This window comes from Flavobacterium sp. CFBP9031 (genome assembly GCF_034044945.1).
In the GTDB taxonomy this organism is placed as follows: domain Bacteria; phylum Bacteroidota; class Bacteroidia; order Flavobacteriales; family Flavobacteriaceae; genus Flavobacterium.
On record NZ_JAXCWF010000004.1, the window covers coordinates 1 to 57671 of the forward strand.

General features: G+C 33.2%; 47 protein-coding genes (1 of these 47 running past the window's edge). 18 read left to right on the forward strand and 29 right to left on the reverse strand.

Going from position 1 to position 57671, the window contains the following annotated elements; genetic code table 11:
- Positions 1-285: 285 nt before the first annotated feature.
- The 3 genes from SOM12_RS07685 to SOM12_RS07695 all read right to left on the reverse strand — a co-directional run bounded on the left by SOM12_RS07685 (position 286) and on the right by SOM12_RS07695 (position 3440).
- Positions 286-1191, reverse strand: coding sequence for an energy transducer TonB (locus SOM12_RS07685; protein ID WP_320492962.1), 906 nt, complete (start codon positions 1189-1191; stop codon positions 286-288).
- Positions 1192-1495: 304 nt separating this feature from the next.
- The gene (locus SOM12_RS07690) at positions 1496-2722 is read right to left on the reverse strand and encodes a Glu/Leu/Phe/Val dehydrogenase dimerization domain-containing protein (protein ID WP_320492963.1); all 1227 of its coding nucleotides are present in this window, start codon (positions 2720-2722) and stop codon (positions 1496-1498) included.
- Between the two features lie 142 nt (positions 2723-2864).
- A complete protein-coding gene (locus tag SOM12_RS07695) occupies positions 2865-3440 on the reverse strand; it encodes a chalcone isomerase family protein (RefSeq protein ID WP_320492964.1) in 576 nt (191 codons plus the stop codon).
- A gap of 491 nt (positions 3441-3931) precedes the next feature.
- Between SOM12_RS07695 and SOM12_RS07700 the strand changes: the two genes are divergently transcribed.
- From SOM12_RS07700 to SOM12_RS07715, 4 genes are all read left to right on the forward strand, one after another.
- Positions 3932-5074 (forward strand): acyl-CoA dehydrogenase, encoded by a 1143-nt coding sequence (locus SOM12_RS07700; RefSeq protein ID WP_320492965.1) that lies wholly within the window; start codon positions 3932-3934, stop codon positions 5072-5074.
- Between the two features lie 131 nt (positions 5075-5205).
- Positions 5206-6183 carry a M20/M25/M40 family metallo-hydrolase gene (locus tag SOM12_RS07705; protein ID WP_095931810.1) on the forward strand — a complete coding sequence of 326 codons (978 nt, stop codon included), beginning with the start codon at positions 5206-5208 and terminating at the stop codon, positions 6181-6183.
- A 35-nt stretch (positions 6184-6218) separates the two neighbouring features.
- Positions 6219-6896 carry an SDR family NAD(P)-dependent oxidoreductase gene (locus SOM12_RS07710; RefSeq protein WP_095931811.1) on the forward strand — a complete coding sequence of 226 codons (678 nt, stop codon included), beginning with the start codon at positions 6219-6221 and terminating at the stop codon, positions 6894-6896.
- Positions 6897-6979: 83 nt separating this feature from the next.
- On the forward strand, positions 6980-7576 hold the full coding sequence (locus SOM12_RS07715) for a SprT-like domain-containing protein (protein WP_095931812.1): 597 nt from the start codon (positions 6980-6982) through the stop codon (positions 7574-7576).
- Positions 7577-7666: 90 nt separating this feature from the next.
- Here the strand turns inward: SOM12_RS07715 and SOM12_RS07720 are convergent, their stop codons facing one another.
- From SOM12_RS07720 to gcvP, 6 genes are all read right to left on the reverse strand, one after another.
- Complete coding sequence (locus SOM12_RS07720) at positions 7667-8428, reverse strand: ABC transporter ATP-binding protein (protein WP_095931813.1); 762 nt, start codon at positions 8426-8428, stop codon at positions 7667-7669.
- Positions 8428-9174 carry an MlaE family ABC transporter permease gene (locus SOM12_RS07725; RefSeq protein ID WP_095931814.1) on the reverse strand — a complete coding sequence of 249 codons (747 nt, stop codon included), beginning with the start codon at positions 9172-9174 and terminating at the stop codon, positions 8428-8430. The genes SOM12_RS07720 and SOM12_RS07725 overlap by 1 nt, the downstream gene beginning before the upstream one ends.
- A gap of 79 nt (positions 9175-9253) precedes the next feature.
- Positions 9254-10102 carry a glycosyltransferase gene (locus SOM12_RS07730; RefSeq protein ID WP_320492966.1) on the reverse strand — a complete coding sequence of 283 codons (849 nt, stop codon included), beginning with the start codon at positions 10100-10102 and terminating at the stop codon, positions 9254-9256.
- Positions 10103-10230: 128 nt separating this feature from the next.
- Positions 10231-10758, reverse strand: coding sequence for a methyltransferase (locus SOM12_RS07735; RefSeq protein WP_320492967.1), 528 nt, complete (start codon positions 10756-10758; stop codon positions 10231-10233).
- 155 nt (positions 10759-10913) lie between these two features.
- Entirely contained in the window at positions 10914-11972 is a 1059-nt protein-coding gene (locus SOM12_RS07740) for a 3-oxoacyl-ACP synthase III family protein (protein WP_095931816.1), read from the reverse strand.
- A 400-nt stretch (positions 11973-12372) separates the two neighbouring features.
- Positions 12373-15222, reverse strand: a complete 2850-nt coding sequence (gcvP, locus tag SOM12_RS07745; protein ID WP_320492968.1) for an aminomethyl-transferring glycine dehydrogenase — start codon at positions 15220-15222, stop codon at positions 12373-12375.
- 198 nt (positions 15223-15420) lie between these two features.
- Between gcvP and SOM12_RS07750 the strand changes: the two genes are divergently transcribed.
- Positions 15421-16230 carry a hypothetical protein gene (locus SOM12_RS07750; RefSeq protein ID WP_320492969.1) on the forward strand — a complete coding sequence of 270 codons (810 nt, stop codon included), beginning with the start codon at positions 15421-15423 and terminating at the stop codon, positions 16228-16230.
- A 324-nt stretch (positions 16231-16554) separates the two neighbouring features.
- Here SOM12_RS07750 and SOM12_RS07755 read toward each other — a convergent pair whose 3' ends face one another.
- The 6 genes from SOM12_RS07755 to SOM12_RS07780 all read right to left on the reverse strand — a co-directional run bounded on the left by SOM12_RS07755 (position 16555) and on the right by SOM12_RS07780 (position 20664).
- Positions 16555-16950, reverse strand: a complete 396-nt coding sequence (locus tag SOM12_RS07755; RefSeq protein ID WP_320492971.1) for a DUF1090 family protein — start codon at positions 16948-16950, stop codon at positions 16555-16557.
- Between the two features lie 70 nt (positions 16951-17020).
- Positions 17021-17260, reverse strand: coding sequence for a hypothetical protein (locus tag SOM12_RS07760; protein WP_320492972.1), 240 nt, complete (start codon positions 17258-17260; stop codon positions 17021-17023).
- 364 nt (positions 17261-17624) lie between these two features.
- The gene (locus tag SOM12_RS07765; protein ID WP_320492973.1) at positions 17625-18530 is read right to left on the reverse strand and encodes a TIGR01777 family oxidoreductase; all 906 of its coding nucleotides are present in this window, start codon (positions 18528-18530) and stop codon (positions 17625-17627) included.
- Positions 18531-18589: 59 nt separating this feature from the next.
- A complete protein-coding gene (locus tag SOM12_RS07770; RefSeq protein WP_095931528.1) occupies positions 18590-18976 on the reverse strand; it encodes a hypothetical protein in 387 nt (128 codons plus the stop codon).
- A gap of 385 nt (positions 18977-19361) precedes the next feature.
- The gene (locus tag SOM12_RS07775; RefSeq protein ID WP_320492974.1) at positions 19362-20099 is read right to left on the reverse strand and encodes a DUF2071 domain-containing protein; all 738 of its coding nucleotides are present in this window, start codon (positions 20097-20099) and stop codon (positions 19362-19364) included.
- Positions 20100-20160: 61 nt separating this feature from the next.
- Entirely contained in the window at positions 20161-20664 is a 504-nt protein-coding gene (locus SOM12_RS07780) for a GbsR/MarR family transcriptional regulator (RefSeq protein ID WP_095931525.1), read from the reverse strand.
- 136 nt (positions 20665-20800) lie between these two features.
- On the opposite strand from SOM12_RS07780, the gene SOM12_RS07785 reads away from it, so the two are divergent.
- Positions 20801-22063 carry a cation:proton antiporter gene (locus SOM12_RS07785; RefSeq protein ID WP_095931524.1) on the forward strand — a complete coding sequence of 421 codons (1263 nt, stop codon included), beginning with the start codon at positions 20801-20803 and terminating at the stop codon, positions 22061-22063.
- 190 nt (positions 22064-22253) lie between these two features.
- On the opposite strand, the gene SOM12_RS07790 is transcribed toward SOM12_RS07785, so the two are convergent.
- Together SOM12_RS07790 and SOM12_RS07795 are read right to left on the reverse strand one after the other, a co-directional pair.
- Positions 22254-22913: a SanA/YdcF family protein gene (locus tag SOM12_RS07790; RefSeq protein WP_320492976.1), complete on the reverse strand. Its 660-nt coding sequence runs from the start codon at positions 22911-22913 to the stop codon at positions 22254-22256.
- 143 nt (positions 22914-23056) lie between these two features.
- Positions 23057-25084, reverse strand: a complete 2028-nt coding sequence (locus SOM12_RS07795) for a M3 family metallopeptidase (protein WP_320492977.1) — start codon at positions 25082-25084, stop codon at positions 23057-23059.
- Between the two features lie 221 nt (positions 25085-25305).
- Here SOM12_RS07795 and SOM12_RS07800 point away from each other — a divergent pair, with 221 nt between their 5' ends.
- Positions 25306-25974, forward strand: a complete 669-nt coding sequence (locus tag SOM12_RS07800) for a hypothetical protein (RefSeq protein ID WP_320492978.1) — start codon at positions 25306-25308, stop codon at positions 25972-25974.
- A 115-nt stretch (positions 25975-26089) separates the two neighbouring features.
- On the opposite strand, the gene purE is transcribed toward SOM12_RS07800, so the two are convergent.
- The 5 genes from purE to SOM12_RS07825 form a co-directional block, all read right to left on the reverse strand.
- Complete coding sequence (gene purE, locus SOM12_RS07805) at positions 26090-26575, reverse strand: 5-(carboxyamino)imidazole ribonucleotide mutase (protein WP_012022518.1); 486 nt, start codon at positions 26573-26575, stop codon at positions 26090-26092.
- Between the two features lie 362 nt (positions 26576-26937).
- On the reverse strand, positions 26938-28092 hold the full coding sequence (locus tag SOM12_RS07810; protein ID WP_320492981.1) for a 5-(carboxyamino)imidazole ribonucleotide synthase: 1155 nt from the start codon (positions 28090-28092) through the stop codon (positions 26938-26940).
- 220 nt (positions 28093-28312) lie between these two features.
- Positions 28313-28864 carry a hypothetical protein gene (locus SOM12_RS07815; protein WP_320492982.1) on the reverse strand — a complete coding sequence of 184 codons (552 nt, stop codon included), beginning with the start codon at positions 28862-28864 and terminating at the stop codon, positions 28313-28315.
- A 23-nt stretch (positions 28865-28887) separates the two neighbouring features.
- Positions 28888-30990, reverse strand: a complete 2103-nt coding sequence (locus SOM12_RS07820) for a TonB-dependent receptor (RefSeq protein WP_320492983.1) — start codon at positions 30988-30990, stop codon at positions 28888-28890.
- A gap of 269 nt (positions 30991-31259) precedes the next feature.
- Positions 31260-32534 carry a sorbosone dehydrogenase family protein gene (locus SOM12_RS07825; RefSeq protein ID WP_320492984.1) on the reverse strand — a complete coding sequence of 425 codons (1275 nt, stop codon included), beginning with the start codon at positions 32532-32534 and terminating at the stop codon, positions 31260-31262.
- Between the two features lie 186 nt (positions 32535-32720).
- Here SOM12_RS07825 and hpt point away from each other — a divergent pair, with 186 nt between their 5' ends.
- From hpt to obgE, 4 genes are all read left to right on the forward strand, one after another.
- Positions 32721-33251 (forward strand): hypoxanthine phosphoribosyltransferase, encoded by a 531-nt coding sequence (hpt, locus tag SOM12_RS07830; RefSeq protein ID WP_244165420.1) that lies wholly within the window; start codon positions 32721-32723, stop codon positions 33249-33251.
- Between the two features lie 66 nt (positions 33252-33317).
- Positions 33318-33890: an adenylate kinase gene (locus SOM12_RS07835; protein WP_057114947.1), complete on the forward strand. Its 573-nt coding sequence runs from the start codon at positions 33318-33320 to the stop codon at positions 33888-33890.
- A gap of 200 nt (positions 33891-34090) precedes the next feature.
- Positions 34091-35365, forward strand: a complete 1275-nt coding sequence (locus SOM12_RS07840; RefSeq protein WP_320492985.1) for a hemolysin family protein — start codon at positions 34091-34093, stop codon at positions 35363-35365.
- Positions 35366-35467: 102 nt separating this feature from the next.
- On the forward strand, positions 35468-36469 hold the full coding sequence (gene obgE / locus SOM12_RS07845) for a GTPase ObgE (RefSeq protein WP_095931516.1): 1002 nt from the start codon (positions 35468-35470) through the stop codon (positions 36467-36469).
- 108 nt (positions 36470-36577) lie between these two features.
- Here obgE and SOM12_RS07850 read toward each other — a convergent pair whose 3' ends face one another.
- Positions 36578-37108, reverse strand: a complete 531-nt coding sequence (locus SOM12_RS07850; protein WP_320492986.1) for an outer membrane beta-barrel protein — start codon at positions 37106-37108, stop codon at positions 36578-36580.
- Between the two features lie 314 nt (positions 37109-37422).
- Here SOM12_RS07850 and SOM12_RS07855 point away from each other — a divergent pair, with 314 nt between their 5' ends.
- The gene (locus SOM12_RS07855) at positions 37423-39567 is read left to right on the forward strand and encodes a S46 family peptidase (RefSeq protein ID WP_320492987.1); all 2145 of its coding nucleotides are present in this window, start codon (positions 37423-37425) and stop codon (positions 39565-39567) included.
- 225 nt (positions 39568-39792) lie between these two features.
- Here the strand turns inward: SOM12_RS07855 and SOM12_RS07860 are convergent, their stop codons facing one another.
- Positions 39793-46068 carry an alpha-2-macroglobulin family protein gene (locus SOM12_RS07860; RefSeq protein WP_320492988.1) on the reverse strand — a complete coding sequence of 2092 codons (6276 nt, stop codon included), beginning with the start codon at positions 46066-46068 and terminating at the stop codon, positions 39793-39795.
- Positions 46069-46282: 214 nt separating this feature from the next.
- Between SOM12_RS07860 and SOM12_RS07865 the strand changes: the two genes are divergently transcribed.
- The 4 genes from SOM12_RS07865 to SOM12_RS07880 all read left to right on the forward strand — a co-directional run bounded on the left by SOM12_RS07865 (position 46283) and on the right by SOM12_RS07880 (position 49915).
- Positions 46283-47638: a UDP-N-acetylmuramate--L-alanine ligase gene (locus SOM12_RS07865; protein ID WP_320492989.1), complete on the forward strand. Its 1356-nt coding sequence runs from the start codon at positions 46283-46285 to the stop codon at positions 47636-47638.
- Between the two features lie 145 nt (positions 47639-47783).
- Positions 47784-48473, forward strand: coding sequence for a RadC family protein (radC, locus tag SOM12_RS07870; protein WP_320492990.1), 690 nt, complete (start codon positions 47784-47786; stop codon positions 48471-48473).
- Between the two features lie 3 nt (positions 48474-48476).
- Positions 48477-49163 carry a YjjG family noncanonical pyrimidine nucleotidase gene (locus tag SOM12_RS07875; RefSeq protein ID WP_320492991.1) on the forward strand — a complete coding sequence of 229 codons (687 nt, stop codon included), beginning with the start codon at positions 48477-48479 and terminating at the stop codon, positions 49161-49163.
- A gap of 2 nt (positions 49164-49165) precedes the next feature.
- Positions 49166-49915, forward strand: coding sequence for a hypothetical protein (locus tag SOM12_RS07880; protein WP_414655672.1), 750 nt, complete (start codon positions 49166-49168; stop codon positions 49913-49915).
- 14 nt (positions 49916-49929) lie between these two features.
- Here the strand turns inward: SOM12_RS07880 and SOM12_RS07885 are convergent, their stop codons facing one another.
- The gene (locus tag SOM12_RS07885; RefSeq protein WP_095931508.1) at positions 49930-51207 is read right to left on the reverse strand and encodes a replication-associated recombination protein A; all 1278 of its coding nucleotides are present in this window, start codon (positions 51205-51207) and stop codon (positions 49930-49932) included.
- Between the two features lie 174 nt (positions 51208-51381).
- On the opposite strand from SOM12_RS07885, the gene SOM12_RS07890 reads away from it, so the two are divergent.
- Positions 51382-52146 (forward strand): rhomboid family intramembrane serine protease, encoded by a 765-nt coding sequence (locus tag SOM12_RS07890; protein WP_320492993.1) that lies wholly within the window; start codon positions 51382-51384, stop codon positions 52144-52146.
- Positions 52147-52203: 57 nt separating this feature from the next.
- Entirely contained in the window at positions 52204-52707 is a 504-nt protein-coding gene (locus tag SOM12_RS07895) for a hypothetical protein (protein WP_320492994.1), read from the forward strand.
- On the opposite strand, the gene SOM12_RS07900 is transcribed toward SOM12_RS07895, so the two are convergent.
- The 4 genes from SOM12_RS07900 to SOM12_RS07915 all read right to left on the reverse strand — a co-directional run.
- On the reverse strand, positions 52708-53511 hold the full coding sequence (locus SOM12_RS07900; protein ID WP_320492995.1) for a DUF2490 domain-containing protein: 804 nt from the start codon (positions 53509-53511) through the stop codon (positions 52708-52710). It lies immediately after the preceding gene.
- A gap of 52 nt (positions 53512-53563) precedes the next feature.
- Positions 53564-54298: a 23S rRNA (guanosine(2251)-2'-O)-methyltransferase RlmB gene (gene rlmB / locus SOM12_RS07905; RefSeq protein WP_095931505.1), complete on the reverse strand. Its 735-nt coding sequence runs from the start codon at positions 54296-54298 to the stop codon at positions 53564-53566.
- An 84-nt stretch (positions 54299-54382) separates the two neighbouring features.
- Positions 54383-55825: a SusD/RagB family nutrient-binding outer membrane lipoprotein gene (locus tag SOM12_RS07910; RefSeq protein ID WP_095931504.1), complete on the reverse strand. Its 1443-nt coding sequence runs from the start codon at positions 55823-55825 to the stop codon at positions 54383-54385.
- A 1-nt stretch (position 55826) separates the two neighbouring features.
- Positions 55827-57671: the 3' portion of a SusC/RagA family TonB-linked outer membrane protein gene (locus SOM12_RS07915; protein WP_320492997.1), read on the reverse strand. 1386 nt of this gene lie beyond the right edge of the window; 1845 of the gene's 3231 nt are visible here — the last part of the coding sequence; its start codon lies beyond the right edge, outside the window; it ends in the stop codon at positions 55827-55829.

The window sequence follows — 57671 nt, forward strand, 5'->3', positions numbered from 1 at the left end:
TATTTATATTACTATAATCACGAAAGGCCACATCAGGGAATTGATGGAAAAAAGCCAATCGAAATGATAAATCCGTTACCGAAATAAGTGACTTTTACAATTTCGACGAAGGAGAAATCTTCGCAAGTAACTCCTCAAAGAGAAGCCAATCTTTGTAGAGTCTCTCGCGAAGATTTCTCCTTCGTCGAAATGACAAACAGGTTGGATACAAAAAAGGCTTTCAGATATTTCTGAAAGCCTTTTTTATAATAGCAGATTCGTGCAAATCCGTGAAATTCGTGTTTTTTAATTCAAGTTAAAATTATAAATAATTCGTCCAACTTGTTTTGGTGCAGCATTGTCATCAGCAGACCATTTTGTATTTAATGCGGCAATTTTGGCTTGTTCTAATAAGCAACTTGCTTTGTTTGTTGTTCCTTTTATTCCTGCAGTAGCACTAACGGTTTTTCCAGTTTGATCGACTGTAACTTCAACCACAACAGTTCCTTCTTCATTACAAGTATATTTTGGAGCTGGCTTAGATAATGCTTTTCGTCCGTTCAAAGAATATCCAGATCCTCCACCAGAACCTCCGCCGCTTCCGGCTCCGTAACCGCTTCCTGTGCCAATGCCATTTCCAGTTCCGTTACCGCCTCCAGTTCCTCCGCCAGAGCCACCAGATCCGTAATATCCGTTTGAGTTTAAACTTCCGTTTGCTTTTCCTTTATTTCCAGCTGCTTTATCGTCTCCATCGCCACCTTTATTAGAACCTTTCATAATGCTGGCTAAAGCATCATTTGTTGAGTTAGAAACTTTTGGTTTTTCTGGTACAGGTTTTTGTATTGGTTTTTCAACAGGAACAGGTTTTTTCGGCTTCTCTTTGGTCGGAATAACAACATCATTATCAGCAGTTGTATTTTCTTGACTAATTATAGCTTCTTCTTTAGGAGTTGCTTTAGGAGTTGCTTGTTTTACATTGTTTTTTACATCCAGAACTTCGCTTTTATAATTGGCACCAGAGCCTAAATCGCTGTCTCCGAAATTTACAGTTACGCCACCGCCACCTCCGCCGCCATCAGCAAGAGCTACATTGTTTTCTGGATTATAAGGAGGCCAGAAACGTATAAAAAGCAACAATAGAATTATTGCCGCATATATAGCTGTTGTGAATAGCAATGATTTCTTTTGATCTGTAGAAATAGACGAACTCATTTAGATTCTGAATTTTGAAATGTATTATTTTAAAAACGTTTAAAAGTAGTAAAAATTGTTTAGAATGAAAGAGAGAATTTAACCGCTAAGTTCGCAAAGGTTTACGCAAGGTTCGCAAAGCGATTTGTTTTTAAATCTCGCAAAGTCACGAAGTCGCAAAGTTTTTCTTTTTTTAGTTTTTTTGTGACTTCGCGACTTTGCGAGAAATAACCTAACGTTCTTTGCGTAAACCTTTGCGAACTTTGCGGTTAAAAAAAACGAGCCAACAATAATGCGGCTCGTTTAGATTGAGATATAAATCAATTTACACTAACTGTTTCAATGCAATTTCAAAAGCAGTTGCGCTGATATTTGTTTTTGATTGACTTAAAGCATGAGCTTTTACAATCGCATTTTTAATTGTGTCTGAAGTATCGTTAAAAATAGCCTCATCTGTCATTTGAACTTTTTTCTCCATGAAATAAGCAAAAACTCGTGCCATTCCACAGTTTGAAATAAAGTCTGGAATTAAACTTACCTTACGGTCAACTTCTTCCATAATAGAACCAAAGAAAATTTCCTTGTCAGCAAAAGGAACATTCGCACCGCAAGAAATAACTTCCAATCCATTTGCAATTAAACTATCAATTTGCGCTTGAGTTACCAATCTAGATGCAGCACATGGAGTGAAAATCTCTGCGCCGATTGTCCAGATTTTAGAATTGATTTCATCAAACGGGATCATATTATCCGCAACCAATTTATTTCCGTCTTTATTTAAAAACAACGTTCTAATTTCTTCAAAAGATAAACCTTCTTCTTTTATTAATCCACCGTCGCGATCGATGATTCCGATAACTTTTGCGCCCATTTCGGCTAAATAAAAAGCAGCTGCAGAACCTACGTTTCCAAAACCTTGTACGATTGCTTTTTTACCTTTTATGTCTCCGCCATAAGTTGCGTAAAAATGACGAACCGCTTCGGCAACGCCATAACCCGTAATCATATCGGCAACTGTATATTTTCTAGTTACGTCTGGAGAGAATTTAGGGTTTTCGATAACCTTAATTACACCCTGACGTAATTGACCAATTCTATTGATTTTATCAGCTTCTGTTGGTTTAAAGTGTCCATTGAAAACACCTTCCTGCGGATGCCAAACACCACATTCTTCTGTCATCGGAATAACTTCGTGAATCTCATCAACATTCAAATCTCCTCCAGTTCCATAATAGCTTTTCAATAACGGAGAAACGGCTTTGTACCAACGTTGCAAAACACCTTTTTTGCGAGGATCGTTTGGGTCAAAGTTAATTCCAGATTTAGCTCCTCCAATTGCAGGACCAGAAACTGAGAATTTAACTTCCATAGTTTTTGCCAATGACAAAACTTCATTCATGTCTAAGCCTTTTCTCATTCTTGTTCCTCCACCCGCAGCTCCTCCACGAAGTGAATTAATTACAGTCCACCCTTCGGCTTCTGTTTCAGAATCTTTCCAATTGAAAACAATTTCAGGTGCTTTGTTTTCAAATTGTTGTAATAAATCTTTCATTTTGTTGTGATATGTTTATTTTGCGTAAATGTATAAAATAGAATAATGCGAATAATGTATTTTGCAGCAAATTTAGCAAACAAAAAAGAAAAGCCGAAAACTATCTGGTTTTCGGCTTTCTGAATATTTAAAAAATTAAGAACTATTGTCCTAATAAGTGTTTTTTCAAAGTTTCGTCAACTGGTTTGTCAGAAAGCCAGATTCCGAATAATGCTTTTTTGAAATCAAATCCAGGAATTTTTCCTTTCAAAACTTCATTTTTAGAAACGTAAACATTTTGGTCAAAAGGGTTGTAAGCTAAAACAAATACATCTTTTTCTGTAATTACGTCACTTAAAAAACTTTTTAGCTGTTCAATTCTAGGGCGTAGTTGTTCAAGATTTGCTCCAGCAGATTTTTCAAAACCTGTGTTCATTGCTTTTGTCAGTTTGTTTGAAGAAACCATAGAAGAAGTAATTTCAATTCTGACAGCCATTTCAGTATCACTATCAATAATGAATTGCGGATCTTGAGCTAATTGAGATAAATACAATGCCTGAACATATACTTCCAGCCACATTTTTGATCTTCCGCCTGCTCCGTTTAATTGTAATGACTTGCCTTGAAATTCTATTTTTCTAGGAACTGTCACACCGTTAACTTCGATTTGAGTTTGTGCTGAAACAGTAGAAAATGGTAAGCTTAAAAGGATTATCAGTAAAAGTAAAATCTTTTTCATATTCTATCAATTTATTATTTTTAAGGCAAAAATAATAGTAATTTATTAATATTTGGTTCATTTTTAGAATGTTTTTTTTCTGTAAAATATACATTTAATTTTTCTATTACATTAAAAATCAAATTAGTAGGACTAGTTTTACGTAGATTTACGTGTTTTAAGAATTGTTTAAGGATTGACTGATATAAATCCTTCATAAATGTTCGTTTTTTTAAGCTTTAAAAAGAAAAATTGGCTTTTAAATTTTAAAAGAATTGTTACGAGATTAATGCTGATTTGAAGAAAAAGCTAAATAATCACGAAAACGTTATCGTAATCTTTGCTGATCTATTAATTTTATATGCGCGCATTGTAATTACACTTTTAAAAAGTATCTTTGGAAGCCTTTGAACTGAAAAGTTTTAGGAGCTGAAAAAAAACAAAAACATAAAAAACCATCAACTGAAATTTGTTTTGAAATTTTGGTTGAAAAAACTTTAAAGAATACTACTATGGATTTTAATCTTACCGAAGAACATTTAATGATTCAGCAGGCAGCAAGAGATTTTGCTCAAAATGAATTATTGCCGGGAGTTATTGAACGTGACGAACACCAGACTTTTCCAACGGAGCAAATCAAAAAAATGGGTGAGCTTGGATTTATGGGAATGATGGTTGATCCTAAATATGGAGGAAGCGGTTTAGACGCTATTTCTTATGTTATTGCAATGGAAGAAATTTCTAAAGTAGACGCTTCTGCATCTGTTGTAATGTCTGTAAACAATTCATTAGTTTGCTGGGGATTGCAAGAATATGGTACTGAAGAGCAAAAACAAAAATACCTTCCAGGTTTGGCTTCTGGAGAAATTCACGGAGCTTTTTGCTTAAGTGAACCTGAAGCAGGAAGTGACGCAACTTCTCAAAAAACAACTGCGGTTGATATGGGAGATCACTATTTAGTGAACGGAACTAAAAACTGGATCACAAACGGAAATACAGCATCTGTATATTTAGTAATTGCACAAACACATCCAGAATTAAAGCACAAAGGAATTAATGCTTTGATTATGACTAAAGATATGCCAGGTTTTTCAGTTGGTCCGAAAGAACAGAAAATGGGAATCCGCGGTTCTGATACACATTCATTAATGTTTTCTGATGTTAAAGTTCCAAAAGAAAATAGAATTGGTGAAGATGGTTTCGGATTTAAATTTGCAATGAAAACTCTTGCAGGCGGAAGAATTGGAATCGCTTCGCAAGCATTAGGAATTGCTTCAGGAGCTTATGAATTGGCTTTAAAATATTCTAAAGAACGTAAAGCTTTTGGAACTGAAATTTGCAACCATCAGGCAATTGCTTTTAAATTGGCAGATATGGCAGTAAATATCGAAGCAGCGCGTCATTTATGTATGAAAGCAGCTTGGGATAAAGACAATCATAAAAATTACGACGTGAGCGGTGCAATGGCAAAATTATTTGCTTCGCAGGTTGCAATGGATACTTCAGTTGAAGCTGTTCAAATTCACGGAGGAAACGGGTATGTAAAAGAATACCACGTAGAGCGTTTTATGCGTGATGCTAAAATTACTCAGATTTACGAAGGAACTTCTGAAATTCAGAAAATCGTAATTTCTAGAGCAGTTATTGCTGGATAAATAATCGTAAAAACATATTTTAAACCCTTTCGGCTTTTAGTTGAAAGGGTTTTTTTATGAATATTCTATTACTTTTCATAAGTTTATAGTCCAATAATAGTATTATCAATCATCAATAAAAACAGAAAACCATGAGAAAGCTATACTTTTTGCTTCCATTTATTTTTTTAGCATGTAAATCGGGAACTTCAACTTCAAATGAAAGTGGAGCAAAAACAGATTCAAAGCCAATAGAAATTAGCTATAAAGTAAAAGAATCTGAAATTTCAGATTTTCTAAAATATCTTTCTTCTGACGAATTGGAAGGCCGTGAGACAGGAACGCAAGGAATTGAAAAAGCGGCGGTTTTCTTGGAAGATTTTTTAAAGAAAAATAAAATCAAACCCTATTTTAAAACCTATCGCGATACTTTGACCAATTTTGATTCGCCAGCTTTCAACATTGTTGGTGTTATTGAAGGAACAGATCCTGAACTTAAAAAAGAATTTGTGGTCCTGAGCGCACATTACGATCATATTGGTTTAGAGAAAAAAGAACAAGCCGATAAAATAAATAATGGAGCAAATGACGATGCCTCGGGAGTAACGTCTGTAGCGGCGATGGCAAAATATTTTAGCGAAACTAAAGCGAATAAACGAAGTATCTTAATTGTGTTTTTTGCTGGAGAAGAAAAAGGATTACTAGGTTCAAAAAGTTTAGTAGAGAAATTGAAAAAACAAAATTTCAATCTTTATACACAATTAAACATAGAAATGATTGGTGTGCCAATGAAACGAGATTATTTGGCTTACATAACTGGTTTTGATAAATCGAATATGGCGCAAAAAATAAACGAATATACAGGAAAAAACACCATTGGATTTTTACCGAAAGAAGCAGAATATCAATTATTCTACCGCTCTGATAATTATTCGTTTTTTCAAGCTTTTGGAAAACCATGCCAATCCCTAAGTACTTTCGATTTTGAAAACTTTGATTATTATCACCATGTTTCAGACGAATTTAAATTAATGGATATTCCTCATATCACGGCATTCACACAAGAATTATTGCCTGCAGTAACCAAAATTGCGATTTCGCCAACGCAAGAAATAACGATGAACAAATAAGAGGCTGTTTTACAGCATTTGATTATTTTTGCTACATGAAAAATATTATCGTTACAGGAACAAGCAGAGGAATTGGTTACGAATTAGCCTTGAAATTTGCCGAAGCAGGTCATCAGGTTTTGGCCATTTCCAGAAAAATACCGCAAGCACTTTTAGAACATCAAAATGTAACTTGTCTGTCTGTTGATTTGGCAGATGAAACGGCTTTGGATCAGGTTGACAATTTTCTTTCTTCAACATGGAAAAAAGTAGATGCAGTTGTTCATAATGCAGGGGCTTTGCTTTTAAAACCTTTTGAGCAAACGACACAGGCAGATTTTGAAAATATTTATAAAGTGAATGTTTTTGCTGTTGCCAATTTAACTCGTATCTGTATTCCGTATTTAGAAAAAGGAAGTCATGTTGTAACAATTAGTTCAATTGGTGGAGTTCGCGGAAGCTTAAAGTTTGCTGGATTAGCGGCTTACAGTTCGAGTAAAGGAGCCGTAATTACTTTAACTGAATTATTGGCTGAAGAATATAAAGAAAAAGGAATTTCATTTAATGTTTTGGCTTTGGGTTCTGTTCAAACTGAAATGCTTAATGAAGCTTTCCCTGGTTATCAAGCTCCAATTTCTGCTGAAGGAATGGCAACTTATATCTATGATTTTACATTAAATGGAAATAAATATTTTAACGGAAAAGTTTTAGAAGTTTCTTCAACAAATCCGTAAATTAAATTCCAAAATAAAAAATCCAAATTCCAATTTTAAAACGTCTAACGTATAACATCTAACAGATAACATTTAACTTTAAATTGAGCGAAACTTTAGCTAAATATATTCCTGAACACGCGGTAAAACCTGTTTTCGATTTGATAGTGGCCAATCAGGTTCACTTGAAAATTGTAAACGAGCGTCAGACGCGTCACGGTGATTATAGGAGAGGACCAAGTGGAAAGCATGAAATTACGGTTAACGCAAGTTTGAATAAGTATCGTTTTTTAATTACGCTGATTCATGAAATTGCACATTTAGTTGCTTTTGAGAAATTCGGACGAAATATAAAACCGCATGGAAATGAATGGAAATATACTTTTCAGCGTTTAATGGTTCCGTTTATTCGGCCAGAAATATTTCCAGGACAGATATTACCGCTTTTGGCAAGACATTTCAAAAATCCTTCAGCGAGTAGTGATACCGATACTACTTTGTCTTTGGCTTTAAAACAATATGACAAAGAAAATGATAAAAATTACGTGTTTGAAATTCCGTACGGAAGTATTTTTAGAATTAAAAATGGTAAAGTTTTTAAAAAAATAGCCGTTAGAACAAAGCGTTTCGAGTGTTTAGAAATCAGCTCTGGAAAGACTTATCTTTTTAATCCGAATGCAGAAGTAGAATTGATCAATTAAATTCCAAGTAAGAGAGAATAAAAAATCCCAAATTCCAAAGTTTACTACAATTGGAATTTGGGATTTTTAATATTGGAATTTTTAAAAGGACTAGCCTTTTAAATAGGCTTCTCTTACTTTTTTGAAAAGGTTTGAAGAATAAACAAATTTAACTACTGCCTCATTGTCGGTCGTAAAGATTTCTTCTTTTGTTCCTTGCCAAGCTTTCAGACCTTTCTTTAAGAAAACAATATTCTCACCGATTTCCATTACAGAGTTCATATCGTGAGTATTAATTACAGTTGTAATATTGTATTCTTTTGTGATTTCTTGAATCAAGTTATCAATCAAAGTCGAAGTATTTGGATCTAAACCAGAGTTAGGCTCATCACAAAACAAATATTTCGGATTGTTTACAATTGCGCGAGCAATAGCCACACGTTTCTGCATTCCTCCAGAAATTTCAGAAGGCAGTTTCTTGTGTGCATCGATTAGATTTACTCTTTCTAAAACAAAATCAACGCGTTCTTTGATTTGCGCTTTGTTGTTATTAGTGAACATTTTTAATGGGAAAGCTACATTTTCTTCAACAGTCATTGAGTCAAATAACGCACTTCCCTGAAATACCATTCCTATTTCGGTTCTCAAGTCACGTTTTTCATCTTTGTCTAAATCAGAATAAACCCTTCCGTCAAATTCAATTGTTCCTGAATCTGGCGTGTGAATTCCTAATAGCGTTTTTAATAAAACTGTTTTTCCAGATCCACTTTGTCCAATAATCAAGTTGGTTTTTCCAGTTTCAAATACCGTCGAAACGCCTTTTAAAACTTTGCTATCCCCAAATGATTTTTCTATATTTTTTACTTCTATCATTATCCTAATAATAATTGAGTTAATATATAATTAAAAAGAATGATACAAACAGAAGTCCATACGAATGATGTTGTACTTGCTTTACCAACTTCTAATGCACCACCTTTCATATAGTATCCGTGAAAAGATGGGATTGTTGCCAATAGCATGGCAAAGATTAAAGTTTTAATAAAGGCATAAGTAATATGGAACGGTATGAAATCTTTTTGAGCTCCCATAATAAAATCTGCACCAGTTGAAAATCCTCCGTAAGCACAAGCCATCCATCCACCAAAAATTCCTAAAAACATACTAATCCCGATTACGAAAGGATACATTAATAAAGCGATTATTTTTGGAAAAACAAGATAGTTTACGGAGTTAACTCCCATAACTTCTAACGCATCAATCTGTTCTGTAACTCGCATTGTTCCGATACTTGAAGTAATGTAAGACCCCATTTTTCCGGCCATAATTACCGAAATAAAAGTAGGGGCAAACTCTAAAACTACAGATTGACGTGTAGCAAAACCAATTAAATATTTTGGAATTAAAGGATTGGTTAAGTTTAATGCTGTTTGAATGGCAACAACTCCTCCGATGAAAAAAGAGATAAAGCAAACAATTCCTAGTGAGTCAATAATAAGATCATCAATTTCTTTTAGGATTAGATTTTTCATAACAGGCCATTTAGTCTGTTTGTTGAAAATTTCTTTCAGCATTAAAAAATATTTCCCTACTTGGGATAAATAACGGATTAGCATCATAATTTTTAAATATTGGCTAAATTAAGGATTAGTTTACAGTTTACCGTTTCAGCTGGGCAGTTTTTTAATTTTTTTAAGATTAAAAAAGCTTTTGTTTCATTTTTGCAAAACGATAATTCCTAATAAATTTAGCCTGTTCGGGGGTAACTAATAAAGGAGTATTGGCTTTTTTGGCTTTCCAAAATCCTCTGATATAATCTAAAAACAGAAATGGTTTTTTCTTCATCATCGCCAATTTTGCCGAAGCAATTGCGGTAATCCAAAACCCATAACCTAAAGTGTAAAAAGCTTCGCCTTGTTTGTAACGAGCTGTTTTATTGTAATTTGCTCCCGTTGGTTTTAAATGTTTTACATGTAAAGATTGGTCGGTTACAATTTTCCAATTGTAATATTTACAAAGTAATTCATCAACAGTATCCCAACCCATTGCTGGACGTAAACCGCCAATTTGTTGATAGGTTTCTTTTCTATACGCTTTTAAGGCTCCGCGAATATGATCTTTATCGGTAAGGTTTTCTAAAACCCATTCACCATTTTTATCAATGTAGCAGAATCCTCCAACCATTCCAACTCTTTCATCTGATTCGAAATGTTTAATAATGGTCTCAAAATAGTTTGGAGGAAAAATTAAATCGCCGTCTATTTTTACAATGATATCATAATTAGAATCTAAAGTTTCAAAACCTTTCTGAAAAGCTTGAATCACTTTACTTCCCGGCATATGAATGGCATCTGAAGTTTTGTTTACAACAGAAATATACGGATTGTTTGTTGCAAAACCTAACACAACTTCTTCAGTTTTATCTGTAGAATTGTCATTTACAACCACAACTTTTGATGGCAAAACAGTTTGAGAAACCAAAGATTCTAAAGTCAAGCCTATTAAATCTTGTTCGTTGTGTGCGGGAATGACGATGTAGTATTTCATTTTAAATTCCAAATTTTTAAAAATTCCAAATTCCAATTTTTGAGAATTAATCCCAATCTTCTAAAATTCCAAATTCCAATCAAAGCTGGTTCAATTGGAATTTGGGATTTTTTTATTGGAATTTGCCTTTAGGCTTTTATTTTTTCAGCCACAACAATATAATATCTCGGAGTGAAATATCTTAATAAGGGTCTGAATCCGAATTTTTTTACTGGATGTGTAAATTGTAATCGATCGGTAATTTTCCAGCCCGTTTTTTCTAAAAGCCAATCCAATTGCCAATCTTCAAATTCATGGTAATGTCTGTCCCACATATCGGTTTTAGAACGATATGCTGGTGAAAACCATAAACGTAATGGGATTGAAATTAATAGTTTGTCACATTTTACGTTTTGTAAAACAGTGTATGGATTTAGTAAATGTTCGAAAATCTCAAATGCAGTAAAAACAGTATATTCTTCCGTTTGTAGCGCCGTATGGTCGTTGTCTAAATCTTCGCCTTTTGTATTTTTTACGGTATAACCATTTTCTTCCATTATCTTAGAAAACGGATTGGATACACCAAAATCAAAAATGGTTTCAGATGTGCTAACGTGCTTTTTTAAAAACTCTAAGGTAAGTTTGAATCTTTTATTCGGAAACGTTTTTTCGTACATAGTTATTGCGAACGAATTAATCTCTCGTTCTTGATTTTAATTAGGTCGCAAATATACTAAAAAAGTCCGCACCTAATAGTGCGGACTTTTTTAGTTTTCAGTCTCAGTCACAGTTTTCAGTCTGCAAAACTGAATACTGTAATTGTAAACTGCGACTAGTATCTATAAACAAAAGCATTAATATTCATTCCAGCTCCTACTGAAGCAAAAATAAGAACATCGCCTTTGTTGATTTCGTGGTTCTCTATTTTTCCTTGTAAAATCAAATCGTATAGAGTAGGAACAGTTGCAACACTGCTATTTCCTAGATCGTGAATACTCATTGGCATAATATCTTTTGGAGCCGTTTTATCGTAAAGTTTGTAGAAACGTTCGATAATTGCTTCGTCCATTTTTTCGTTTGCTTGGTGAATCAGGATTTTTTTTACTTCATCAATTCCAATTCCGCTTTTATCTAAACAGCTTTTCATAGCGCATGGAACATTGCTTAAAGCAAATTCGTAGATTTTACGCCCATACATTTTAATGTATTTAATATCTGGATCTAAATCTGGATTATACGATTTTCCGAAGAAAAGATAATTCGCTTCATCATTGGCATAAGTAGCGCTTTCGTAAGACAACAATCCAGCATCATCGGTCGATGCTTCTAAAATTGAAACTCCAGCTCCATCAGAATAAATCATAGAATCACGGTCGTGATCATCTACAACTCTCGATAAAGTCTCGGCACCAATTACCATTACTCTTTTTGCCATTCCAGATTTGATAAAAGCATTTGCTTGTAAAACGCCTTCAATCCATCCAGGACATCCAAAAAGAATATCGTAAGCCACACATTTAGGATTCTTAATTCCTAATTTGTTTTTAACTCTTGTTGCTAAACTTGGTAAAACATCAGTTTGATGCGTTCCTGTTTTTACGTCACCGAAATTATGCGCAAAAATAATGTAGTCTAAAGTTTCTGGATCGATTCCCGCATTTGCAATTGCTTTTTCAGCCGCAAAGAAAGCTAAATCAGAAGAATTGTATTGTGGTTCGGCATAACGACGATTCTCGATTCCCGTAATACCTTTAAATTTTTTAATTACAACTTCATTAGGATAACCAAAAGGAGTTCCGTCCTCATTTAAAAAAACATGTTTATCAAAATCTGTGTTTTTTACTTCTAAATTAGGAATATAACTCCCAATACCAATAATTTTTATTTTCATTTCCCTTTAATTATCCGATAAATTTAGTGCTAATGTATAAATAATTTTATGATAACTATCATAAAAAATAGTATGCATGCATATAATTATGAAATAACTATTTTTCTGTAAATATATTGTCTTTTTTCTAATGATTTTTTAATATTTCCTAGATTTCAAACGATTGAAGGAGATTTCGAGGCTAATTTTTTTTGCTTTTACCTTGATTTTATTGAAATAATTTCACAAAAGATTAGCAGAAAGTTATGTTTCTTTAAATCAGATTTCTTCTTTGTTGTTTGATGTGGAAAGTTTTAGGTTTCAAGTTATGCTAGAACCTGAAACCTGAAACTGGAAACAAAAATAAACCCGACAAGTTTTTAAAACCTGTCGGGTTTGTTCATTATAAGAAAACTAAATTTTAGCTTTCCATGTAAGCTTCAATAGGAGCACAGCTACAAACTAAATTTCTGTCACCATAAGCATCGTCAACACGACGAACAGATGGCCAGAATTTATTGTCAGCAATATACTCTAATGGGTAAGCCGCTTTTTCTCTAGTATAAGGGAAATCCCAATTGTCTGTGGTTAACATTGCCAATGTGTGAGGTGCATTTTTCAATACATTGTTTTTATCATCAGCTGTTGCAACTTCAATTTCTTTTCTAATTGAGATAAGAGCATCACAAAAACGATCTAGTTCTGCTAAATCTTCAGATTCAGTTGGTTCGATCATTAAAGTTCCTGCTACTGGGAAAGAAACTGTTGGAGCGTGGAAACCGTAATCCATTAAACGTTTAGCGATATCACCAACCTCGATTCCGTTTTCTTTAAATGCACGGCAATCTAAAATCATTTCGTGAGCAGCTCTTCCGCATTCTCCAGTGTAAAGAATTGGGTAGTGACCTTCGAAACGAGATTTCATATAGTTCGCATTCAAGATTGCGTGCTCTGTAGCACTTTTTAATCCGTCAGCACCCATCATTGTGATGTAACCATAAGAGATTAAACATACTAAAGCAGATCCGTAAGGTGCAGATGAAATTGCTGTAATAGCTTGTTCACCACCTACTTTTAAGATTGGGTTTGTTGGCAAGAAAGGAACTAATTTCTCGTTCACACAGATTGGTCCAACACCAGGTCCACCACCACCGTGAGGAATAGCGAATGTTTTGTGTAAGTTTAAGTGACAAACGTCGGCACCAATTGTAGCAGGATTTGTTAATCCAACTTGCGCGTTCATGTTTGCACCATCCATATATACTAATCCGCCATTGTCGTGGATTAATTTTGTGATTTCAATAATTGAAGATTCGAAAACTCCGTGAGTAGAAGGATACGTAACCATTAAGCAAGATAAATCATCTTTGTGCTCAATTGCTTTTTCTCTTAAATCTTCTACATCAATATTTCCTTCTGGAGTAGTTTTCGTAACAATGATTTTCATTCCGGCCATCGCTGCAGAAGCAGGATTGGTTCCGTGAGCAGATGAAGGAATCAAACATACATTACGGTGGCCTTCGTTTCTTGACATGTGGTAAGCACGAATTGCCATTAATCCAGCATATTCTCCTTGAGCACCTGAGTTTGGCTGTAAAGTTGTTCCAGCAAATCCAGTAATTACATTTAATTGTTGCTCTAATTTTTTAAGCATTGTAATGTAACCTTCTGCTTGCTCAACTGGTGCAAACGGGTGAATGCTGTTCCAGTTTGGCATTGAAAGAGGCAACATTTCAGAAGCTGCGTTTAACTTCATTGTACAAGAACCTAATGAAATCATTGAGTGATTCAATGATAAATCTTTACGCTCTAATTTTTTGATGTAACGCATTAACTGACTTTCTGAATGATGATTGTTGAATACATCATGTGTTAAGAAAGACGACGTTCTTTCTAATGAAGCAGGTAATTGACTAGCTTCAGTTAATTCAGAAACAGAAACCGTTTCTTTTCCTAAAGCTTCAGTAAAAATCGCAACGATTTGGTTGATGTCAGAAACTGAAGTCGTTTCGTTTAACGAAATAGAAATTGTATCAGCATCAACGTAGAAGAAGTTTACTTCGTTTTTCTCTGCTACAGCTTTTACTTTTTGAGCGTCTGCTTTTACTAAAATAGTATCAAAGTAAGCAGAGTTAATTTGAGAAACTCCAATTTTATTTAAAGCCTCAGCAGTAGTAACCGCCGATGCGTGAACTTTGTTTGCAATGTATTTTAATCCTTCTGGACCGTGGTAAACTGCGTACATTCCAGCCATAACTGCTAGTAAAACTTGAGCAGTACAAATGTTTGAAGTTGCTTTTTCACGTTTAATGTGTTGTTCACGAGTTCCTAAAGCCATACGTAAAGCACGGTTTCCATTTACGTCAATAGAAACTCCAATGATACGACCTGGCATAGATCTTTTGTATTCTTCTTTAGTAGCAAAGTAAGCAGCGTGAGGACCACCGTAACCCATTGGTACACCAAAACGTTGTGTAGTTCCAACCACTACAGCAGCTCCCATTTCTCCTGGAGAAGTTAAAGTTGCTAATGATAAAATATCAGCAGCAAAGGCAACTTTGATTTCGTTTTCTTTTGCTTTAGCAACAAAAGCACTATAATCGTTTACCTGACCGTATTTTCCTGGGTATTGTAAAATAGCTCCAAAAAACTCAGTTGAAAAATCAAAGTTTTCGTGGTTTCCAACAACTAATTCAATTCCAATTGGAGTTGAACGTGTTTGAAGTACAGATAAAGTTTGTGGTAAAATTTCTTCAGAAACGAAGAATTTGTTTGTATTGTTTTTCTTTTGATCACGAGTACGAACATCAAAAAGTAAAGCCATCGCTTCAGCAGCAGCTGTACCTTCGTCAAGTAAAGAAGCGTTTGCAATTTCCATTCCTGTCAATTCGATAACAGTAGTCTGGAAATTTAAAATAGCTTCCAAACGACCTTGAGCAATTTCTGCTTGGTAAGGCGTGTAAGCAGTATACCATCCTGGGTTTTCGAAGATATTTCTCTGAATCGGCGCAGGAACGATAGTTGGATGATAACCCAAACCAATATATGATTTGAATACTTTATTTTTCTTCCCTAATTCTTGAATGTGATTTGCGAATTCATATTCTGTCATCGCAGGATCTAAGTTCAAAGGTGCTTTTAAACGAATATCGTCCGGAAGGGTTTCGTAAACAAGTTGCTCAATTGAGTCAACTCCAATAGTTTTCAGCATGTGCTGAAGATCAGTTTCTCTTGGACCAATGTGTCTTAAAGCAAAAGCATCTGTTTTCATTTGTAGCTATCTATTTTTTTTAAATTGATGTGTTCGTACACCCTTTTGACATACGAATCACATTTAAAAGTAAATGTGTTGTTTTTTTGTGGCGCAAAATTAAGTATTATTAATAATTTAATAGGTATTTTTAACTTCAATTTTTATCAATTTTATAACTAAAGAGTTGATTTGTTACCAATTGATTAGATTTGAGGCATGAAACTTCTAAAACAAATTTTCGATTTTTATTTAAACAGCAGTATTCACGTGGCTTTATCGTGTTATGCTTTGGTCCGAATTACGTTTTACTTCTTTCATATTCAATATGATGAACCAATGACCTTGTTTGTTTTTTTTGGAACAATTGTAGGATATAATTTCGTAAAGTACGATGCCTTGGTTCGCGTCAAGAAAAAACCAATAGGAAATCAGCTCAAAATTATAGCCGTTTTTAGTTTCATTTCGCTCCTTTTGGTGGGGTATTATTTTTTCCATTTAAAACGAATTACACAAATTGTTTCCGTAGTAATATTTGCCATAACGGCGCTTTATACTTTACCGTTTTTTCCAAACAGAAAAAATGCCCGAAACTGGGCAGGCGTAAAAATTTATATTGTCGCACTTTGCTGGGTTGGCGCCACTTTGGTTTTACCTTATATAAATGCCGAAATTCCTTTTACAGCCAACTTTTTTATAAAATGCATTCAGCGTTTTGTTTTGGTTTTTGTGCTGATTTTGGTTTTCGAAATCCTGGATTTGGCCAATGACGATCCGCATTTGCAAACCGTTCCGCAGACCATTGGTGTAAAAAGAACTAAGATTTTAGGATTTTCGCTTTTAGTTCCGTTTTGGGTTTTAGGAATATTGACTTTTACGCTTCATGATCTTATCATTAACCTCATTATGGTGGTAACTTTAATGCTGTTTATTCTTTTTGCCAACACCAATCGTTCTAGATATTATACTTCTTTCTGGGTCGAAGCCGTACCTATTTTTTGGTGGTTAATGATTGTGTTTTCTAAATAATATTATTTTGGGCGTGTCCCTCCGGGTCGGGCTTTCGGCTAAATCTTTTATTCCGCTCCGCTGCATAAAAGGATACCGCCTCTATCCCTCACGCAAACCGTAAAATGAGAAAATTTATTTTCAAAAGAAGATTTATTAATTTTTTGAGTTGCCTCCAGTTTTAGCTGGAGGTAAAAAGAAGTATTGAATAAGGCTTTAGCCGAAAGATAAAGTTTGGCTAAAGCCTTCAACATTTGAACACATTTAATCTCCAGCTAAAACTGGAGGCAATTGAAATTAATATTTTAAAATCTGCCTAATCTGCGAAAACAAATTTTCAAAAAACTATTTTGTTTTTTGTTCTGCCAAAGCTTTATTCAAATCTGCTTTAGCCTCATTTAGTTTTTTTCTTTTCTTGTCGATTTTTTCTTTGCTTTCCTTATCCTTAATCGCTTCGTTCAAATCAGCAGTTCTTTCATTGACTTTTTGCTGTTTCTCTTTTACCTTTTTGTCAAGATCTTTGTTGACTGTTTTGGTGGTGCAGTTTTTCTTGGTTTGCGCAATCGCTTCTTCAACACCTTTTATCTGATTTTGATTTCCAGCTTTTTTCGCAGCAGCTAATTTTGTGTTTAATTCACAAAGCTTTCTTTCACATCCTTTAAGAGTTGTACAATTACTTTGAGAAAACCCGACAAAAGAAATAACAAAAAGAATTAAAGTCAATATCGTTTTTAATTTCATAAGTATGTTTTTTTTTAATTTATAATTAATTCTTTTTAAGAATAATACTTATAAAATTAAGCAATTTATATTAAACGAATTTTTCAGAAACGGCTTTCAAAACCTTATTTCTTTCCAAAAGAAAATTAGTAAGATGTTTTTGCAAAAGCAAAATGTCAAAAAGTTTACCGAATATACCAAATGGAGTTTCATATTGTAAAAGGTCTTTCATGATCGTATGATTATTTTCTTCTTCAAAAAAATGTTCGTGTTTAAACGACTTGAATTTTCCTTCTTCCATTTCATCCACAAAATAATCATAGAAATTCATTGCAGTGATACGGCTTTTGTGAGTAAGGTAAAGCCCAAAATGTTTGCCTCGCCAAGTTACGGTTTCGTTTAAATTAATTAAACTAGACGTTACACCAGCAATTGCTTTTTCTTTTGAAGGACTTGCCGATTGCTGATGAATATCGATATTTCTTGAAGCATCAAAAACGATTTGTTTTGAGGCTTTTATTTTGGTTGTGAGTTATATTGTTGTCATTGGTTTAAGTTTGTTTTTTACTTACTCTTGTCATTTCGACGAAGGAGAAATCTCCACAAGAGGCTCGACAAAGATTGGCTTATTGGAGCGGAGTTACTTGCGAAGATTTCTCCTTCGTCGAAATGACAAAACTATGTGAATTTGGGTTCTAAATTAAATCTCGAAAAGCCTTATTAATATTCCCAAACTTAAATTGAAACCCATTTTCTAGAAGTCGCTTAGGAATTACATTTCTACTTTTCAAAACCAATTCTGTTTCAGTTCGAATAAAAAAAGATCCAATTTCAAGAAAGAATTTGTTCATCGGAATTCCGAATGGAAAACCAACCGCTATTCTTAGTTTTTGCATAAAATCAACATTTTGAATTGGTTCTGGAGAAACTACATTTATAACTCCAGTAGTTTCTTTTTGAATAATAAAATCAACTGCATTGGCAAAATCTGCCTCATGTATCCAACTTATAAACTGATTCCCTTTTCCTTGTTTTCCTCCAAAACCAATTTTAGCCAAAGTCTTTAACGGAATAAAAGCACCGCCATTTTTTCCTAAAACAATCGAAGTTCGCAAAGCAGTTTTTAAAGTCTTTGGAGTTTCAGTTTTAAAGAATGCTTTTTCCCAAGAAAGCGCCACATTTATAGAAAAGTCATTTCCAATCTCTCCATCAATTTCATCCATTTGTTTGTCTAATGAAAATCGATAAATAGTTGAGGTTGATGAATTCAGCCAATGTTTCGGCGGATTTTGACAATTTAAAACCGCTTTATTTAGAATTTTGGTGCTTTCGATTCGAGATAAAAGAATTTCTTTTTTGTTTTCTTTCGTATAACGGCAATCAACAGACTTTCCTGCTAGATTAATTAAAACTGTAGCATTCTCCAATTCCTTTTCCCAGCCCGAAAAAGTTCTAGCGTTCCAATTTACATATTTAATTCCGTCAATTGTTTGAGATTTCCCTCGGGTTAGAATGACAATCTCTTCAAATTTATTTTTGAAATGATCGACTAAAACTTGTCCTAGAAAACCGGTTCCTGCTGCGATTATAAGCTTGCTCATGTGTTTTTCAAGTATTAAACCCGACAGTTTTTTAACCCTGTCGGGTTTCGTTAATCTTATTAAGCTTTAAAAACTAATCTTTCTTCTCGCTGTGCCTCTTTTGCTTTTCTTTTTCCTCTAAAAAAGAAATACAAATTAAAGAATAACATAATTCCAAGATAAATAGAAAATCCGCCAATTTTATAACTTAGATTTTCGATTAATTCTTGATAAGTATCGTTGCTCAATTGCAATTCAAGAATCATTAGCGCAAAGCCAATATTTAAAAGATAGAATCCAGTTTCAAATAGTTTGTTAGTTGCCTGTGCAATATCTTCACGTCCTTTAAATATGTCAAGCATAAAGATTTTTCCATTTTTGAAAAGGGTTTTAGAAACATAATAAGTTAAAAATAAAGCGACTGGTAAATAAATTCCGTAACCGATTAAGATTTTTGTAGTTTCCATAATATTTAGTTTTTATTGTTATGAATTAGTTTTTGAACATACTTAGTTATAATCAAAATGTTGAGATAATGTAGAATTGAAATAATGAAAATTATGACAGCTGTTTTGATGCAAATTATTTCGATCAATTGAGCCGGAGAAATATTTTTTTGCCAGGAAATTAAAGTCATTGCACAATAGCCAATATTCAAAAGATAATATGCTAAAAGCAAAATCTGATTAATTTTTTGACAGAGATCAGCGTGGTTTGGGATTAATTCTAAAACAAAAATATTTCCGTTTTTGTAGCAGATTTTCCCCACTTTTAGGATAATGAAAATAGTTATGCTGAGGTAGGTAAAATACCCAATGATATTAAGATTCATAGTTTCCTGATTTATGAGATTTAATATATTTCTTCTAGAACAGGAAGAATCTGCAATTTCCTTTTGTTCTTCACTGTAATTTTTGAGCCTTCAGCCAAGAAAATAGAAGTTGGTTTTTGAGTTTGAAGAAACCCAAAATCGGGTCCATAATTTTTTTCGAAATCAATATCAATTCGATGGTTTAATACTTCAAATTGTTCCCATCTTGGATGTGTCACTTCATATTCAAAAGTGGTTTCTTCATCGATTTTGGTGTATCCGAAATAATGTTCTGTAATAAATTCTGCTTCAGAATCGATTTCGATTTTACTTAAATCTTTTTTGGTTTCAATTTCAATTGTGTTCCATTCTTTATCCTTTTTCCATTGATAAATAAAAGTATTCGTGTTTTTATTTTCAATGATTTCATGTTTCATTTTCTGAGTTTCATAATGTTCCTGATACAAAGTATTGGCAATAAAAGTGATGGCTTTTTTAGGAACAATTTCTTTAATGAAAACCACTCCGCGTTTCCATTCGCCATTTTCAAAACGCTTTACATAAAATCTCAGATTCATTTCTTCAAAATTGGTATGAAACGGAACTTTCAATCCTAAAACTTTGGTGTTTTTAAACATAAATCCGACCAAGCTTACGTAACATTTGTTGTTCCAAATGTCAATTTGAGTTCCTGCAGGAAGATATTTTTCTAAAATTTCAGCATCAATTTCATAATTGAAAAGTGCTAAGTTTTTCCATTCTGCTTTTAAGAAGTTCATGATAAGTTGTTTTTAAATTTTTAAACTTTCAGAAAAAAATGAAAGTTTGGATTAAATTTTTTTATTTCATCATTTTTATAACCAGTTTTCCTAGCCAGTTATCATTAAATTCAGTCATTTTGTCCAACATATTGTCTGCTTTTAAAACGAAATCATACAATTTAGTAGTTTGATCTACAAAGTGTTTTTCTTCTGCCGAATCTTTCGGTTCGATAGTCGAAACTTCTTTTAAGATTTTTAGCGTTGGCTTGATTTCTCTTTTGCTTCTTTCTCTGGAAATTTTAACTGCTAATTCGTCTAAATCTTTTTCTGCTGTGAAAAATTCTTTTCTTTCCCCAGCTTTATATTCTTTATAAACAATTCCCCAATCCATTAAACCTCTTAAGTTCATACTGGCATTTCCGCGGGAAATCTGCAATTCTTCCATAATATCTTCCATAGAAACAGGTTCGTTCGAAACCATTAATAAAGCGTGGATCTGTGCCATCGTTTTATTAATACCCCATTGAGAACCTAATGCTCCCCAGGTTTGTACAAACTTATTTTTTGCTTCTTTGAATTCCATGAGTCAAATGTAAGTAAAAGTTTTTAAACTTTCAAAAATAATTGAAACATATTTAACGAATTATAAAGTTATGTTAATTCAAGTCTTGAATTTTTGATTAAATAATGATACAGCTATTTTTGTAAAAATCACATTTATGGAATTATACTACACATTTTCAGTACTTATTGTACTGGCTTCTTTCTTCGCCTATTTAAATTTAAGATTTTTAAAACTTCCAGGAACCATCGGCATCATGATTATTGCGATGTTGGTTTCGGTTGGAATTCGTCTTTTAGGAGATTCTTATTTTCCTGCAACCACCAAACATTTTTTTGATTTAATAAAAGAATTTGATTTCAATGAGATCTTGATGGGAGCAATGTTGAACTTTCTTTTGTTCGCTGGAGCACTTCACGTAAATATGGCAGATCTTAAAGAGCAAAAAGTTCCCATTATGATTTATTCTACAGTTAGTGTTGTATTGTCAGCTTTAATCATTTCTGGTTTACTTTTTTATATTGCACCCCTTTTAGGAATAAAAATTCCTTATATATTTTGCTTAGTTTTTGGAACCTTAATTTCTCCAACCGATCCAATTGTGGTTTTAGGAGTTTTAAAGGAAGCGAAAGTTCCTAAAAGAATCGAAACCAAAATTGTTGGTGAATCTCTATTTAATGATGGAGTAGCGGTTGTAATGTTTGCTGTTGTTTTGAAAATGGCAACTGATCCAACATTTGATATGACTTTTGGTTCTATTGCTTGGTTATTTGCAAAAGAAGGTATTGGAGGACTTTTATTAGGTGCTGTTCTTGGGATTTCGGCATCAAACGTTATGAAGAAAATTGACGATTATAAAGTCTCAGTTTTAATCACGCTTTCTATTGTAATGGGAGGATTCTTGATTGCGCAAAGTTTACACGTTTCTAGTCCGCTGGCGATGGTTGTTGCCGGATTGATTATTGGTAATTATGGTAAAAAAGTAGCAATGAGTGAAGTTACCCAAGATTATCTAGGGAAATTTTGGGAACTTATCGACGAAATATTAAATGCTATTTTATTCTTATTTATTGGTTTTGAATTGTTGTTACTGCCAGATTTAAATAAACAATTGATAACAGGTTTTGTAGCCATTTTTATTGTTCTTTTTTCAAGATTAACTTCTATCGTTTTACCTTGGAAATTCTTTGATATCTTTAAATTCTTCGGAATCAGGTCTGCTTACAACAAAGGTTCTTTAATGGTTTTGGTTTGGGGCGGAATTCGCGGTGGTGTTTCTATTGCATTAGTGCTTTCTATGCCCGAAGGAGAATACAAAAACCTTTTACTTGAAGTAACTTATATTGTTGTTCTATTTTCTATTGTAGTGCAAGGACTGACGGTTGGAAAGCTTGCGAAACGAGTTTTGGAGAAAGAGTAAAGTAGAAAATAGAATATAGAACAAAGAGTAAAGATTTGTTCTCTTAAAAATATCTGATTAGAAAATGGGCTGTCTCATAAGTGAGTCGGCCCATTTTTTTTGAAATGCTCCGGAGGAGCAAAATATTTATAGCAAATAGGGTTTTCAAATATCAAAAGCTCCAACGGAGCGATAAATGCCTCGATAGTTTTTATCGTTTATCTTCTTTAGAATAATTGGATTCTCCATTAATATTAATTTCTCCACCTAAAAAGCGAGGTTCACGATTTCTCAAAACATCAAAAAAGGATTTAAAAACCGAACCGTATTCTCTAAACTGAACATAATTATAACCCAAATATTCTCCTTGGTTTGCAGAATATCCCGCTGATTTTATTCCGAGTTTTTGTCCGATATAAATGGCGCGATTTAAATGATATTCCTGAGAAATTAAAGTGGCTCTTTTAATTTTGAAAATGTGCTTTGCACGATACATCGTAGAGTAAGTATCAAAACCAGCATAGTCGATAAATATTTTGGTTGTGTCAACTCCGTGATTAAAACAGTAGCTTTTCATTACCGTTAATTCATCATATTCCTCACGACCGTTATCTCCAGAAAGTAGAATTTTATTGATTCGTTTTGCTTTCCAAAGCATAATTCCGGCATCTAAACGATCTTTTAAATATTTGCTTGGCTGATCTCCATTGATTCCCGCACCAAAAATAATTCCGACATCGTTTTTAGGGAATCTTTTAATTGAATAATGAATGTATTTTTTTGTTGAATTTTTTACATAGTAGTTTACAGAAACAATGGCAATTAATCCAATAATTACTAAGTAAAGAGCTATTTTAAAATATTTTTTCACGGCTGGTATTTGTAAGATTAGGATTTAAAAATACGAAGATAGCTAAAGTAAAACCAAATAAAAAACCGAAGCATTTCTACTTCGGTTTCAAAATTTAATTCTCTAGGAAACTTAGCAACTTAGAAGCTAGTATCTTAGAAACTCTATAATAATCCCGCTCTTTTCAACAAAGCTTCCGGTTTCGGTTCTTGTCCTCTAAAACGTTTGTATAAAGTCATCGGATGTTCTGTTCCTCCTTTAGAAAGAACATTGTCTTTGAATTTCTTTGCAATTTCTTCGTTAAAGATTCCATTTTCATGGAAATATTCAAAAGCATCTGCATCCAGAACTTCTGCCCATTTGTAGCTGTAATATCCAGAAGAATATCCGCCTTGAAAAATATGAGAGAAAGCTGTACTCATCGCATTTTCTTTTACATCAGGATACAATTGCGTGTTAGCAAATTGTTCCGTTTCAAAAGCTTTTAAGTCTGTAATATTAGTTGGATCTTGTCCGTGCCAAGCCATATCTAATAATCCAAAACTCAACTGACGTAATGTTGCTAAACCTTCTTGAAAACTTGCACTTTCTTTAATTTTCTGAACGTATTCAATCGGAATGATTTCTCCCGTTTCGTAATGATTTGCAAACAAAGCTAACGCTTCTGGTTCGTAACACCAGTTTTCCATAATCTGACTTGGTAATTCTACGAAATCCCAGTAAACAGAAGTTCCAGATAAACTTGGATAAACGGTATCGGCTAACATTCCGTGTAATCCGTGACCGAATTCGTGGAATAAAGTGGTTACTTCATTAAAAGTTAATAACGAAGGTTTTGTTTCGGTTGGTTTGGTGAAATTACAAACGTTAGAAATATGCGGTCTTTCGTTTACGCCGTCTTTCACATATTGTGATTTAAATGAAGTCATCCAAGCACCGTTTCTTTTTCCTTTTCGTGGGAAGAAATCAGCGTAGAAAATCGAAACTAAATTTCCGTTAGCATCTTTTACTTCGTAAGTCGTAACTTCTTCGTGGTATTTATCGATATCAAAAACCTCGGTAAAAGTTAAGCCGTATAATTTTTTGGCAACGGTAAAAGCACCGTCTAAAACTTTTTCTAATTGAAAATAAGGTTTCAGTTTTTCATCGTCTAAATTAAAAAGCTGCTGTTTTAATTTTTCAGAATAATACGCTCCGTCCCATTTTTCTAATTGTTCGATTCCGTCTAGTTCTTTCGCGAAAGCAGTTAATTCTGCAAATTCTTTTTGAGCTGCTGGTTTTGCTTTTGCTAATAAATCATTTAAAAAAGAGAAAACTTTCTCTGGACTTTCTGCCATTCTTTCTTCTAGAACAAAATGTGCGTGTGTTTTGTAGCCTAATAAATTAGCTCTTTCAAAACGCAGTTTAGCAATTTTTAAAACATTTTCCTGATTGTCGAATTCGTTATTCTGAAATGCTTTTGCACCAAATGCAATTGCCATTTTTTTACGCAATTCACGATTATCCGCATAAGTCAAAAATGGAACATAACTTGGATGATCTAAAGTGAAAATCCAGCCTTCTTTTCCTTGATTTTTAGCTAATAATCTTGCTGCTTCAATTGTACCCTCTGGAAGACCAGATAAGTCTTTTTCATCGGTTAAATGCAATTCGAAGTTGTTGGTTTCTGCCAAAACATTTTCGCCAAACTGTAAACTCAATTTCGATAATTCTTTGTCGATTTCTCGTAATTGATTTTTCTTGTCTTCTGGCAAATTCGCTCCATTTCTCGAAAAACTTTTGTATTTTTTATCTAATAAAGTCGTTTGTTCAGGATTTAAACCTAAACTTTCTTTTTGATCGTAAACGGCTTTTACTTTTGCAAATAAATCAGCATTCAAGCGAATGTCATTTCCTAATTCTGAAAGTAAAGGCGAAACTTCCTGAGCAATTTTCTGCATTTCGTCATTCGTTTCAGCCGAATTCAAATTGAAGAAAATACTTGAAAGACGATCTAAAATATCACCAGAATAATCCATTGCTACAATTGTGTTTTCAAAAGTGGGTGCATCAGGATTATTTACAATGGCATCAATTTCAGCTTTAGCCAAAGCAATTCCTTCGTTGAAAGCAGGAACATAATCTTCGATTTTAATTTGCGAAAAAGGTGCGGTGTTATGTTTAGTTATAAATTTTGAAAGTAAAACACTCATTATATTATTATATTTTTTATTAATAAAAGGCAATTTTTTGAATTTCAAAGATAGCAATTAATAAAAACCTAATCATCTATACAAAATCGATTATCAGCATAAAATCCTCTTAAATTGTGTTATAGATATGTTATTTATTGGTCTAGGCGTTTTTAAAAGCGTAAATTGAAAAAATAGATTTGGCATTATAAAATGCGAATCATAATTAAAATAAAAAAAAGATGAATTATCAAATTGTAATAAAGAATATTGATACGGTTAATGAAATTGAAGGTTATTGGTCAGACGAAGATTTTATTGCGTTATTAGAAAAATTCAATTATCCCGATGGCGCAACGGCTGAAAAAAGTAGTTTGCCAGAATTATTAGAAATGGCAATTTCAGATTATGAGCCTAACGAAGCGGCGCAAATAGTTTTGCACTATAAATTGGGAGATCAATTAAGCGAAGGTCAAATAGATCAAATATCGAACGATATGTTAATCGATAAGGTTTGCGAAGAATATCCAGAAATACACATGCAAGGCACTTTGTTTCATGTAAATCAATTGCTTTTTAAGGCGTATAATGGCAAATTTCCAAATGCAAAAGCTTCTATAGTTCATTTTTCAATGACACCAACTGATGGAGAAACACAAAAACTGACAGCCGAAAATGTACTAAAATTATTGAATAAAGGATTGTCTGAGAGAAATCTTATCAAGAGATTGTTTGAAAATCAAATTTCTCAAAATATTCCATTTCCAGAAGCTGAAAGTATTGTTTGGGATTTGAAAACAGATGATGATATCAACTATGATCTTGTTACTTCAGAAAATTGGATAAATAAAGAAGATATAAACGAATCTGAATTTGAATCTACTTTGGAAGAAGTTGAAGATGCAGCTTAATTCAAAAAAGAGATAAAATTGTAAATTTAGTTTAACAAAGAAGCTCAAAGAAAAAACACAGAGATTCACAAAAAAATTGTGCGCCTCTGTGTTTTTTTTGTGTATCTCTGCGAAATTACTTTTTCAAACCTTCAGCAGCTTTATTTACCGCCGCTTTCAATTCTTCTTTATAAGAAATAATTGTATCTAAAACTTTTTTATCGTGGCTTCCGATGATTTGTGCTGCTAAAATTCCAGCATTTTTTGCACCGTTTAAAGCTACAGTTGCAACAGGAACTCCACCTGGCATTTGCAGAATCGATAAAACAGAATCCCATCCATCAATAGAATTGCTTGATTTTACAGGAACTCCAATTACAGGAAGCGGAGACATTGAAGCCACCATTCCTGGTAAATGTGCCGCTCCGCCCGCGCCCGCAATAATCACCGAGATTCCGCGAGTGTGTGCATTTTTGCTGAAATCGAATAATTTCTCTGGCGTTCTGTGTGCCGAAACGATATCTACTTCAACTTCTACATTAAATTGTTTTAATATGTCGATTGCATCCTGCATAACTGGCATGTCTGAGATGCTTCCCATTATAATAGCTACTTTGCTCATTTTTTTGTTTATTTTGTTTCAGGTTTAAAGTTTCAAGTTTTGTTGAGACTGAAAACTGTCATTGGTTTCATTATTTTAAACTTTCCTACTTATAGGATTTTTTTAATCTGTTTTTGATTACGTTACCCAAAAAATAAACTACAAGTAAAATAATTGTAACTGTAATGAAATTTATAATCAAAAATTCTGGATAAAAATAGTCGCTAACGTAACATTCCGCATTAACTCTTCTATATGCCTGAAATGGAAAACCTATAGAAAAACCTCGGCCATGTTTAGTTATAGGTATAGTTATTAATTGTATTGCGAAATAAATTAAGATTGTTAATCCAGAGATTTTTAATGCTTTTTTCATTTCATTATTAAGCGCTAATCACTTTAATAGTTTCCTTAACTTCCTGTGCAATTCTTCTTGCTTCAGCCATATTTTCGTTTACGATTGTTACGTGACCCATTTTTCTAAAAGGGCGAGTTTGTTTTTTACCGTAAATATGTGGTGTAACGCCATCCCATCCTAAAATGGTTTCGATGTTTTCATAAACTACGTCTCCAGAATGACCTTCGGCACCGACTAAATTTACCATAATTCCGGCAACTTTGCTGTCGGTGTTTCCTAACGGAAGATCTAAAATAGCACGTAAATGATTTTCGAATTGTGAAGTGTAGCTTGCTTCGATTGAATAATGTCCTGAATTGTGAGGACGCGGCGCTACTTCGTTTACCAAAATTTCATCGTCCTGAGTCTGGAACATTTCAACAGCCAAAAGTCCAACATGATTAAAATTCTCTGAAACTTTTAAGGCAACTGCTCTTGCTTTTTCAGCTACTTTATCATCGATTCTTGCTGGGCAGATTACGTATTCAACTTGGTTTGCTTCTGGATGAAATTCCATTTCTACAACTGGATAAGTTTTAATTTCTCCTGATGGATTTCTAACCACAATTACCGCCAATTCGTTTTTGAACGGAACCATAGTTTCTGCAATACATTCTACATTTGGTAAATCATCCATATCAGAAATCTGGCGAATTACTTTTACGCCGTTTCCGTCGTAACCAAACTCCGTGCATTTCCATACAAACGGAATAGTGATTTCGTTATTTCCAACTGATTTCTGCAAATGCAACGGACTTTCAAATCGTAAATATGCCGCAGTTGGAATATTACTTTCAGTATAAAAATCTTTTTGAGTTCCTTTATTCTGAATTCCTTTTAAAGTTTTTGGCGATGGATATACTTTTAGGCCTTCGTTTTCTAATTGCGTTAAAGCTTCAAGGTTTACCAATTCGATTTCGAAGGTCAAAACATCGACTTGTTTCCCGAAGTTGTAAACGGTTTCATAGTCCATTAGATCGCCTTGAAAGAATTTGTTGCAAGCGATTTTACTAGGCGCTTCGTCGCTCGGATCTAGAACGTAAGTTTGTATATCAAATTTTCTGGTGTCGAACAAAAGCATTTTACCTAATTGTCCGCCACCTAATATTCCCAATTTAAAATCAGAAGAAAAATAATTCATTTTGTGTTGTGTTTTTGCAAAGATACTTTTTAATCTTTTTTTAGCCAAAATTTAGTTTTTCTGCTATGGATTGATAAAGTTTTGACACAGATTAAAAAGATTAAAAGGGATTTTTTTCCGCCACGAATTCACGAATTTTTTTTTCCTTGCATTATGTATAAAAAAATAATTCGTGAATTGCTTCGCCAATTTGCTATCGCTCGGGTCGTGGCTATTAAAACTATTTTATTTTCTTCAAAACTTCTTTGGCTACGGCTTTATAGGCTGCAGAATGATCTCCGAAATCTTTATCAATTATTACTTTTAATTCGGGATGAATCCAATCGTAATGATTTCCTAGAATATATAAAGTGCGAATCGAGTAGGCTTTTGTGGCCACTTTGGTATCATTAATTAGCCAATCAAAAGAAGCTTCAATGCAGTTTTGGAGATTTTCCTCAGAAAGTTTTATGCAGTTTTCGTTTTTCTTATAATGCGATTTAACTAAAAGTTGTGTCACTTTTGCAATGGGGCGCATGGAACTTTCATCTTTTAAAACTTTCAAATTCGAACAGAAAAAATCAAGATGAGGCTGGAGCCAAAGTAATTCTTCGTACGAAACAAATTCTAAAATCCAGCACGCTTTATGATTGTTTTTATCTTCGGGCGAAAAGCAAATTGAAACCAATTCACTAAAAAGCGTGGGGTTTTCTAGAACATCTTGAGCAGCTTTGAGACGGTTTTCTCTATATGCATTTACGTAATCCAGTTTTTTTTGCAATTCGGATAGCATTGTTTTTGGTATTTAATACAACGCTAAAATAAGTAATTTAATGAGATAATTCCGTAATAATTTATGGGTAATCCTGGATAATAAAATCTCGGTTGCGCATTTCCAACTCCTGTTGCATTGGTTAAAATCATTGAAGCATATTTTTCATTTGTTATATTATTGATTCCAGCGTCTAAGCGTGCTTTTAAACCCGATAGAATTTCGAATTGGTAACCCGTTTTTAAATTCAAAAGAGAATAAGAATCTGAAAAATTGGCATTAGAATCGTTCATTGGAATTTTATCTGTGAACTGAAAATCGGCTGAAATATAAAGCCCTGAATTTGTATTTAAAATAAAACCTGCACTTGCCGTATTGGCTGGAACGCCAGTTAATTTATTTCCTGAATAATCATTTCCGTTATCGACAAATTCTTTGAATTCATAATTTCCGATAGATGTTCCGATGTAAGAGTTTAAATTGAAAATTCGATTGATTGACCAATTGTGGTTTAATGAGATTTCAATTCCTTCATGAAAAGTTTTCCCGGCATTTACGCCTTCGTATTGATCGTCGCCAATTCTTTTGGCAACTAATAAATCTTTAATTTCCATTCGGTAAATAGCGATTTCGGTATAGAGTTTTTTATTGAAGAAATGTAGTTTCCCTCCCAACTCAAAATTATAACCTGTTTCGGGTTTAATATTTTGATTGATGTTTCCTGTTGAGGTTAAAGTTTCTTCGGTTGCTGGAAGAGAAAATCCTCGGCTTACAGAAAAGTAAAAAGTTTGAATTTCATTTGGCTTAAATAAAAAAGAAAGTTGTGGCGAAAAAATGCCATCATAACTATATTCTTCCTTCAGATTATTCGCGGAAGCGGGAAAATCATTCTGCAATTCGAATTTGGTTTTGTTGTAATTTAAACCTGCCTGAATTTCAAATCGATCAGAAAGTAAAGTTCTAATTTGCGAAAAAACATTATAAAAATGTCTTTTTTGATCAGTTGCTGTAAGTTGATCGCCCTGTAGACTTCCGTTTCCATTATTTTGCTGATATAGATTTTCAAAAGTATTGCCACTGTAATTATCTCTGAAATATTCCAATCCTGAAATAAATTGATTTTTGATTTTTCCGATTGTAAAATCACCAGAAAATTGTGTTCTTGCGCCTGAGGCAAAAGTATATTGACGTAAAATATCAAAAGGTCTCGGTTCATTGCTGTCTTTATAATTGACGAAAACTGAAGTTGAATTATTTAAATGATCGTTTATTTTGAAATCATAAGCCAATCCGCCCAAAGTTGATTTATATTCTTTATAACCCTGTGAAGCAACCCAAGTTGGCGCGCCCGCCTGCGGATTATTTTCGAAAGTAGTTTTATTGATGGAACTCGGAATATAAGCTTTCAAATAAGTGTAATTAGAGAAGTATGTCAGTTTACTGTTTTTCTTTCTGAATAATTCTCCCGAAAGTGTAATTCCTTCCCGATTGTAAGCACTGTTTTGACGCCAGCCATCGGTTTTTAAATTATGATAACTGAGACTTAAAGAAGAACTTTTTTCGTTCAAATCAAAACTGACTCTATTTTTGAGCAAGCCAAAAGAACCAAAAACAGAACTTATTTCAGTTTGATAATTGCCTTTTTTTAATGTTTGAGGCGAAATCAGAATCGCTCCACCCAATCCTGCACCGTAAATACTAGAAAGCGGCCCTTTTATGACTTCAAGTTGATTGATGTTTTGAAGATCGATATCGTCAATTACCGTTTCGCTGTTTCCAGAAGTTAGCGGAATACTTCCGTAAAAAGCTCTGATTTTATTGGTTCCGTATGGAGTTCTCGCGCCAATTCCGCGAATCGAAATTCGGGTTGTGGTGATATTTGAAGATTGCATAAAAACACCAGGAATTGCATTAATGACATTGCTAATGTCTGTAGTGTTATTTCGAAGTAATTCTTTTTCGGATAAAATGCCAATTGACGCGGGACTATTCTGTAAATCACGATTGATATGAAGCGGACTTATTAAAACTTCGTTCAGTTTTTGAGTTTTGACAGAATCAATATTTTGGATTTCTTTTTCTTGTGCAATTAGATTTTGTAAAATCGAAAAAACAATAATTAGAAAATAGTATTTTTTTAAAAACATATATTTTACGTAGCAATTCTTGGAATTTGGAATTTTATCTGAACAGATTACTATTGAGATTTATTTTTAACACATAGAAACATAGCATTGATTGAGGCAAAAAAGGCGTTTCACTTATCAAAAGCCACATAGCAAAACTATGTGCGAAAACGAGTTTTCTTAATAACATCTTTTAAACAAAAATCTATGTCTCTATGTGTTTAAAATTTTCTTTTTATAATTATTCCAATAATTTTCGGAATTGGAATTTGAGATTTAAGTATTGTGATTTATTTATTGGCTGTAACCTTCCAAATCGTATTACTGCTATCATCATTTACTAAAAGCGATCCGTCATTCATCACGGTAACAGCAACAGGTCGACCATAAACTTCTGCTTTGTTTGCATCAGAAATAAAACCTGTTAAAAAATCTTCTGGTTTTCCTGAAGGTTTTCCATCTTTAAAAGGAACAAACAACAATTTATAACCCGAAATTTTAGAACGGTTCCAAGAACCATGCTGACCTACAAAAACACCATTTTTATATTTTGCTGGAAATTTATCTTTAGTATAAAAAGCCAATCCCAACGAAGCGGTATGCGAACCAACGGGAACATCTGGAACAATTGCTTTTTCTACTAAATCTTTTCTTTCGCCTTTCATTCTCGGATCAGGAATACTTCCAAAATAAGAATAAGGCCATCCGTAGAAACCATCTCTTTTTACACTTGTAATATAATCGGGAACTAAGTCGTCACCCAATTCGTCTCGTTCATTTACTGCAGTCCACAGTTCTTTGTTGGCAGGATTCCAGTCCATTCCAACTGGATTTCTAAGACCCGAAGCGAAGATTTTTTCTCCAGTTCCGTCAGGATTAATTTCTAAAATCGCGGCGCGACGCACTTCTTTGTCCATTCCGTTTTCGCCAACATTACTACCGGAACCTACAGAAACGTAAATTTTGTTTCCGTCTGGACTTGCCAATAAATTTCTGGTCCAGTGATTGTTGTAACCTCCCGCAGGAAGTTCAAGAATTTTTTCGCCTTTAGTTTCTAGCTTAAGCGGATTGTTTTTATAAGGGTAACGGTATAGTCCGTCGGTATTGGCAATGTAGAAAAAGTCTTTTAAGACTAGCATTCCAAAAGGTTTGTTTAGTCCAGAAATAAAAACTTCTCTAGTTTCAAATTTTCCATCTCTGTCTTTATCTCTTAAAACGGTTATTTGGTTTTTACTGCTGCGTGTTCCGCTTTCTACAACAAAAATATCTTGGTTTGGTGCAATGTAAGTCCAACGCGGATTCTCAAATCCGTCAGCAAATTTAGTTACGGTAAAACCTTCAGGAGCTTTTGGAGTTTTGCCAGTAGGCCAGCCTATTACTTTGCTATTGTTGGTTTTAGACTCGGTTGCATAGGGCGGAGGAAGTGTAATATCTCCAATGGCAGTTTTTACAACATTGCCCGGCTGTTTTGCCAAAGCTTCTTTTTCTTCTTTTTTAACTTGCCCATTGCAGGCAGTCATTAAGGCTAATAACGGGATTGAAAATAAGGTTAAGGATTTTTTCATTGGTTTTTTGGAGTTAAATAATTATAGTACAACAATTTACTTAAAATTCAGATAGTCTCAAAAAATAATTTGTAAACATTAACTGATATTTAACATTCTTAAAAAATATCTCGATACACTCCATTTTGATAGAAGCAGTTAAGTTCTAATTCTTTATCTTTGTCCATTATTTTAAAATGAAAAATAATGATACAACTTCACGATAAACAATTTGTTCCGTTTATTTCGGCTAAAGAAATTGATTTTGCTTTAACTAAAATAGTGGCTCAGGTCGAAGATGATTTTGGAGATGATACGCCAATTTTTATTGGAGTTTTGAATGGCGCTTTTATGGTAGTGTCAGATTTTTTGAAAAAATATAAAAAACCGTGTGAGGTTTCGTTTATCAAAATGGCATCGTATGAAGGAACTGAAACAACAAATTCAGTTAAAGAACTAATTGGAATTAATCAAGATTTGTCTGGAAGAACGGTAATTATTATCGAAGATATTATTGATACTGGAAACACAATCGAAGAATTAAAGCATTTGTTTAAAGCACAAAATGTAAAGCATTTTAAAATTGCAACATTGTTTTTTAAACCAGAAGCTTATAAAAAAGATATAAAAATAGATTATATCGGAATTAGAATTCCGAACAAATTTATTGTAGGTTACGGTTTAGACTACGATGGTCTAGGAAGAAACCTAACTGAAGTTTACAAATTAGCAGAATAACAAAACACAACTATATATTCATTTAAAGACTTCTGAAAGACAGAGGTAACAACACTCATTTCAATTATGATTAACATCGTTTTATTTGGAAAGCCTGGTGCAGGAAAAGGAACTCAGGCAGAATTTTTAAAAGAAAAATACAATTTAACACACCTTTCAACAGGAGATATTTTTCGTTTCAATTTAAAAAATGATACTGAACTAGGAAAAAAAGCAAGAGTTTTTATGGACAATGGAGAATTGGTTCCTTGCGAAGTAACAACTGCAATGTTAATTGATGAGGTTAAAAAACATCCAGATACTGCAGGATTTTTGTTTGACGGTTATCCAAGAACAATCAATCAAGCAGAAGCTTTAGATAAATTTTTACCAACAATTGGGTCAAGCGTAACAGCAACAATCGCTTTAGAAGCTGATGATGAGATTTTGGTAGCACGTTTATTAGAAAGAGGAAAAACAAGCGGAAGAGCTGATGATCAAGACGAAGAAAAAATTCGTGTAAGATATCAAGAATATAATGAGAAAACAGCTCCGCTTATTGGATATTACAAAGAACAAAATAAGTTTCATGCCGTAGACGGTATCGGAACTATTGAACAAATTACAGAGCGCTTAACGTCAGTTATAGATAATTTGTAGAAAGCTTTTTAAGCTGTACGTTACTCCCGATAATTATCGGGCTCAAAAAAACTATTTTTCTAACTCTAAAACGGGCTTTTCAAATGTTTTTGACAATCAAAGTTTTTGGGTTAGAAAAATTAGTTTTTTAATTGACAGCCTTAATAAATTGAATACAAATTACATTTAACGAGACCATTTTATAACGAATCCCCTATCAATTGGAAATACTAATTATATTTTTTCTAATTCTATTAAACGGAGTTTTCTCCATGTCTGAAATCGCCTTGATTTCGGCCCGTAAAAACAGGCTGGAAACTGCTGCGAAGAAAGGCAACAAAAGCGCTAAAACGGCACTCGATTTAGCCAATTCCCCAAATAAGTTTTTATCTACTGTACAAATCGGAATTACCTTAATCGGAATTTTGACGGGTATTTATTCTGGTGACAAAATCACTGCCGATGTAGAACTTTTTGTAGCAGGTTTTGCAGCTCTTAAACCTTATGCACATTCAATCGCAGTTGGAATTGTAGTGGTAGTTTTAACTTTTTTCTCATTGGTTTTGGGAGAATTACTTCCAAAACGAATCGGATTAAATTATCCAGAAGCTATTGCTAAAATGGTTGCAATGCCAATGAAAGTGATTTCGATTATTACGGCGCCATTTATTTGGCTTTTAACTTCATCGACAGATTTTTTGCTGAATGTTTTTCAGATAAAACCAACTGCTGACGGAAAAGTTACAGAAGAAGAAATTAAAGCCATTATTAAAGAAGGTACAGAAGTAGGAGAGGTTCAGGAAATAGAACAAGATATTGTGGAACGTGTTTTCCATATCGGAGATAGAAAAGTAAGTTCGTTAATGACGCACAGAAAATCTGTTGATATGCTTCCATTAAAAGCAGACAGAGAAAAGATCAAAGAATTGGTAGTTCAGGATCTGCATGCTGTTTATCCAGTTTATAACGATAATTATGATGATATTGTTGGAGTTGTAACACTTAAAAATATTTTTGCTAACATCGAAAATGATAATTTTGATTTGTCAGCAATAGTTTCTGATGCACCTTATTTAATGGAGCAGACAACTGCCTATAAAGCTTTAGAAAACTTTAAGAAAACAGGAGTTCATTACGCTTTAGTTTCAGATGAATATGGGGTTTTTCAAGGTTTAATTACTTTGAATGATATTCTGGAAGCTTTAGTTGGAGATGCATCTGAGTTTTATAAAGATGAATTCCAGCTTATAGAAAGAGAAGACGGTTCTTGGCTGGTTGATGGACATTATTCGTTACACGATTTCTTAACTTATTTCGAGTTAGACGAACTAACAAACGATTACGAAGTAAATACTGTAAGCGGAATGATCATGACCGAGCTTTCTCATATACCAAAAGAAGGCGAAAAACTAGTTTGGCAGAAATTCGTCCTAGAAGTAATCGATATGGACGGTGTTAAGATTGATAAAGTGCTTGTGAGAGCATTGAAAGAGTAGAGAGAAAATTTGTTTCAGGTTTCATGTTTCAAATTTCAGATTATGCATTACGCAACTTGAAACTTGAAACATGAAACTTGAAACTTTACATAAACAAAGAAAATGACAGAAGGAAATTTTGTAGACTACGTTAAGATATATGTTTCTTCCGGAAAAGGAGGAAAAGGATCTACGCATTTACATAGAGAGAAATTTATTGAAAAAGGAGGTCCCGACGGAGGAGATGGAGGCCGTGGAGGACATGTGTATTTAGTTGGAAATAAAGGACTCTGGACATTATTTCATTTAAAGTTTGCACGTCACATTAAAGCTGGTCACGGTGGAGATGGAGGTGGCGATCGTAGTACAGGTGCAGATGGAGAAGATAAAATCATTGAAGTGCCATTAGGAACTGTTGTAAAAGACAAAGAAACTGGAGAGACACTTTTTGAAATTACGGAACACGGAGAAAAACAGATTCTTGCAAGAGGAGGAAAGGGAGGTTTAGGAAACTGGCATTTTAGAAGTTCGACAAACCAAACACCTCGTTATGCACAACCAGGTTTGCTTGGAATAGAAATGGATGTTATTCTAGAACTTAAAGTTTTGGCCGATGTTGGTTTAGTTGGTTTCCCAAATGCTGGAAAATCTACATTATTGTCTGTATTAACTTCAGCAAAACCAAAAATTGCAGATTATCCGTTTACGACTTTAAAACCTAATTTAGGAATCGTAGCTTACAGAGATTTTCAATCTTTTGTAATTGCCGATATTCCTGGAATTATTGAAGGTGCTGCCGAAGGAAAAGGTCTTGGTCATTATTTCTTGCGTCATATTGAGCGTAACTCAACGTTATTATTTTTAATTCCAGTTGATACCGCTGATATCAAAGCAGAATATGATATTTTGGTGAATGAATTGACAAAATACAATCCTGAAATGTTAGATAAAGAACGTCTTGTTGTTATCTCAAAATGCGATATGTTGGATGACGAATTGAAAGTAGAGTTGAAAGCAGAATTAGATGTTTCGTTCAACGGAGTTCCTTATATGTTTATTTCATCTGTTGCCCAGCAAGGTTTAACAGATTTGAAAGACAGGCTTTGGAAAATGCTTAACGAGTAAAAGTATTTTACTAAAAATATAAAACCCGACAATATTATTTATTGTCGGGTTTTTACTTTTTGCACGAAAAAACAAAAAGTATTAAGATGGCTAAATCTTTACTTTTAATTATAATCCGAAGTTTTTAGAAATTCCGATGTTTAGAGTTTTTCCAAAATCAAAACCTAAACGTTCTTGTCTTGGGTCATTTTTTCCATCAAGATTGTCATAATTGATTCCTCCAATAGAGAAATTTAAACCAAAACCATTTTTCATATTAATAAATAATCCTGGATCAAAACTTGCATACATTCCTTTTGCATTGTTTAGTGAAGTGTTTTGATATCCTGCACCTAAGTCTACATAAACAGAGAATAGTTCAGAGAGCAGAGTCGAGTAACGTACAAAACCACCAATTTTATATTTTTCTGTTTTGTCCAATCCTGTTGTTTTTACATTCATAATAGAACCTTCAACTCCAGCTGTCCATTTATCGGCAAATTGATATCCTACTTTTGGAGAGAATTCAAAATTCTCCAATTTAGAATCGCCAATTTTCTCAGAAGTGAATCCAACATTTCCACCCAATAGGATAGAGTTTTTTTGTGCACTTGCCATAGTTGTAAATAATATAACTACAGCTACTAATAATTTTTTCATTTTAATTTAATTTTTGTTTGGGTGGCAAATGTAGTAGAAAACAATTTGTAAGAAAAGATTTAATTTATAATTTTAATTTTGAAAGTTTATTTTTATAAAAAATGATTTTAATTAAAGTTTAAAATCATTTTATCTAATCTTTTTATTATTTTTTGTGAAGTAACTTTTAAAATTTAAAGGTTATTCTTGTTTTGCTAAAATTGTGAATTTCGCAAAATCACCTTTTTGTTTTGTTTGTTATGTTTAGTTTATGATTGTTTAGCTTATTTTTTTTGCGAAAATGAGTTATATTCGCATCACTTAAACAAAATAACATGAAAAAAGTAATTTTATTCTTGACCATGTGCCTTATGGCTTTCCCAATGAGAGCCGATGAAGGAATGTGGTTTTTGATGTTTATCGAAAGATTGAACCATAGAGATATGGAAAAAATGGGCTTGCAATTGACAGCCGAAGAAATTTACAGTATCAACAATCATAGCTTAAAAGATGCGATTGTACAATTCAATGGAGGATGTACAGCTGAAATCGTTTCAAACAGCGGATTGGTATTGACTAATCACCACTGTGGATATAGCGCGATTGCAGAACTTTCAACTGCAGAACAAAATCATTTGAAAAATGGTTTTTGGGCAAAAAATCGTTCAGAAGAACTAAAGCCTAAATCTTTATACGTGCGTTTCTTTGTTCGTATGGATGATGTTTCAAAAAGAATCTTGTCTAAAGTAAATGATACTATGACAGAAACTGAAAGAAACAAAATCATTCAGCAAGAAATCGCTTTAATTGAAAAAGAAAACAGCGAAAACGGAAAATACACTGTTTCTGTTCGTCCTTTCTTTCAAGGAAATGAATATTACTATTTTGTTTATCAAGATTACACAGATGTACGTTTAGTTGGAACTCCTCCTGAAAGTGTTGGTAAATTTGGTGGAGATACAGACAACTGGGAATGGCCTCGTCAAACTGGAGATTTCTCTATGTTTAGAGTTTATGCAGATAAAGATGGAAATCCTGCAGCATATTCTAAAGACAATGTGCCATTGCAACCAAAGCACCATTTACCGGTAAGTTTAAAAGGAGTAAAAGAAAATGATTTTGCAATGATCTTAGGTTATCCAGGAAGAACAAACCGTTGGATGCCAGCTGGAGGAATTGAGCAAAACATTAAATATGCTTATCCTGCTTGGGTTGAAGGTGCAAAAACCGGAATGGATGTAATGAAAAAGTATATGGATAAAGATGCAACTGTTCGTTTACAGTATGCTTCTAAATATGCTTCAACTGCAAACTACTGGAAAAACCGTCAAGGTATGATCGATGCTTTAACAAAAGCTGGAACTGTAGATACAAAAGCAGAACAAGAGGATAAATTCTACGAGTGGGCAAGTAAACCTGCAAACAAAGAGAAATATGAAAATGTAATTCCGACTATCAACGATTATTACAGAGAAACAAACTTAAAAGCACGTCACGATAATTATTTGATGCAGCTTTTACGTACTTCTAGTTATGCAACTGGACCTGCTAATTTAGGAAATGCATTAATAGCTTACTATAAAGAAAATGATGCTAAGAAAGCAGAAATGCTTCCTAAAATCAATGCAATGGTTGAAAGCATCTATGGTGAGTTTAACGCTCCGTTAGAAAAAGATATTTTAGCAGCTCAATTGAATTTATATGCTTCAAAAGGTGCTGAATATGGAATTGCTACAGAAATTGCAAAAATGAAAACAGCTAATAATGGTGACTTTACTGCAGATGTAGCAAAAGCAACTGAGATTAGTTATTTTACTAATAAAGAAAAAGTATTAGCATTTTTAGCTGATCCAAAGCCATTGGCAATTGTACACGATCCGTTGTATATTATTTCTAATGATTTATTGACAAAATACCGTTCTAAAACAGACGATCAAGCAAAAGCGGATGATGGTTTTGCAACTGCTTACCGTAAATTGGTTGAAGGTTTAAGAGAATCTAAATTGAACGCAATTAAATATCCAGATGCAAACTCTACGTTGAGGTTAACTTACGGAAAAGTTCGTGCTTTACCTGCAGATCCTCGTAACGATGCAAAAATCAATAACTATACTACAATGGAAAGTATGGTTAAAAAATACAAAGCAGGAGATCAAGAATTTGACTTGCCAGCTCGTTTATTAGAGTTGAACAAGAAAAAAGATTTCGGACAGTATGCTGATAAAGCGGGATACATGCCAGTAAATTTCTTAACTGATAACGATATCACTGGAGGAAATTCTGGTTCACCAGTTCTTAACGGAAAAGGAGAATTAATCGGAATTGCTTTTGACGGAAACATCGAAGCAATGGCTGGAGACGTAATTTTTGATCCTAAATTACAAAGAACTATCAACGTTGATATTCGTTACGTACTTTGGATTATTGACAAATACGCAGGTGCTAAAAACATTATTGACGAATTGACGATTGCTAAATAATCTTCATTTCTTTATATAAAATTAAACCCGACAGTTTTAAGCTGTCGGGTTTTTTATTGTTTTTTACTTTTGTAAAGTATGTCATCCTGAGCGGAGTCGAAGGCTTGCCAATTGGAACGGGGCTTCGACTTCGCTCTGACTGACAAAAATATAGATTATATACTTTCGTTGGATTTTGAACACGAACGCTAGCGAACTGGCGAAGGAATTTAAAAATTGGAATTTCTAATTCACTTTTACTCGAATTCCTTTTGTATGACTTGCAAATTCTGGTGCATACATACTTTGAATTGTCGTAATTCCGTTTGAGAATTCGCCACTATTATTTACTCGAATATCGTATTCTAAAACATAAGTTCCTTTATTGATTTGATCGAAGAAGAAATGCGTTGCGGCATCTTTTGTACTCATATAATAACCCAAATGATCTGAGTATTTATATTCTGCGAGTACATTTACAGGTTCAAAACAAGAAGCTCTCATATCTTTTAAATGAACATATTCTGTGTCTTCTTTCGCAGTAATTATTAATCGAACGGTAACTAAATCTCCAGTTTTTAAAGAATTTTTTGAGGTTATTTTTTCTAATTCATCACCTTTTAAAGTATTTTTCTTCAAATACAATTCTTTTGAAACCGATAAAACTGCGCCAGTATTATTTTTAATTTTATCTAAATCTTCAAAATACTGCCAATAAACACCACCAAAAGCAGGAACTTTAGATTTGTTTTCAATTTTAATAGACGCCATTTCTTTCTTGACTTCGTCGGTTTTCCAGTTGAGTTTGATGTAACCTGTTCCAGCTTCTTTTTCGTTTTCGGCTATTTTTTTTGTTAAGATTTTTTCATCACCCAATTTCATCACGGTATTATCTTTTACTGAAACCCAATCGGTTCCTTGCATCAATAAAGCATAAATAGCTTCGGTTGTTGATTTTGTAGTTGGCCAGTTTTTGGTTTGTTTGTTTTTCAATAACCAAACCTTCATCGCATCAACCGATTTGGTGTCATTATTTACTTCGGCGAAAGCCTCGATTAATAAAGCCTGAGTTTCTATGGGCGCCTGATACCAATACCATCCCGCTTTATTCGAAATCCAATACATTCCCCAATCTTCATTGTTGGATGAAGTTTCTTTTAAACTTTCGATGATTTTTTTTGCACTTTCTTTTTCTCCAAAACGATTTAAGGTTAAAGCTGCTAGTCCTTTTTCGTAAAGAGAATAATTCAACCATTCTTTTTTAGCCGTTTCTAGATATAGTTTCGTTGCCTTTTTTAAAGTATCAGAAAGCGGATATTTCTCTAAATAAAAACTTCTCGTATATAAATAATGAAGATCAGAATATGGATTGATCCATATTAGTTTTTCATTTGCTTTTAAATTTTTGGTTCTAGTTTGATGATAGCCTAAGAACTTATTATCTAAAAACGGAATTCCAGTTTTAGTGATTTCATTTATTTTGGTTGTATTCGTTTTACTAAATTTTTCTAAATGACCTAAACCTGCCAGAATATGTCTTGTAATATATTCACTTTCGAAACCGCCGTCAAACCATGAAAATCCGCCAGATGATTTTTGTTTTTGTTTTAATTTTTCGAAAGTCGCTTCTTGAGAAGTTTTCATTTTCTCTAAATCAAATAATAGAGCTAGATTTTTTTTCTTTTCATTTTCACTTTGAGCATCATTCAACCAAGGCGTTTCTGCCAGAATAAGCGATTTTAATTCTTCATTTTCTTCTAATTTTGAAGTAGGTTTTCCATTTTTTCTCCAATCTTCAAAAACAGCTGCAATTTTCGGATTATTCGAAATAATTTCTGAAGCCAATGCATTTGCATAATAACGCGCAAAAGTCTGTTCGGCGCATTCATGTTCGTATTCCATTAAATACGGCAAAGACTGAATCGCAATCCAAGTTGGATTTGAAGTGTATTCTAAAGTAAACTGATGATTTTTTAATGTCGTTGAATTGTTGTTTTTTAAGTTTTCGAAAGTATATTCTTTACTTGAATTTTCACGAATCCAAATCGGAATGCCTTCTGTAACTAACATATTATTCGTTAAAACGGGAAGAATATTTTCTTCTCCATCTGAGAAATCACCTGATTTCGCCACGATTTTATATTGAATGCCTTGTAAACCTTCAGGAATTGTAACGGTCCAGCTTGCTGTAGTATTTCCATAAGCTGGAACCGTGAAACTTTTAAAGTTATCTGCATTTAGCATTTTAGCATCAATTGGTTCCATCGTTACAGCATCGAAAAGTTGTAAAGCAGCAATTCCAGTTTTGGCTTCGGCGGTAACATTTGAAATTTTCGTAGTGATAACAATTGTATCTTTTTCCCTAAAGAAACGCGGGAAATTTGGCAAAAGCATTAATTCCTTTTGAGTTACAACGTTTTTCTGCAAATAACCAGAAACTGCTTCTTTGTTGTGTGCAAATAAGCGAAGTTTCCAAGCGGTTAAAGCTTCTGGAGAGGTAAAAGAGAAACTCACTTTTCCTTGTGAATCTGTTTTTAAATTTGGTAAAAAGAAAGCAGTTTCAGATAAATTTTTTCTTGCTTTTACTTGATTTAATTCTTCTAATGCTTTTTTGTTTGCAGAACCTATATCATAAACAGTATTATCTTCTTCGTAAATAACATTTGAACTAACTGTAGTAATAGCAGCAGATAAGTTTGCTTTTTTCTGAATGCCGTATGCAGTAGTTACCACAACCTCTGATAAAGTACTTGAATCATTGGTTAAAACAATATCAATGAATTTTCTGTTTCCTACTAATACAGATTGGGTTTTGCTGCCAATATAACTAAGCTCAAGTTCTTCGTTTTCTTTAGCGTCTATTTCATAATAACCATCAAAATCGCTTTGAGTACTGCGTCTTGTACCTTTCACTACAATAGAAACTCCTGGCAAGGCAAGTCCAGAATTATCAGTTACAATTCCAGAAATCAATTTCGCATTGTAAGGTTTTTTAGCCTTTTTAGCAACCTGCATTTGATACAGTCTCTTTTGATGAATATTATTTTTGTTGTTAAAATCGAATCCAAACGACATTAATTTAATGTCTTCACTAAATAGTTCAAGTTGGTTTAGAGGTAGATTTAAATACATAATAGAGGCCGAAACCTGATCAAAACCAAATGAAGATTTCTTATAGCTTCTGTTATAATTATAGTCGTTTATGGCTAATATATTCCAATCATTTTTTGTAAACTGATCTAATGAACTGTCATACATGGAAGTTAAAATTTCAGCTTCATTTTTGGTGTCTTTTGATTTTAATTTGAATGACCAGTTTTCTGGACTTCCAGGTTGTATTTTACTCCTAAATGTTTCTACATTAAATTCTAATTTTGGAGTAATAGATTTTAATGCAACTGCTACATCACTAGAAAAAACTTCGTTTTCAAAAATGCTTTGAAACCCGATTCTTAATATGTTGTAAAACTCTTTCTTTAGCGGAATTTTTATTGTCGTTTGGTGGTTTTCTAAATGAATAATTTTTTCAAAAAAGACCTTACTATCATAATTTCCAATTGTTGAAATATAAAGTTCTGGGACTACAGAGGTTAATTTTAATAATACAAAACCATCTTTTTTCGCATCTTCATTTATCTGTACGGCCGAAAATAATACACTTGGATTGAATTTATCTTTGCTTTGTTTAATCTGGAATTTAGTTGTGTTTTCTATTAAATTATCAAAACTGTCTTTTGCTGAAAAGACAATTTTGTAGTTTCCAGATTTGTAATTGGAGATAAAATCTAATGCGATTTTTTTATCTTTTTCGGTATCTACTTTTTTCGAATACACTAAGACTTCATCTTCTTTGCTATACTCCTGACCGTTTTGTTCGTACGGAAATAGTTTTTCGAAATCTTCATCAGATAATATTTGAATTTCTGGCGTAGGCCATACTCGTTTTTTGAATTTGCTAGGCAACGGACTTACGAAATATATTTTTATTTCACCTTTCGCAGCTAAAAACTCACCATTTAAATTGGTGCTTTTTAAAACAATTTCATTTTTATCTTTTGTATTAATTTGAGGATTAATTACGGTTTCTAAAACCAAATCATGATAACCCACTTTTACATTTGTCTGTGCATCATGAGTTTCTCCATTTATATCAGTTACTCCTGCTTCTATAAGATAATTGAAAACTGGAAGATCTTTTTTTGAACTTTCCTCAGAAGGAGTAGCAATAAAATCAATGGCAAAATTCCCAGATGCATCTGTTTTGGTTTCGCCTGTTACTAAAACTTCATTTGAACTTGATGAATAATAGTCTCTCGAGTAATAGCTTGCATATCGTGTAACTTTATAAGTAACTTTTGCATCAGAAATGGAACTTCCAGCAAAAGCTTTGGCGTTTCCTTTCACTTTTATGGATTGGTTTACTTTAAAAGTTTCTTTTTTAGGTTCGAAAGTGACTTCAAATTTTGGTCGTTTATATTCTTCAACTCTAAAGTAGGTTTGAGAATTTTCTAAGTCAACATGATCCCAAAAAGGGTGATCGTTTTCTTTTTTATTATAAATAAAATCATTTTTCGAATGGTCAGATTCTTGAGCAGAAATTCCAAAAGAACCTGTCAAACCTGATTTTGGCAAAATAAATTCGCCAGAAAAAGATCCAAATTCATTGGTTGTTACATCTAATTTCTTGATTTCATTATAAGATGCATCTCTAAAAATAATTTTAAAAGAGGTTTGCGGAACAACGCTGGTTTTGTTTTTCTTCTTTTTAATAGCAATTCCTTTAAAATAAAGAGTTTGCCCCGGACGATAAATGGCTCGGTCTAAATAAAATTCGACTTTTCCTTTATAATCGTCATCTTCTTCATTTTCACTTTTATCATAATCTATACTGTAATTGATGTAATCTTTGTGAATTAGAATACTATCGTTTGAAGTAAACAATTCGAGTGTATCACCCTTGAATTTTACATTTTTAGTATTGTAAACTGCGATTCCATTTTTTCCTGTTTTAAAGGTTGCACTATAAGTTTTTATGGTAACATTTTCTATAGGTTTTCCTGTTTTTCGATCTAAAACCTGATATTTTTCGATTTCATTTTCTTGAGATGCGAGGACACTAATGTTTGATGAAGTTATAGTTTCATACGTATAAGCTTTTGTGTTTTTAATATCAGAATTGCTTTCAAAATAAACTAAATAAGATCCAGTTTTTATATTTGGCAAAAGTATTTCGGTGGTATATTCAAAATAGTCTTTTTTGTTTACAAGCGAATATTCTTTTGTGTAAGAAGGTGCGTTTTTCAAAACAATGCTATTCACCAAACTGTCTTGGTTTAGATTTCTTGTTTTAAAATCAAGAAGCAGTTTATGAGTTATTTTATAAAATGAAACTTTTAAAGTATCTACATTTTTGTAATGAATAAACGCCCTCGCATTTTGTTCATTGTAAATATATTTATCCAGCTGAACATATAAAGATTTGGAAAGAATGTTTGCTTTTCTCTGTATCGCAAGTTTATAAGCATTTGATCGATTATTTACTTTTATTATGCTGTCAAGAATTGCTATGGCCTCGATATTATTATTTGGCTTCAATTCTTTTGATGCATCTCGATCTAGAATTGAGGCTTTTTCCAATTGAATTTTCTGAATAAGCGAATTGTCTTTTACATTTTTTTGAAAGCGAATTATGACATCAAGATATTCTTCATTGGAGAGATTTAATTTGTTTTTTAAAAACTGAATACGTTCCCATTGATTTTCTTGCTTTGGATCTATGGTTTCTTGTTTTTGGTATAATGATAATGCTAAACGTAAATCGTCATAAGTTATAAAGTCTAAATTCAGTTTTATGAAATTGGCAGAGCTGCCTAATAAGTCATTTTTGTATTTAATTATATCTTCTTGAGCAAAGCTAGCGGAATAAACTTTTGAACTATAAATGGCGATATTTTCTTTGATGATATAATCAAATAAGTTTTCGTTTTTAAATTCTTCTAAAGTCGAATAGTCAAATATCTGATCGTATTTTGAAAGAGGAGTATTTTTTAAAACAAGTTCATTTTCTAAACTCTTTTTTAAAATTAAATTGATTTGAGCCGTAAAATTGACAGCTGTCCAAGTTAAAAAATCATCATTTAGAGTGTTGATATTTGTTCTATTTCGGATGGAATAATTATTTTGAATAAAATAATCATTAAGGCATTTTGCATAAACGAGATTCAAAATTGCTTTTGAAGGTATAGAAACTCGATTTATATCGGTTTTTAAATTATTTAAAATTTTAGTCTGGGCATTTTCGTCAATTAGAAGAAGGTATTTTGAATGGTAGAAAAAACTTTTTATCATTTCGGCTTCATCTTTATCTGAAACGGCATCTTTATAGATTTTTTCAACTAATTCATTAGCTGATTTGGTTTTTCCTTCATTTTCAAAATCAATTACTTTTTCCCATTTCTTTTCATTTTGTTGTGCAAATACTGAGGTGGAGATAAATAATAAAACAAATATTATATTTTTCATAAGAGGGTTTTAATCTATAGATGATTAAATTTTAAAAAAGGTTGGGAAGATAGAATTGCTTTTAAAAATAATTTTCGTACAAATTAACAATTTATCTTTAAAACCAAATGATGGAATCTATAATTCCTTATTTTTGAAGAATAATTATTGAGTTTAATAAGTTATTTGCCATTTCGATTAACCGATTAAACAGTTTAACGATTAAACATTTTAAATGAAAACACATTTTATCGCCATTGGCGGAAGCGCAATGCACAATCTGGCATTAGCATTACATAATAAAGGATACCAAGTTACAGGAAGTGACGATGCTATTTTTGAACCTTCAAAATCAAGATTAGAGAAAAAAGGAATTCTTCCTGCAGAAATGGGCTGGTTTCCAGAAAAAATCACTTCAGATATTGATGCTATTATTTTAGGAATGCACGCAAAAGCGGATAATCCTGAATTATTAAAAGCGCAAGAATTAGGATTAAAAATCTACTCTTATCCTGAATTTTTATACGAGCAATCTAAAAATAAAACCCGTGTCGTAATTGGTGGTTCTCATGGTAAAACTACAATTACTTCGATGATTTTGCATGTAATGCATTATCATAATATTGCTGTTGATTATATGGTTGGCGCACAATTAGAAGGTTTTGACACAATGGTGCATTTAACAGAAGAAAATGATTTTATGGTTTTGGAAGGAGATGAATATTTGTCTTCACCAATTGACAGACGTCCGAAATTTCATTTATATCAGCCAAACATTGCTTTGATTTCTGGAATTGCTTGGGATCATATTAATGTTTTTCCAACGTATGAAAACTACGTTGAACAGTTTGAGATTTTCATCGAAAAAATTACAAATGGTGGAATTTTGGTTTATAACGAAAATGATCCAGAAGTAAAACGCGTTTCTGAAGCAGCAACAAATCCGATTAGAAAAATCGCTTATTCAACTCCAGAATATGCTGTGAGTGATGGAGTGACTTTGTTAAAAACACCAGAAGGCGATATGCCAATTGAAGTTTTTGGAGCACACAACTTAAATAATTTAGCTGGAGCAAAATGGATTTGCCAAAACATGGGTGTTGATGAAGCAGATTTCTATGAAGCAATTGCAAGCTTTAAAGGCGCTTCTAAGCGTTTAGAAAAAATTGCCGAAGGAAAAGGAAAAGTAGCTTATAAAGATTTTGCGCATTCGCCAAGTAAAGTGGCTGCGACAACAAAAGCGGTAAAAGAGCAATATCCAAATAGAACTTTAGTAGCTTGTTTAGAATTGCATACATATAGCAGTTTAAATGCTGAATTCTTGAAAGAATATGAAGGCGCTCTAGAATATGCAGATGTTGCGGTTGTTTTTTATTCGCCAGATGCGGTGAAAATTAAACAACTGGAAGAAGTAACTTATGAGCAAATAGCGACTGCATTCAATAGAAAAGATTTAATTATTTATACCAATCCAGCTGAATTTAAAGAATACTTATTCAACTTAAATTTAGATAATTCTGCACTTTTATTAATGAGTTCAGGAAATTATGGAGGTTTGAATTTTGATGAAGTAAAAGGGTTGATTGCCTAAATTCGTCGATTAGAAAATTAGATAATGTGTCAATTGTTTTTCAGTTGGCACATTTTTTTTGTAATTATCTAATCAGAAAACACAATAATTATTTGAAAGACTTTTCTTATTTTTAATATCTTCGTTCTGTAAAATTTAAATAGTTATGGAACAATCTCATTTCGCTATAAAAAACTGGTCAGATGATGACAAGCCGCGCGAAAAATTAATGCTCAAGGGAAAAGAAGCTTTGAGTGATGCTGAATTATTAGCAATTTTAATTGGCTCAGGAAGTCGTAATGAATCTGCGGTTGCATTAAGTCAGCGTATTTTAGCTAGTGTTGGCGGATTAAATTCATTAGCAAAATTATCTATTGCTCAATTAATGAAATTTAAAGGAATAGGAGAGGCAAAGGCCGTTACAATTGTCGCTTCTTTAGAGTTATGCGCGCGTCGGAGATCAGAAAAAGCAGTTGAAATGACTAAAATAACTTCGAGTAAAAAGGTTTTCGATTTAATGCAGCCAATAATAGGAGATTTATCTCACGAAGAATTTTGGGTGCTTTTTCTTAATAATTCCAATAATGTAATTTCAAAGGCTCAACTGAGTAAAGGGGGTATTGGCGGTACAACTGTCGATGTCAGATTGATTTTTAAATTGGCGTTTGAGAAATATGCTACAGCCTTGATTTTGTGCCACAATCATCCTTCTGGAAGTTTGATTCCGAGTGATGCCGATAAACAAATTACTAGAAAAATTCGCGAAGCAGGAAGCAAGTTAGATGTTAAAGTTTTAGATCATGTGATTATAACTGAATCAAAATATTATAGTTTTGTAGATGAAGGAATTTTTTAATACATGAACACCAATATTACTGACATTTTTTTTGATTTAGATCATACGCTTTGGGATTTTGATAAAAATTCAGAAATGGCTTTTGATCGAATTTTCAAAACTAAGTATCAAGAAATCGTTACTCAAGATTTTATTAAAGAATATATTCCGATCAATCAAGAATGTTGGAGATTGTATCAGAATGATAAAATTACACATCAGGAGCTTCGTTATAATCGTTTGAAGTTTTCATTTGATGCTTTGAATTATGTAATTTCAGAAGAGAATATTTTGGAAATTGCCAATGACTATATCGAGTTTCTTACCGACAACAATTATCTTTTTGATGGGGCAATTGAAGTTTTGGAATATTTAAAGCCTAAGTACAAACTTCATATTATAACAAACGGATTTGCTAAGGTTCAGGAAAAGAAAATTAATAATGCTTCGCTTGGAGGATATTTCAGTACCATTACAAATTCGGAATTAGCTGGAGTTAAAAAGCCAAATAGTATTATATTTGACTATGCATTAAAATTAGCCAATACATCTAAAGAAAGCAGTATCATGATCGGAGATGATTTTGAGGCTGATGTAAATGGTGCTTTAAATGCTGGTATAGATGCTATTTTCTTTAATGAAAAGCGAGTAGACGTTTCCGAAAATTATAAACAAATTAACCATTTATTAGAACTAAAAAAATATTTATAATGATGAGAATTAAAATTTTACTTACTGCAATTTTATGTTCAGTTGTTGGATTTGCACAGTCTATTAATGATTACAAAGCTGTAATTATTCCTCTGAAATATGAGTTTATGAAGACTGATAATCAATATCGTTTGGCAACTTTAAGCAAGCAAAATTTGACTAAAGCTGGTTTAGAAGCTTTTTATTCAAATGAACAACTTCCTGAGGGATATACAGACCGTTGCCAGGTTTTATATATGGATGTAGTAAGAGATAATGCTTTCTTGGTAACTAAACTTATTATAAAATTTAAGGATTGTTTTGGACAAGTGGTTTTTACTTCAGAAGCAGGAAAAAGTAGAGAGAAAGAATATGAAGTGGCTTATAAAGAAGCGTTAGACAATGCCTTTAAGTCAGTTTATGCTTTGCATTATAAATATAGTGGAAATCCAGTTGCAAATTCAAAAACATCTGCTCCTGTAAAAGCTGCTGTGGCAACAACTGTGGTTGCAACTCCAGTTGCTACTGCATCTTCGCCAGATTTGAAAGATCCAAATTTATTATATGCGCAACCAACAGAATCTGGCTATCAATTGATTGATAAAACACCAAAGGTAGTTATGAAGCTTCTTAAAACTTCTCAGCCAAATGTTTATATTGCTATAAAAGATAATGTTCAGGGTTCTTTAATCTTAAAAGAAGATGGACAATGGTACTTCGAATCTTATCAGAATGATAAATTAGTTTCAGAAAAAATTGTAGTTAAATTCTAAATACAAAATACGGCTTAATAACCGTATTTATCTTTCCAACGGTTCTTTAAAAATTCGCGGGTACTGTTCTCTCTAGAATTGTTTCCAGGATTATAAAGAACCGTTTCTTTTATAGCATCTGGAAGGAATTCTTGTTCGGCAAAATTATTGGCATAATCGTGAGAATACTTGTATTCATCTCCGTATCCTAATTCTTTCATTAGTTTAGTAGGGGCATTTCGCAAATGAATTGGAACAGGCAAATCGCCAGTTTGTTTTACCAGCTGTTGCGCATTGCCAATTGCCATATAAGAAGCGTTGCTTTTTGGTGAAGTGGCCAAATAAATTGCACATTGGCTTAAAATGATACGGCTTTCTGGATATCCAATTGTTGTAACAGCCTGAAAAGTATTATTGGCCATTATAAGAGCAGTTGGGTTAGCATTGCCAATATCTTCACTTGCCAAAATAAGCATTCTTCGGGCAATAAATTTTACCTCTTCTCCGCCTTCGATCATTCTTGCCAACCAATAAACGGCTCCGTTAGGGTCGCTACCGCGAATAGATTTAATAAACGCAGAAACAATGTCGTAGTGCTGTTCGCCAGTTTTGTCATAAAGAACGGTGTTTTGCTGTACGAGTTCAAAAACACGATCGTTGGTAATGGTAATTTCATCACCAGATGAAGCATTAACGACTAGTTCGAATACATTTAAGAGTTTTCTTCCATCACCGCCAGAAATACGCAATAAAGCTTCTGTTTCTTTTAGATTTATTTTTTTTGTCAGCAAATAGGAATCGGTTCTCATTGCGCGCTGTAAAAGAGCTTCTAAATCGGCTTTTGTAAATGCATTTAGTATGTAAACCTGGCAACGTGACAATAATGCAGGAATCACTTCAAAACTTGGATTTTCGGTTGTCGCACCGACCAAAGTAATCCAGCCTTTTTCTACAGCGGCTAAAAGCGAATCTTGCTGTGATTTGCTAAATCGATGAATCTCATCGATAAAAAGAATAGGGTTTTTAGCAGTAAAAAGTCCGCCACTTTGTTTTGCTTTTTCTATAACATCTCGAATATCTTTTACGCCAGAATTTATAGCGCTCAAAATATAAAAAGGTCTTTTGGATTCCTGAGCAATAATTTGAGCCAATGTTGTTTTTCCTGTACCAGGAGGTCCCCAGAAAATTAATGAAGGAATAATTCCTTTTGAAATTTGCTGTGTTAATGAACCAGTTGGTCCAACCAAATGGTGTTGGCTTATATAATCTTCTAATTTTTGCGGACGAATACGCTCTGCTAAAGGTGCTTCCATAAATACAAAATTACTATTTTAAGATTTAAATTTCATTCATTCAAAAGTTAAAACAATTCGCAGAGAGAATGATTGTTCTGATTTGAGACAATTTTGTATTTTGATATGACAAAATATCAGTAAAATATTTTTGGATAGTTTTTTGAGTCCTATTAATTGTTATTTTCTAAAAATATGAACGACACTAATTTTAGGTTTTCAAATTCGGTTATTGGACTTCCGATGTTTTTTGTCCTCTTTTTATGGATAGTATATTGGCTTCAGATCCGTTTTGATTTTGATTTTTATCGATACGGAATTTATCCTCGAGACTTAATTGGTTTACGTGGAGTTTTGTTCAGTCCATTTATTCATGAAAATTTAGATCATTTGTATAACAATAGTATTCCGCTTGTAATACTATTGGCGGCGATGCAGTTTTTTTATCCAAAACAAACATTAGGTGTTATAGGCTATGGGATTCTATTTTCGGGATTAATCACTTGGGTTGTCGGAAGAGAAAATTTTCATATCGGCGCCAGCGGATTAATTTATGTTTTGGTTAGTTTTATTTTCTTTAAGGGTATTCAAACCAAATATTATAGATTGGTGGCATTATCTTTAACTGTGATTTTACTTTATGGCGGAATGATATGGTATGTTTTTCCAGATGTTGATCAATCTATTTCTTGGGAAGGGCATTTAGCAGGACTTATTACAGGTTTTGTTTTGACATTGTTTTATAAAGCACCCGAATATGCAAAACCAATTGTTTACGATTGGCAGCGTCCAGATTTTGATCCGAGCAGTGATTCTTTTATGAAGCATTTTGATGAAAATGGAAATTTCGTTACTTTTTCCCATGAGGAGGAAGAGGATCAGATAGATTATTTTTCGTCTAGTCATCCAGTAAATTATATTGTAGTTAGAAAAGCAGATCAAGAAGAAACCGATGAATAATTTTCTTTGAAATAAAAAAAGTAAATTTGTTAGAGTAACAATTTAATCTTGAGCATTATGAAAATGAAGTTTCTACTTTTGTTTTTTAGTTTTGTTTTTACTGGGAAAGGAATTGCTCAATGTGAAATAAAAAATAGGATGCAGGCAGATGGTAGTATGATTTACTATTTTGAGCCTGCAGTATTTTATACTACAAAATCAAAATCTTTGAAAATTAATATTGTTACAGATAAAGAGAATTATTTTGTTGCACTGCAGCCGACACCATTTCCTGAAAAGAAAGTTGGAAAAAAGATCAAAGATGATTTAATAATTCATCTTGCAGATAACAAAACCTATAAGCTAGCACATTACGATACACAATATCGACGTAACGATTCTATAATGCAAGTTCTCTATTTGATAGACAATAAAGATCTTGATGCGTTTTCTAATTACGAAGCTATTACTGCTGAAATCAATATGGAAGGAACTGAATTTGTGAGAAGCTACAACTTTAAGCTTCATAAAGATGCTATCATCGAACAGCTTAAATGTTTTTTAAAGAAAGAAGAAAACTAATTATTCTTCATCCTTCATTTCAGGATGCTTTTTGGCTTCGATTTTCTTCTTAAGGTTCCTAATAAGATTATTGAATGTTAGAGTAAGCGAGGCTGCGTTGGTTGTTTGATTCCCGCTGTTTCGGGGAAGATATTCATTGCAATAGGTTAGTTCAACCTGAATATCATCTGAAAATAAATATCCAGCTCCAATATTTAAACGATTCCGATCAAAGAAACTTTCGCCAGTAACTTTTGCTCCAGATTTGAAATAAAGCTCATCTGATGCAATTGCATATACAACTCCGCTTCTTAATATTTTACTATTGATAGGTTGTATATATTTAATTTGCTGTCTATATCGAAGAACGTTTTCATAATCATCATCTTCATTTCTCATATGGCGGAATTCTGTGCGCATTCTTGTGCTTAAAGTATATCCCGTTTTATGAAAGTAATAAATTCCCTGAAGGGCAAAGCGTGTTTCGGGAGATTCGAATTGACCAATTTCTGGAACATCTCTATTGTTGAAATAGGCGATGAAAGCAGAGAACTTCCATCTTGGAGAAAAGTAATAATGTCCCCAGCCTCTAATAGATCTTTGTATTGTATTCTCGAATAAGTTTGATGAAGATTCTGTTCCACTGTAGGCTGATGCAAAATCTATTTCTGTCGCCCATTTTTTGCTTAAAGTTTGGTTGAACTGAATTTCATTCCAAAATTGATTGTACGTAGTATTTTGTCCGTAGCTGTTTGTAATTAGTAAAATTACAAACAGGCAGCGGAATATTGTAACTTTTGATTTTGAATTAGATTTTGAAAGCATTAATTAAAGGTATTTAATTATTTCATTCGCATCTTAATCTCTCAATGTGTTTTTAGGTTCTTTGGCGAACAGCTTCGTATAGAAAAGCGCCACAGGCTACAGATACGTTTAATGATCCAATTGTACCGAACATTGGCAATTTGGCTTTTTCGTCAACTATTTTTAAAACAGAAGGGTTTATTCCTCGATCTTCAGATCCCATAATAATAGCCAATGGTTCTGTTAGTGATATGTCGTATATGTTTTGATCTGTTTTTTCAGTTGCAGCAACTGTTTTTACTCCAGAACCTTGCAAGTAAAAGATCGCATCTTTTATATGTTCAACTTTGCAAATAGGCACATTGAATACCGCTCCAGCAGAAGTCTTAACTGTATCTCCATTAACGGGAGCCGACCCTGCTTTTTGTATAATAATTCCGTTTACACCAGTACATTCAGCTGTTCTAATAATAGCACCAAAATTTCTAGCGTCTGATACCTGATCTAATATTAGAAAAAGAGGTTTTTGACCTGACTCAATCGTAGACTCAACTAAATGTTCTAAATCAATAAAACCAATAGGAGAGATGGTTGCTACTGCACCTTGATGATTATTTGGAGTAAGGCGGTTTAGTTTTTCTACAGGTACATAAGAGAAGTTAACGTTTGCACGTTTCATTACTTTCATTAAATCCTTCATAAGCTCACCAGAAATGTCTTTCTGTATGAAAACTTTATCTACTTCTTTTCCTGCTTGAATTGCCTCTATGATGGCTCTAATGCCAAATATTTGATGTTCTTTTTCCATTGGACAAATATAGGTAATATGTTTATATAAAAAAACCGCCCTGAATTAACAGAGCGGTTTTGATATATTGTTTTTCAGAATAAATTAGAATTTATCCCAGAAAACGTGAACTTTAAGTTTGTTTCCTCCAATTGCAGTAGAAGCAGCAGCCCAATTTGCATTGTTTACTGTTTGCTCGTTGATTGGATAAGTGTAACGTTTTGGAATTTCTCCTTCAGCAGCAGCAACAGCGTTAGCAGGTGCAACTAAAGCAGGGAAATCTAATCTTCTGTAAGAGTTCCAAGATTCGAACGGTCTGTTGAAGAAAGCAATCCAAGCTTGTTTACCGATTTTTTCTTTGTAAGTTGTTCCTGAAGCAGTAGCATAAGCTACTTCTGGTTTAGCTAAGTAAGCAGCAGCTTCACTTGCAATTCCCCAGTTTTCGAAAGAAGCAGTAATCGCTCTGTTATAGTAGTACTCAGCAGTATTTCCAACAGCATATCCTCTTGCAGCAGCTTCAGCTAAGTAGAAGTTAGATTCAGTAGCCTCAGCTAATAAACCTGGGAAATCAGCAGCTTTTAACTTATCTCCAATAGCAGAGAAATTTTGGTAAACGTTAGTTGGACCATTAAGACCTCCTTTGTAAGATCCGTCAGGCATTGCATTGAAATAAATAGCTCTTCTTGGATCTTCCAAAGCGTTCATTTCATTAACAATAGTTTCAGAAGCAACGAAGTCATTACGGTTACTAGCTACTAAGTTAGCAAAGATAGGATTGTACATTGGAGCAGCTCCTGGATAGTCAAAAGTTGCATTTTCTGTATTGTTTAAGATAACTCCAGCGTTGTAAGCGCTTTCAACTGTACTTTTAGAAAGTGCAGCATCAGCATCAGCTAAATTCAAACCAATTTTTAATTTCAAAGTGTTAGCAAAAAGTTTCCATTTTGCTACATCACCTCCATAGATAAAGTCAGCAGAACCAAAAGAATCAGCACTAGTATCTAATTGAGCAATAGCCGCATCTAATCTAGTGATTAATTTAGGATAAATAGCTGCATCATCTTCGTATTTAGGTAAAATTACTTCTTTTACTTTTAATGCGTCAGTATAAGGAACATCTCCATAAGTATCCACTAAAACTTGGAAAGTGTAAACTTGAAGGATTTCAATTAAAGCAATTTTATTTTTTTGCACAGTTGGATCACCAGCTTCAGTTAAAATTACTTCTTTTGAAGTTTGTAAGTTTCCTAATGTACTTCTATATAATGCATTCCAGTGTCCGTCTCCAATTCTTCTTGTAGTAATATTGAATCTAGCTTCTGTATTGTATTGAGTTGCAGCCCAATATTGAGATGCATATCTTAGGATACTTAAGTTAACACTTGGAGTTACTAGTTGATCTGTCAACTCTTTTTCAGCATTTGTGAAAAGCGTCTCAGAAGGCACATCGTAAGATTTGTCCTGGTCATTGTTGTATGTAGGATCATCACTTACACAGCTTGTCATAAATAATGACAATGCTGTTATTGAGAGGATTAATTTTTTCATCTTAGAAAGTCGCTTTAATATTAAATGAGTATACTTTTGTTGTTGGCATTACACCTGATTGAAAACCTTGAATGTTTCCAGATGATTGTCCAGCTTCTGGGTCAGCATACGGTAAATTTTTGTGAATAATCCAAAGATTATTTCCTAATAAACTAAATGAGATTGATTTAGCCATTGTTTTGTCTAAGAATTTAGACGGTACATTGTATGTGAAACCAACTTCTCTTAATTTTACGTAAGATGCATCGTAGATGAATTTTTTGTTTGGCTCAACTTCAACACCAAAACCAGCTCCTACCATGTTTGCAGGAATTCTATCTTGGTTTGGAGTACCATCTTCGTAAACACCGTCAAGGATAATACCACCACCATTAGCGATAGAGTTTCTTAATGGGTTTCCTAAGTCGTTAAGACCAGCAGTTTCTGGATAAAGACCTGTGTATTGTCCGTAAGCTTGATCTAGAGAGTAAACACTTCCTCCTTTTTTCATATCGATTAAGAAATTCAAAGAGAAATCTTTGTAATTAAATCTGTTAGAAAGACCTCCAATCCAGTCAGCTTGGATGTTTCCGATTACTTTATCAGTAGCGATTAAGTAGTAACCATCTTCGTCAACTGTTTTGTTTCCATTTGCATCATATACATAATCTGTTCCTCTCATTGTACCGTATGGTTGACCAACAGTAGCATTTAAAGAAACTCCATTTTGCCATGAAGCTAATTGTAAGTTATCTCTTCCTGCGTTCAAAGAAACAACTTTGTTTCTGTTCCTAGACCAGTTTACACCAACTTGCCATTCGAAATCTTTAGTTTTAACTGGCGAACCAAATAAAGATACCTCGATACCATTGTTTTGTAATTCTCCAGCATTAACTTGTGAAGATGCAAATCCTGTAGACGTAGATTGTGGTACGTTGAAAATTTGGTCTGTAGTGTTAGATTGGTACACAGATACGTCAAAACTTAATCTATTTTTGAACATAGCTGATTCAACACCAAACTCCCAGCTTTTTAATTTTTCTGATCTCAAATCTTTAAAGTTAACAAAAGTAGAGTTGTTAGCAAACATTAAGTTTCCGCCAATTAATCCATTGTTAATTTTCCATCCAAGTCTGCCAGCAACTGGGTCATTACCTACAACCGCATAGTTAGCTCTAAGTTTTAAGTTGTTTAACCAATCTTGTTTGATTAATTCAGATACAATGAAACTTGTTCCAAGTGACCAGTAATCATATTTATTGTTGTTTTGTGGTAAAGCAGTAGATTGATCTCTTCTGTATGAACCTTCAACGAATATAATTCTGTTGTAATCGATAGAACCTTGAGTATAAAGACCCAATTTGTTATAATTGATTTCTTGCTCTAATGGAGCAACAAATGACATTGAATTTGCTAAAGTAAACAATCCAGGAGCTACTAAACCTCCAGTTGTTGATCCGTCGAATGAATCTGTATGAGATTTGATGAAAGTTGATCCACCTAAAAGTTTTGCTGAAATTTTTTCAGAAATTTTTAAATCGTAAGTAGCAATGAAATCGTAAGTTGTCTGTAAGAAACTTCTTGTGTATAGCTCGTATCCTGAAGTTTCATCAAGAGCTTGTAAACCAAACTCTTCAGCGTGGCTTCCTTTTTCTTTTCTTAATTCTTGTCTGTCGTTAGAAGTATCAACAGTAACACGTCCTAAAACATTAAAGTTTTTTGTTATATCGTAAGAGATATTAGCACCTGCAAGAACTCTCGTTCTGTCATCAGAAGAGTAGTTTTTGTAACGGTCAAAGTATGGGTTGTTCCAATAAGCTGGAGCAAAATTTCCAGATAATGGATCATTCATGTTCCAAGTAACGTT

Excerpts from the sequence above, each read along its gene's own strand:
- gcvP (WP_320492968.1), bottom strand. The coding sequence starts at position 15,222 with ATGAAAACAGATGCTTTTGCTTTAAGACACATTGGTCCAAGAGAAACT.
- SOM12_RS07885 (WP_095931508.1), bottom strand. The coding sequence starts at position 51,207 with ATGGAAGCACCTTTAGCAGAGCGTATTCGTCCGCAAAAATTAGAAGAT.
- rlmB (WP_095931505.1), bottom strand. The coding sequence starts at position 54,298 with ATGGAAAAAGAACATCAAATATTTGGCATTAGAGCCATCATAGAGGCA.
- SOM12_RS07800 (WP_320492978.1), top strand. The coding sequence starts at position 25,306 with ATGAATTATCAAATTGTAATAAAGAATATTGATACGGTTAATGAAATT.
- SOM12_RS07810 (WP_320492981.1), bottom strand. The coding sequence starts at position 28,092 with ATGAATTATTTTTCTTCTGATTTTAAATTGGGAATATTAGGTGGCGGA.
- SOM12_RS07690 (WP_320492963.1), bottom strand. The coding sequence starts at position 2,722 with ATGAAAGATTTATTACAACAATTTGAAAACAAAGCACCTGAAATTGTT.
- SOM12_RS07795 (WP_320492977.1), bottom strand. The coding sequence starts at position 25,084 with ATGAGTGTTTTACTTTCAAAATTTATAACTAAACATAACACCGCACCT.
- SOM12_RS07895 (WP_320492994.1), top strand. The coding sequence starts at position 52,204 with ATGAAAATGAAGTTTCTACTTTTGTTTTTTAGTTTTGTTTTTACTGGG.
- SOM12_RS07740 (WP_095931816.1), bottom strand. The coding sequence starts at position 11,972 with ATGAAAATAAAAATTATTGGTATTGGGAGTTATATTCCTAATTTAGAA.
- SOM12_RS07850 (WP_320492986.1), bottom strand. The coding sequence starts at position 37,108 with ATGAAAAAATTATTAGTAGCTGTAGTTATATTATTTACAACTATGGCA.
- SOM12_RS07815 (WP_320492982.1), bottom strand. The coding sequence starts at position 28,864 with ATGCTATCCGAATTGCAAAAAAAACTGGATTACGTAAATGCATATAGA.
- SOM12_RS07705 (WP_095931810.1), top strand. The coding sequence starts at position 5,206 with ATGAGAAAGCTATACTTTTTGCTTCCATTTATTTTTTTAGCATGTAAA.
- SOM12_RS07910 (WP_095931504.1), bottom strand. The coding sequence starts at position 55,825 with ATGAAAAAATTAATCCTCTCAATAACAGCATTGTCATTATTTATGACA.
- SOM12_RS07775 (WP_320492974.1), bottom strand. The coding sequence starts at position 20,099 with ATGAACTTCTTAAAAGCAGAATGGAAAAACTTAGCACTTTTCAATTAT.
- SOM12_RS07750 (WP_320492969.1), top strand. The coding sequence starts at position 15,421 with ATGAAACTTCTAAAACAAATTTTCGATTTTTATTTAAACAGCAGTATT.
- SOM12_RS07720 (WP_095931813.1), bottom strand. The coding sequence starts at position 8,428 with ATGATAGAAGTAAAAAATATAGAAAAATCATTTGGGGATAGCAAAGTT.
- SOM12_RS07835 (WP_057114947.1), top strand. The coding sequence starts at position 33,318 with ATGATTAACATCGTTTTATTTGGAAAGCCTGGTGCAGGAAAAGGAACT.
- SOM12_RS07700 (WP_320492965.1), top strand. The coding sequence starts at position 3,932 with ATGGATTTTAATCTTACCGAAGAACATTTAATGATTCAGCAGGCAGCA.
- SOM12_RS07710 (WP_095931811.1), top strand. The coding sequence starts at position 6,219 with ATGAAAAATATTATCGTTACAGGAACAAGCAGAGGAATTGGTTACGAA.
- SOM12_RS07755 (WP_320492971.1), bottom strand. The coding sequence starts at position 16,950 with ATGAAATTAAAAACGATATTGACTTTAATTCTTTTTGTTATTTCTTTT.
- SOM12_RS07765 (WP_320492973.1), bottom strand. The coding sequence starts at position 18,530 with ATGAGCAAGCTTATAATCGCAGCAGGAACCGGTTTTCTAGGACAAGTT.
- SOM12_RS07770 (WP_095931528.1), bottom strand. The coding sequence starts at position 18,976 with ATGGAAACTACAAAAATCTTAATCGGTTACGGAATTTATTTACCAGTC.
- SOM12_RS07880 (WP_414655672.1), top strand. The coding sequence starts at position 49,166 with ATGAGAATTAAAATTTTACTTACTGCAATTTTATGTTCAGTTGTTGGA.
- SOM12_RS07730 (WP_320492966.1), bottom strand. The coding sequence starts at position 10,102 with ATGAAATACTACATCGTCATTCCCGCACACAACGAACAAGATTTAATA.
- SOM12_RS07760 (WP_320492972.1), bottom strand. The coding sequence starts at position 17,260 with ATGAATTTCTATGATTATTTTGTGGATGAAATGGAAGAAGGAAAATTC.
- SOM12_RS07725 (WP_095931814.1), bottom strand. The coding sequence starts at position 9,174 with ATGATGCTAATCCGTTATTTATCCCAAGTAGGGAAATATTTTTTAATG.
- SOM12_RS07735 (WP_320492967.1), bottom strand. The coding sequence starts at position 10,758 with ATGTACGAAAAAACGTTTCCGAATAAAAGATTCAAACTTACCTTAGAG.
- purE (WP_012022518.1), bottom strand. The coding sequence starts at position 26,575 with ATGAGCAAAGTAGCTATTATAATGGGAAGCATCTCAGACATGCCAGTT.
- SOM12_RS07865 (WP_320492989.1), top strand. The coding sequence starts at position 46,283 with ATGAAAACACATTTTATCGCCATTGGCGGAAGCGCAATGCACAATCTG.
- radC (WP_320492990.1), top strand. The coding sequence starts at position 47,784 with ATGGAACAATCTCATTTCGCTATAAAAAACTGGTCAGATGATGACAAG.
- SOM12_RS07900 (WP_320492995.1), bottom strand. The coding sequence starts at position 53,511 with ATGCTTTCAAAATCTAATTCAAAATCAAAAGTTACAATATTCCGCTGC.
- SOM12_RS07860 (WP_320492988.1), bottom strand. The coding sequence starts at position 46,068 with ATGAAAAATATAATATTTGTTTTATTATTTATCTCCACCTCAGTATTT.
- obgE (WP_095931516.1), top strand. The coding sequence starts at position 35,468 with ATGACAGAAGGAAATTTTGTAGACTACGTTAAGATATATGTTTCTTCC.
- SOM12_RS07875 (WP_320492991.1), top strand. The coding sequence starts at position 48,477 with ATGAACACCAATATTACTGACATTTTTTTTGATTTAGATCATACGCTT.
- SOM12_RS07890 (WP_320492993.1), top strand. The coding sequence starts at position 51,382 with ATGAACGACACTAATTTTAGGTTTTCAAATTCGGTTATTGGACTTCCG.
- SOM12_RS07855 (WP_320492987.1), top strand. The coding sequence starts at position 37,423 with ATGAAAAAAGTAATTTTATTCTTGACCATGTGCCTTATGGCTTTCCCA.
- hpt (WP_244165420.1), top strand. The coding sequence starts at position 32,721 with ATGATACAACTTCACGATAAACAATTTGTTCCGTTTATTTCGGCTAAA.
- SOM12_RS07685 (WP_320492962.1), bottom strand. The coding sequence starts at position 1,191 with ATGAGTTCGTCTATTTCTACAGATCAAAAGAAATCATTGCTATTCACA.
- SOM12_RS07780 (WP_095931525.1), bottom strand. The coding sequence starts at position 20,664 with ATGGAATTCAAAGAAGCAAAAAATAAGTTTGTACAAACCTGGGGAGCA.
- SOM12_RS07825 (WP_320492984.1), bottom strand. The coding sequence starts at position 32,534 with ATGAAAAAATCCTTAACCTTATTTTCAATCCCGTTATTAGCCTTAATG.
- SOM12_RS07695 (WP_320492964.1), bottom strand. The coding sequence starts at position 3,440 with ATGAAAAAGATTTTACTTTTACTGATAATCCTTTTAAGCTTACCATTT.
- SOM12_RS07785 (WP_095931524.1), top strand. The coding sequence starts at position 20,801 with ATGGAATTATACTACACATTTTCAGTACTTATTGTACTGGCTTCTTTC.
- SOM12_RS07820 (WP_320492983.1), bottom strand. The coding sequence starts at position 30,990 with ATGTTTTTAAAAAAATACTATTTTCTAATTATTGTTTTTTCGATTTTA.